We start from the raw sequence: 47,486 nt of genomic DNA, 5'->3' as shown, positions 1-47,486 counted from the left end.
GGCGAAAACAAACCCGACGCGCTCGGTGGGATCGGCAACGGCCCAGAACCCTACCAGAAGATTCCGAACCGAACAATCAGGCGCCTGCGTCCAACCTCGTTGTCCCGGGCCCCTGCGGGCCGGGTCGGTGTCCGTGTCGCTCTGACCTGGAATAAGTTACGTGAGGAACAAGCGTGCGCCAAATCCGCTGGTCAAGCTCCGACGCGGCACTGTTTTCCCAGTTCGCGGGCCGCCCCCAGCCCCGCCTCCGCGCTGTCACTCCACCGTGATGCGCGGCACATTCGGACCGGCCATGTCGTCCACCCGCCCGTTTGAGCCCGAAATGACTGAGGCACAGCCGATTTCGGCGCTCCGCATCAGGAGTCGGAGTTGACCCGCTCGATGACGCCACCGAGCTCCTCGATGATCTCCACGAATCTCGGGTAGCCGCGGTCGATGTGGTAGACGTCGTGCACCTCGGTGACGCCGTCCGCACACAGCCCGGCCAGGACCAGTCCGGCACCGGCACGGATGTCCGACGACCACACCGGCGCGCTCGACAGCTCCTCGACACCGCGGACCACGGCATGGTGCCCGTCGGTGCGCGCATCGGCGCCGAGCCGGATCATCTCCTCGACGAACCGGAACCGCGCCTCGAAGACGTTCTCCGTGATCATCGACGTGCCGTCGGCGACCGCCGCGAGCCCGATCGCCATGGGTTGCAGGTCGGTCGGGAAACCGGGATACGGCAGGGTCGCGAAGTTGACCGCCCGGGGACGGTCGTGCTGAACAACCCGGAAGCCGTCCACCTCGGGCGTCACCTCCGCGCCGGCGGCACGGAGCTTGTCGAGGACGAGGCTCAGGTGCTTCGGGTTGACGCCGCGCACGCGGACGTCGCCGCGTGTCATCGCCGCCGCGATCCCCCACGTCGCCGCGACGATGCGATCCCCGATGACGCGGTGGGTGGTGGGTTCGAGCCGGGGGACGCCCATGATCGTCAGCGTCGAGGTGCCGGCCCCGGAGATGCGGGCACCCATCTGGACCAGCATGGTGCACAGGTCGACGATCTCCGGCTCCCGAGCCGCGTTGTCGATCGTGGTCTCTCCGCTCGCGAGAACGGCGGCCATCAGGATGTTCTCGGTGGCCCCCACCGACGGAAAGGCCAGGCGGATCGCGTTGCCGTGCAGGTCGTCGGCCTCGGCCACCACACAGCCGTGCTCGATCGTGCTGTGCGCCCCCAGCAGGCGGAGCCCCGTCTGGTGCATATCGAGCGGCCGTGAGCCGATCGCATCGCCGCCCGGCAGCGCGACGACGGCCTTGCGGCACCGAGCCACCAGCGGTCCGAGGACACACACCGACGCACGGAATTGCCGGACGGCGGCGAAATCTGCCTGGTACTTCGGCTGTGCGGGGGTCGTGATGCGTACCTCGTCACCCTCGAGCTCCACGTCGCATCCGAGTCCGCGGAGAACCTCGGCCATCAGCGGCACGTCGAGGATGTCCGGGCAGTTGGTGATGACGCTCGTCCCCTCCGCCAACAGGGCGGCTGCCATCAGCTTGAGCACGCTGTTCTTGGCGCCCCCGACGACTACCTCACCGACAAGCCGGTTACCACCGGAGACAAGAAAGCGATCACTCACAACGCCACAGCCTATCGACCACACTGCGGGAATACGGGAGCGGTACCGTGACCTGCATGGCTGTCCATCTCACACGGATCTACACCCGCACCGGCGACGACGGTACGACGGGCCTCAGCGACTTCTCGCGGGTGTCGAAGAACGACCCGAGGCTGATCGCCTACGCGGACTGCGACGAGACGAATGCGGCGCTCGGCGTGGCGCTGGCTGTGGGCGACGTACCGGAACGGATGGTGCCGGTCCTGCGCCAGATCCAGAACGACCTGTTCGACGCCGGAGCCGACCTGTCGACGCCGGTGGTGCCGGAGCCGAAGTATCCGCCGCTGCGGATCACGCAGGGGTACATCGATCGGCTCGAGCGCTGGTGCGACGAGTTCAACGAGGAACTGGCGCCGCTCGATTCCTTCATTCTCCCCGGCGGCACCGCGCTGGCGGCCCTGCTGCACACGGCCCGGACGGTGGCACGGCGGGCGGAGCGCTCCGCCTGGGCGGCGGTGGCCACCCACCCGGACGACACGAATGTGCTGCCGGCGAAGTACCTCAACCGGCTGTCGGATCTGCTCTTCATCCTCGGTCGCGTCGCGAACCCGGATGGTGACGTGCTCTGGAAGCCGGGCGCGGGCGCGTGAGGACCCGGTCGGCCGGACCTCAGTTCGGCCGGCCGCGCAGGGATCGGTCCGAGGGCCGGGATTCGAGCCAGGACAGGAAGGCGGTGAGCGCACCGCTGTCGAGGGCGATCTCGAAGTTGTTTGCGCCGTCCTGGATTTCGAGGATCACGATGTCCTCGGTCATGATGTCGTGCTCACTGCCCTCGGGCGCGCGACGGCTGCGCACCTCGACTCCCTGCCGGGCGAGGCGCGAGTCCGGGCCCGGGCGCAGGCTGGAGAGCTTGTAGAAGACGAGCGTGCGCTCGCCGTAACGGATGACGCCGTGCCGCCACCCGGCGCCGGCGCCGTTGGGCAGGCGCCGCAGGATCGCGGCGGTGCCGCCGCCCCGCAGGGTGACGAGGCGATAGAGAAAAGCCGCGACGGCAGCCGCGAGCAGTATCACCAGAACGATGAGGACAATCATTCCAACTGACACTGCTCGTCGGCTCCGTCGCGGCTTCTCGTGTCCGGTCAGGCCCGCTCGACAGCCCGGAGCCGGCCCCGCGCCGCGGCGATCTCGGCCTCGTCCCGGCTTTCGCTCAGCACGGCGCGCGCGGACTCGACGTCGATGTTCTCCGTCAGCTCCGCGGCCTCGGCGAGGATCGTCACCGTCGTGGCGGTCACCGAGAGGAAGCCGCCGTGCACGGCCGCGACGACGCGCTCGCCGTCGCCGGTCGTGATGGAGACGACGCCGCCCTCCACGAGCTGGCCCAGGACCGGCTCGTGGCCCGGCATGACACCGATCTCGCCCTCGGTCGTCTGGGCGCTGACCAGCCGGGCGGTGCCCGACCACAGGCGCTCCTCGACGGCAACGAGGTCCACGGTCATTTCAGCCATCGCGGACTACTTCCCGGCGATCTTCTTGGCAGCGGCCTCGACGTCGTCGAGTCCACCGCAGCTGTTGAACGCCTGCTCGGGCAGGTGGTCGAACTCACCCTTGGTGACGCGGTCGAATGCCTCGATGGTGTCGCGCAGCGGCACCACGGAGCCGGGCTCGCCGGTGAACTTCTCGGCCACGATGAAGTTCTGGCCGAGGAACTTCTGCAGACGACGGGCGCGGCCGACGAGGACCTTGTCCTCCTCGGAGAGCTCGTCCATACCGAGGATGGCGATGATGTCCTGCAGCTCCTTGTACTTCTGCAGGATCCGCTTCACCTCGTTGGCGACGCGGAAGTGCTCGGCACCGACGATGCCGGGCTCGAGGATGCGCGAGGTCGACGTCAGCGGATCCACAGCGGGGTAGATACCCATCTGCGAGATCGGACGCGAGAGCTCGGTGGTCGCATCGAGGTGCGCGAACGTCGTGGCCGGCGCCGGGTCGGTGTAGTCGTCGGCGGGGACGTAGATCGCCTGCAGCGAGGTGATCGAGCGGCCACGGGTCGAGGTGATGCGCTCCTGGAGCTCACCCATCTCGTCGGCCAGCGTCGGCTGGTAACCCACGGCCGACGGCATACGACCGAGCAGGGTCGACACCTCGGAACCTGCCTGGGTGAACCGGAAGATGTTGTCGATGAACAGCAGCACGTCCTGGCCCTGAACATCGCGGAAGTACTCCGCCATGGTCAGCGCGGACAGGGCGACGCGCATACGCGTTCCCGGCGGCTCGTCCATCTGGCCGAAGACGAGGGCGGTGTCCTGGAGGACGCCCATCTCCTCCATCTCGAGGTGGAGGTCGGTGCCCTCACGGGTGCGCTCGCCGACGCCGGCGAACACCGACGTGCCGGAGAACTCACGCGCGATACGGGTGATCATCTCCTGGATCAGAACGGTCTTGCCGACACCGGCACCACCGAACAGACCGATCTTGCCGCCCTTGACGTACGGGGTCAGCAGGTCGATGACCTTGATGCCGGTCTCGAGGATCTCGGTCTTGCCCTCGAGCTGGTCGAAGGCCGGCGGCTTGCGGTGGATGCCCCACTGCTCGCCGTCGCGCCCGGTGCCCGGGGCGTCGAGGCAGTCACCGAGGGCGTTGAACACGTGGCCCTTGACGACGTCGCCGACCGGCACGGAGATCGGACGGCCCGTGTCGACGACCGTGGTGCCGCGCACCAGGCCGTCGGTGGGCTGCATGGAGATCGTGCGCACCAGGTTGTCACCCAGGTGCTGCGCGACCTCGAAGGTCAGGGTCTTCGCCACGGACGGCAGAGTGACCTCTGCGTGCAGGGCGTTGAACAGAGCGGGAACGGCACCACGCGGGAACTCGACGTCCACGACGGGGCCGATGACCCGAACGACGCGGCCGGCGGTGGCCGAGGCCGCCCCCGCCCCGTAGTTATCGGTTACTGCTGCGGTCATGTGCTTAGTCACTTCCTGCACTCGAGGCGAGCGCGTTGGCACCGCCGACGATCTCGCTGATTTCCTGGGTGATCTGCGCCTGGCGGGCCTGGTTGGCCTGACGGCTGAGGGTGTTCACCAGTTCCGTGGCATTGTCGGTGGCCGCCTTCATGGCGGTACGCCGAGCAGCCGACTCCGATGCCGCGGCATCGAGCAGCGACGCGAAGATGCGGGTGCTGATGTACTTCGGCAGCAGCGCCGCGAGCAGCGTCGAGGCTTCCGGCTCGAAGTTGTAGCCGGGCCGGGGCCCGCCGTTGCTGCCGACGTGCCGGCCGTCGGTGAGCATGTCCTCGCCGAGGTCGATCTCGTCCTCGGTGACGGTCACCTCGAGCGGCGCCATCCGGCGCACCTCGGGGGTCTGGGTCAGCATCGAGACGAAGCGGGTGTAGACGATGTGCAGTTCGTCGACGCCCTCGATCGTGCCCTCACCGTTCGGCGCGGGCACCTCGTTGCCGGACCCGGCCATGAACAGTTCCACCAGGTGACGACTCGCCTTGGCCGCATCCGTGTAGCGCGGCTCCTGCGAGAAGCCGGTCCACGCCCCCGCAACCTGCCGGCCGCGGAAGGTGTAGTAGCTCAGGCCCTTGGCACCGAGCACGTAGAACACCGGCTCCTTGCCCTCGCTGACCAGCAGCTGCCGCAGCTCCTCGGCCTCCTTGAGGACGTTGGCGTTGTAGCCGCCGGCCATGCCACGGTCACTGGTGACAACCAGGACTGCGGCACGCCTCGGGTTGGGTCGTTCGTTGAGCAGGGGGTGATCCAGCGACGCGGACGCGCTCGCCAGTTCGGAGAGCACCTTGGTGATCTCCTCGGCGTACGGCTTGGACGCTGCCACTCGGGCCTGAGCCTTCGTGATCCGCGACGTCGCGATCAGCTCCTGCGCCTTGGTGATCTTCTTGGTCGAGTTGACCGACTTGATCCGCGAGCGGAGCTCGCGCAGGCTTGCCATTCGTCGATCACACTCCCTTCACAGGACGCTGGGTCATGGTCTCCACGCTCACTTGCGAACAGTGGTGCGCTTGACGGAAACCTGCTCCTGCTCGACCTCGTCGGCGCCCAGGGCCTCGGCCTCGGCCTCGTTCACGACGCGGGTTCCGTCGGAGGCGATGAAGCCCTCCTTGAACTTGTTGGTCGCGGCGAGCAGCGCGGACGCGGAGTCGTCGGTCAGCGCCTTGCCGCCGGCGATCTGCTCGTAGACGCCCGAGGCGCTGTGGTGCAGTTCCTCGAGCAGCTCGGCCTCGAAGCGGCGCACGTCGCCGACGGGAACCGAGTCGTAGACGCCCTCACCCGCGAGGTAGATCGACACGATCTGGTCCTCGACGGCGACCGGGGAGTACTGGTCCTGCTTGAGGAGCTCGACCAGACGCTGGCCACGCTCGAGCTGCGCCTTCGAGGCCGCATCGAGGTCGGAGGCGAAGGCGGCGAACGCCTCGAGCTCACGGAACTGCGCGAGCTCCAGACGCAGCGAGCCGGACACCTTCTTCATGCCCTTGGTCTGCGCCGCGCCACCGACTCGGGACACCGAGATACCGACGTTGATGGCGGGGCGGATGCCCTTGTTGAACAGGTCGGACTCGAGGAAGACCTGGCCGTCGGTGATGGAGATGACGTTGGTCGGGATGTAGGCCGAGACGTCGTTGGCCTTGGTCTCGATGATAGGCAGGGCCGTCAGCGAACCGCCACCGAGCTCGTCGGACAGCTTGGCCGAGCGCTCCAGCAGACGGGAGTGCAGGTAGAACACGTCGCCCGGGTAGGCCTCACGTCCCGGCGGGCGGCGCAACAGCAGGGAGATCGCGCGGTACGCCTCGGCCTGCTTGGTCAGGTCGTCGAACACGATGAGCACGTGCTTGCCCTGGTACATCCAGTGCTGGCCGATGGCCGAGCCGGTGTAGGGGGCGAGCCACTTGAAGCCGGCGGAGTCGGAGGCGGGGGCCGCGACGATGGTGGTGTACTCCATCGCGCCGTGCTCCTCGAGGGCGGCCTTGACGCCCGCGATGGTGGAGCCCTTCTGGCCGATCGCGACGTAGATGCAGCGGACCTGCTGCTTCGGGTCGCCGGAGGCCCAGTTGGCCTTCTGGTTCAGGATCGCGTCGACGCAGACGGCGGTCTTGCCCGTCTTGCGGTCGCCGATGACCAGCTGGCGCTGGCCGCGGCCGATCGGGGTCATCGCGTCGATGGCCTTGATGCCGGTCTGCAGCGGCTCCTCGACCGGCTGGCGCTGCAGCACGGTCGCGGCCTGCAGCTCGAGGGCCCGGTTCTCGGTCGCCTCGATGTCGCCGAGGCCGTCGATCGGCTGGCCCAGGGGGTTCACGACGCGGCCGAGGTAGCCGTCGCCGACCGGCACCGACAGAACGTCGCCGGTCCGCTTGACTTCCTGGCCCTCTTCGAGGTCCTGGTAGTCGCCGAGGATGACGGCACCGATCTCGGTGGCGTCGAGGTTCAGGGCCACGCCCAGCACACCGCCGGGGAACTCCAGCAGCTCGTTGGCCATCGCCGACGGCAGACCGCTGATGTGCGCGATGCCGTCACTGGTGTCGGCGACCACGCCGACCTCCTCGCGGGAGGCCTCCGGGGAGTAGCTCGCGGTGTAGTTGTCGATCGCGCTACGGATCTCGTCGGAGGAGATCGTCAGCTCCGCCATGTTCTTCCTGCTCTCGGTATCTGGTCTTCGAAAAGATCGCTATGTGTGTGTGTTCGGTAGTGGACTACGTGAGGCTCTTGCGCACTGCGGCGAGTCGACCCGCGGCGGTGCCGTCGATGACCTCGTCGCCCACCCGGACGACCAATCCACTGAGAAGCTCGGGAACCACCTCGACGTGCACCGTGACCGGTTTCCCGTACGTTCTGGTCAGGATACCGGTGAGCCGTTCGGCCTGCGCCGCGCTGAGAGGTGCCGCGCTGCGCACGTGGGCGACGGCGCGGTCCCGCTGGGTGGCGGCGAGGTTCGACAGTGCGTCGAACGCGTCGGCCGGGGCCTTGTCCTTCAGCCGTCCGACGGCCTGCACGGCCAGGGCCTCGGTGATCGCCGTGGACTTGCCGTAGAGCAGACGCGAGAGGAACTCCCGCTTGGCCGCCAGCGGCTTGGTGCGATCGGAGAGGGCCTGTTCGAGTTCGGCGTTGCCGGCCACGATGCGACCGAGCCGGAACAGCTCGTCCTCGACGGTGTCGAGCTGGTTCTGGTCCGCCGCCGCCGACAGGAGGGCTTCGCGGCCCAGCTGAACGAGGGAGTTGGTCAGGTCGGACTGGGTCGACCAGTCCTGCCCGGCCGCCGCCTTCAGGGTCGCGAGGGTGACGGGCGAGACCTTGCTCCCGAAGACCCGCTCGGCCAGTACCTGCCGACCGGCTGCCGGGGCCGAGGCGTCGGCCAGCGCACTCCGCAGGGTGCGCTGATCGTCGAGCACCTCGACCACCGAGAACAGCTCGGAGCCGGCCTGCGCCGCAGCTGCAGTTGCGGCACCCGCGGCAGCGGATGCGGTGCTCGACGCCAGCGCGCCCTGCAGCGCGGAACGCGTCTGAGCGAGTGCCTCACGGCTTGCTGCGTACATGGTGCTCACTTTCGGGATGCAGAGTCAGCGCTGAGGGAGTCGAGCTCGCTGAGGAAGCGGTCGATCGAGCCGGCACGCTTGACGTCGTCGGAGAGGGACTCCCCGATGACCTTCTCGGCCAGATCCACGGCGGTGCGTCCGAGATCGCCGCGCAGCTCGGTCACGATCTGCTGGCGCTGGGCCTGCAGCTGGTTGTGACCGGCAGCGACGATGCGGTCGCTCTCCTCCTGGGCCTGGGCCTTCATGTCCGCGATGATCTGCTGGCCCTGGGCACGGGCCTCCTCGCGGATCTGCGCCGCCTCGGTGCGGGCCTCGGCGAGCTGCGCGCGGTACTGCTCGAGCGCGGCCTTTGCCTCGGCCTGAGCTTCCTCGGCCTTCTTGATGCCGCCTTCGATCAGCTCCGAACGCTCGTCGAGCACCTTCTGGAACAGCGGAAGCACGTACTTCCAGAAGACGAGCCCGACGATGATCAGGGCGACCAGCGACCAGACGATGTCATACGTCGCGGGGAGCAGAGGATTTTGGTCCTCCGCCTCCGCCGCGAGCAACAGGATGCTGTCAGCCATGGTCGTCAGATCAGAAGATGAAGCCGGCGACGATACCGATCAGCGCCAGGGCCTCGGTGAACGCGATACCGAGGAACATGGTGGTGCGCAGCTGGCCGGCCATCTCGGGCTGGCGGGCCATGCCCTCGATCGCCTTGCCGACGACGATGCCGATGCCGATGCCGGGGCCGATGGCCGCGAGGCCGTAGCCGACCGCACCGAGACCGCTGATGGTGCTCTCCGTCTGGGCGAGGACGTCAACTGCCTGAAGCGCAACGCTCATTGGTGTTCCATTCCCTTTCTTGTGGCTCGGCCCCGGGGATCGGCAACCGAGTCAGTCTGTGTGTTGTGTGGGTAGTGCCGGTCGGCGCGCTAGTGCTCTTCGGCGTGCAGCGCCAGGTCGATGTACACCGCCGTCAACAGCGAGAAGATGTACGCCTGCAGGACGATCACCAGCAGCTCGAAGAAGGTGAACGCGACGCCACCGATCAGCGAGCCGATGCCGAAGATCTTCATCGCACCTTCGGAGCTGAAGAAGAAGAACTGGGTTGCGCTGAAGAACAGCACCAGCATGATGTGGCCGGCCAGCATGTTCGCCATGAGACGGATGGTGAGCGTGAAGGGGCGCAGCAGGAACGTCGAGATGAACTCGATCGGGATGACCAGCACGTGCAGCGCGGGGGGCAGGTTCGGGACGACGATGCTGCTCTTGACGTAGCGGAAGAACCCGTACTTCTTGATGCCCACGTAGTTGAAGACGACGTAGGCCAGCGCGGCCAGCACGATCGGCATACCGATGCGCGCGTTCGACGAGATGTTCAGGAACGGGATGACCGACGTCAGGTTGAGACCGACCACGAGGAAGAAAATGGTCACGAGCACCGGAAGGAATCGGCGGCCCTGCTGCTTGCCGAGGATGTCCTCGGCGATGTTGATCCGCACGAAGTCGATCATGATCTCGGCGACGTTCTGCACACCGCGGGGCACAATCTTCGGGCTGCGCATCGCGAGCGCGAAGAACAGCGCCACAAGCACGGCCACGACGACGCGGATGAGCATCAGGCGGTCCATTTCGAAGGGGGTGCCTTCGAACAGAACTGCTGGGGGGAAGAAATCGGCTAGTGACGGCGCGTGGAATTCTCCGGCAGCCAAGGTGGTGACGCTCAGCGCTCTCTCCCGTAGTCGGCCGCAGGCATTGCCGTCTGCGGTTCGATCGGACATTGACGATCCAACAAGTCGACCAGGTCGGCTCGCGTATTCGCCAGCTGCTGTCGGCTCCCGATCGGGGCCAGCGTCTGTCGGTGTCGGCGACTCTCGTCGACTCGGCGGCCATTCGAACACGACCGCCTGCGAGGGCACAACCGCACTCGACTCCTCCGGAATCGCAGGCAGTCGCACTCGCTTGGGACGACCTTATCAACACTTCTACGACGTTGTGTAGGCGGGTGCCCGTACCGCCAGGTCATTGACAACGGCGGTACTACCGCTCGTCGTTGTTCCCCTGCTCAGCGCTACCGGCAGGCTCCACGTACAGCGCCCGCTGCGACAGCACACCGTAGGTCTCGGCCCCCAGGACGATGAGCAGCGCGAAGACGATGGTGAGCACCAGCGCACCCTTGTCGTAGAAATCGAGCGGCTTGAGCAGCATCATCACCACGATCGCGAGGATCAGCTTGAGCAGCCAGGTGCCCAGCAGCACCGCGCCCGCCGTCGTCGCCGGGAGCCGGGCAGTGAGCAGCACGCCGAGAGCGGTGAAGAGAATGAACCCCCCTCCCACGGCCGCGCCGATCAGCGCGCCCCACACGCCCGGCAGGCCGGCGACGAGGCCGCCGATCACCGTCGCGACGACCGTCAGTGCGATCAGTCCGAGCACGCCGTAGCGGACGGCGGCGCGCATCGGCGCGGAAGAGTCGGGCAGGGCGGGCAGGGGCCGATCCGGGGAGGTCACGGGAATCAAGCCTAACGGACCCGGCGCCGGCCCCAGCGTCGCCGGGGACGGTCGGCGTCCTCGTGACGCAGCGACGGCACCGCCGTGACGACCAGCGCGAACACCAGTCCACCCGCCACGAGCAGCACGACGGCCCGCCGGTCGAGCAGGGAGGAGCCGACGGCCCCGAACGCGAGCACCCCGACCCACAGGTAGATCAGCAGCACCACCCGGCGGTGCGAGTGCCCGATCTGCAGCAACCGGTGATGCAGGTGCATCTTGTCGGGACTGAAGGGGCTGACTCCGGCCCGGGTGCGCCGGACGATCGCCAGCAGCAGGTCGAGAATGGGGATGAACATGACAGCCCCGACGAGGATCAGCGGGGAGAGCAGGCCGAGCAGGTCGCGGGTGCCGTAGGCGGCCAGGGGGATGCGTCCCGACGCGCTCGTCGAGGTCGCCGCCAGCATCAGGCCGATCAGCATCGATCCGGAGTCGCCCATGAAGATCCGGGCCGGCTGGAAGTTGTGCGGCAGGAAGCCGAGGCAGGCGCCGGCGAGGGCCGCGGCGATCAGGGCGGGCGGATACGCGCTGACGTCGCCGCCCTGGTCGTGCAACAGCCCGACGGAGAACGCACAGATCGCGACGGCTGCGATCAGTCCCAGGCCGGCCGCGAGCCCGTCGAGGCCGTCGACGAAGTTCATCGCGTTGATCATCACCACCGCGACGAGCACGGTGAACAGCCCCGCCTGCAGCTGGTCGAGGATGAGGGTGCTGCCGCCGAACGGCTCGTAGATGACGATCCAGCTCACGCCCATCACGACGAGCACGCCCGCCGCCGTGACCTGCCCGACGAACTTGGTCAGGGCGTCGAGTCCCCAACGGTCGTCGATGATCCCGACGATCACGATGATGGTGCCCGACACCAGCGCCGCACCCATGTCGGGGGTGTACTCGAAGCCTCTGGTCAGCGCCGGCAGCTGCTGGGCGAACAGCAGGCCCGCCACCAGCCCGATGTACATGCCGACGCCGCCGAGCCGTGGCGTCGGCTGGACGTGGACGTCGCGGTCCCGGGGTACCGCGACGGCACCGAACCGGATCGCGGCGATCCGCACGGCCCCGGTCGAGAGGAAGGTGACGACCGCGGCGGTGAGGAGCACGAGCAGCAGCTCACGGATGGGCACGCCGGCGCCGCGGCCCGACTGGGCCAGCACCAGGGATGCCGTGTCGGCGGCAGTCACTTCGCCCGGTCCCCGCCGTCACTCCCCGCCGGCACGCAGCTGCGCCGGGTCCTCGCCCAGCACCTCCGCGATATCCTCGACCGCCACGGCGCCCTCGCGCAGCACGCGAGGCCGGTCGGCGGTCAAGTCGACGATGGTGGAGGCGACGGCGTGTTCGGCCGGCCCGCCGTCGAGGTACACGCTCGCCGACCCGCCGAGCTGGGTGCGCGCCTCGTCCACCGTGATGGCCGGCGGACGGCCGGAGACGTTCGCGCTCGACACGGCCAGCGGGCCCACCTCGCGCAGCAACTCGAGCACCACGGGGTGCAACGGCATGCGCAGCATCACGGTGCCGCGCGTGTCCCCCAGATCCCATGCGAGCGAGGGAGCTTGGTGCACAACGAGACTGAGACCGCCGGGCCAGAAGGCACGGATGAGTTCCCGCGCCTGCGGACGAACGGTGTTCACCAGGCCGTCGATCGTGTTCCACGAGCCGACCAGCACCGGCACCGGCATGTCCCGGCCCCGGCCCTTGGCGCGCAGCAGACTGGTCACCGCATCGCTGTCGAAGGCATCCGCCGCGATCCCGTACACCGTGTCCGTGGGCACGACGACGAGCCGTCCGGCCTTGAGCGCACCCTTGGCGGCGGTCAGACCGGCGGCGCGGGAATCGGGGCGACTGCAGTCGTAGACGGTGCTCACGGGTTCATCCTTCCACTGCCGCGAACGTGTCCGGCATCACACACCCGTCCCGCCCTGGGATCCGCCGCGCCGCGCCTCCACGTCGGTCGGCACCCGGCGAGCGACGACGAACCGCGGCCGGCCCGCCAGATCGGGGTGCTCGGTCACGTCACCGAACACGCGGCGCTGCGCGAACAGCTCCGCGACCTGGGCACCGTTCGTGTCGTCGTGCTCGACGCCGACGGCACCGCCGATCCGCAGCCAGCGGGCGATGTTCGACACCATCGGCTTGATCACCGACAGCCCGTCGGGACCGCCGAACAGCGCCGAGTGCGGGTCGTGCTCGATCACCTCGGGCGGGAGGTCGGTGCCCTCGGGAATGTAGGGCGGATTCGACACCACGATGTCGACCCGGCCCTCGAGCGAGGTGAGCAGGTTGCGGTCCGTCACGTCGCCCTGATGCAGGAGGATCGGCGTGTCCCCCGCCGCCGCGCAGCGTTCCGCGTTCCGCCGCGCCCAGGCCAGGGCGTGGGGCTCGAGTTCGACGGCGTGGACGACCGCGTCGGGCCGGGCGTGCGCAACGGCCAGCGCGAGAGCGCCCGAGCCGGTGCACAGGTCGAGCACCACCGGCGGATGCTCCTGGAGTCCTTCCAGGTACGCCAGGGCCCAGGCCAGCAGCAGCTCGGTCTCGGGCCGCGGGACGAAGACGCCGGGGCCGACCTCGATGTCGATCTCCCCCATCCCCGTGCTGCCGGTGATGTACTGCAGCGGGATCCGCTTGGCACGCTGCGCGATCATCGCGCGGTACGCGTCGACCATGGCGGGGTCGACGAGCGGCACGAGCCCGAGACGGGTGCGCTCGATGCCGAGCAGATGCGCGGCGAGCAGTTCGGCGTCCACACGCGGGCTGGGGACACCGGCTTCCTCGAGCACCGACACCGCTTCGAGGATCGCCAGGCGCAGGGGTTGACGAGTCACGGCGTACAGACTGCCATGCCGGTCACCACACGGAAACGGACAGGTCACGCATCCGGTCTGCGGCATGATCGAGATCGTCCGTGTCAGGCAGCACTACGGAACTACGGAAGGATCTTCCTGTGACGAAGTCGGGATTCGCGGTTCGGGCAGCGGCCGTCGTCGCGCTCGGAGCCGCCGGCAGCCTCGCAGCGCCCGGACTTGCCTCCGCATCGCCGATCGACGTCCAACCCACGCCGCTGCTCTGCAGCTACGTCGCGCCGATCCACAGCGTGACCGAGACGGACAGCGACGCCCTCGAGGAGGGTCGGCTGTTCTTCGCCGTCGGCGAGCAGAAGGCGCAGAACGGTCAGGTCGGCTGGGTCAACACGGCCACCTGGCAGACGGGAGGCGCCTCGTTGACCGCGACACCGCAGAGCAGCGACGTCCCGGTCGCGCTGCTGAACACCGGGCCGGGCACCGTCGTGTCCGCCGTGTGGGGACCGCATCAGAACGCGAAGGGCGAGAACTGCTTCCTGCTTCCCGGCATCGACATCTCGCAGGTGCCCGGGGACGACGATCCGGGCGACGAACCCGGCGGGACCGCCCAGTAGCTGCCCGGGGCCCGGCTCACGGCGTCACTCCGCGGCGAGCCGGGCCTCCCGGTCGGCCTTGCCCAGGGCGTCGAGCAGGGCGTCCATGTCGCCGTCGAGCACACCGTCGAGGTTGTGGGCCTTGAAGCCGATGCGGTGATCGGTGATCCGGTTCTCGGGAAAGTTGTAGGTGCGGATGCGCTCGGAGCGGTCCACCGTGCGCACCTGGCTGGCGCGGCCCGCGGAGGCCTCCGCCTCGGCGGCCTCCTCCGCCGCGGCCTGCAGCCGCGCGGCGAGCACCTGCATCGCCCGTGCTTTGTTCTGCAGCTGGGACCGCTCGTTCTGGCAGGTGACGACTATGCCGGTGGGCAGGTGCGTGATGCGCACCGCCGAGTCGGTGGTGTTGACGCCCTGACCACCCTTGCCGGAGGAGCGGTACACGTCGATGCGCAGGTCCGACTCGTCGATCTGGACCTCCTCCACCTCGTCCGGCTCGGGGTAGATGAACACGCCGGCCGCCGAGGTGTGCACCCGGCCCTGGGACTCGGTGACGGGGACACGCTGGACGCGGTGCACGCCCCCCTCGAACTTCAGGCGCGACCAGACGCCGTCGCGCACATCGCTCTTCGACTTGATCGACAGCGTCGCGTCCTTGTAACCGCCGAGGTCGGAGATGGTCGCGCCGAGGACCTCCACGCGCCAGCCGGCGCGCTCGGCGTACCGGATGTACATGCGGGCGAGGTCGGCGGCGAACAGCGCGGACTCCTCACCGCCCTCCCCCGACTTGACCTCGAGCACCACGTCGTCGCCGTCGTGCGGATCGCGCGGGGCGAGCAGGTCGGTGAGGGCCTTGTCGAGTTCGCTCACCCGCTCCTCGAGGGCGGGAATCTCGGTCGCGAAGGCGGCGTCGTCCGCGGCGAGCTCACGCGCGGCCTCGAGATCGTCGCGCGCGGCCCGCAGCTTGGTGTAGGTGGCCATGACGGGAGCGAGCTCGGCGAACCGCTTGCCGACCTTGCGGGCCGTCGCCGGGTCGTTGTGCAGCGCCGGATCGGACAGCTGCTGCTCGAGACCGGCGTGTTCGGCCAGGATGTCGTCGATGGCCGACGGCTTGGTCTGCCCCGCCATGTGATTCGCTCCACTCGTCCGTCGTGCCGATCCGTGCCGCGCCCGGATCGGGATGGAAAAAGGCCGACGCCCGGTCTGTGGCTGAGACAGAACCGGGCGTCGGCGAGACAGCTACTTGTCGGCAGCAGCCTTCTTGGTGTCGCGCTTGCCGTAGCGGGCCTCGAAGCGGGCGACGCGTCCGCCGGTGTCGAGGATCTTCTGCTTGCCCGTGTAGAACGGGTGGCACTGCGAGCAGACCTCGACGGTGATCCGTCCCGACTCTGCGGTGCTGCGCGTCTCGAACGTGTTCCCGCAACCGCAGACGACGGTGGTCGTCACGTAGTTCGGGTGGATTCCTGCCTTCATGGTGTCCCTTTCGTGGCCGCCGGGTCGCCTCCGCGGATCGGAGACGTGAACCGGGACCGGACTGAGCTGTTCGATTATGCCAAACGCATGCCCGGGGGAAGAAATTCCGCCCCCGGGCATGCGGCGCCGCTGCCGCGGCGATCAGTCGTCGAGCGCTCCCGGTGCCGTCTTCGACACCTGCAGGAGGAACTCGATGTTGCTCTTGCTCTTCTTGAGCCGGTCGATGAGCAGATCGATGGCCTGGTGCGAGTCCAGACCGGAGAGCACGCGGCGCAGCTTGTGCACCACCGCGAACTCGTCGGGGCTCATCAGCAGCTCGTCCTTGCGCGTACCGGAGGGGTTGACGTCCACCGCCGGGAACACGCGCCGCTCGGCGATCTTGCGGTCGAGCTTGAGCTCGGCGTTGCCGGTGCCCTTGAACTCCTCGAAGATCACCGTGTCGCCCGTCGAACCCGTCTCCACCATGGCCGTGGCGATGATGGTGAGCGAGCCGCCGTTCTCGATGTTGCGAGCCGCGCCCAGGAACCGCTTCGGCGGGTACAGGGCGGTCGAGTCGACACCACCGGAGAGGATGCGGCCCGACGCCGGCGACGAGTTGTTGTACGCGCGGCCGAGGCGCGTGATCGAGTCGAGCAGGACGACCACGTCGCGGCCCTGCTCGACGAGCCGCTTGGCCCGCTCGATCGCAAGCTCGGCGACCGACGTGTGGTCCGACGGCGGCCGGTCGAAGGTCGAGGCGATGACCTCGCCCTTGACCGAGCGCTGCATGTCGGTGACCTCTTCGGGCCGCTCGTCCACCAGCACGACCATGAGGTAGCACTCGGGGTTGTTGGTCGTGATCGCGTTCGCGATGTCCTGCATCACCGTCGTCTTGCCGGCCTTAGGCGGCGAGACGATCAGGGCACGCTGGCCCTTGCCGATCGGCATGATCAGGTCGATCACGCGGGTGGTCAGGATGTTCGGGGTGGTCTCGAGCCGCAGCCGCTGGTTCGGGTACAGCGGGGTGAGCTTGTTGAACTCCGGGCGGCGCTTGGCGGCCTCGACGTCGCCGCCGTTGACCGTGTCGAGCCGGACCAGCGGGTTGAACTTCTGGCGCTGGTTGCCCTGCTCCCCCTCACGCGGCACGCGGACCGCACCGGTGATGGCGTCGCCCCGGCGCAGGCCGTTCTTGCGCACCATGTTCATCGAGACGTACACGTCGTTGGGGCCGGCCAGGTACCCGGAGGTCCGGACGAACGCGTAGTTGTCCAGGACGTCGAGGATGCCGGCGACCGGCTGCAGGACGTCGTCCTCGCGGATCTCGGGCTCGCGTGTGTCACCGCCGGCCTCGCCGCGGTCACGTCCGCGACGACGCTCACGGAAGCGGCGCCCGCGGCGCCCGCGGCCGTCCTCGTCGTCCTCGCCACCCCGGCCGTCGCGGCCGTCCTGACGGGGGCCCTGACCACGGTCCTCGCGGCGGCGTTCCCCCTGGTCGCGCTGGCCGTCGCGCTGGTCGCGCTGGCCGTCGCGCTGACCGCGCTCGCGCCGACCGCCGTCGGACGGCTCGGCCTTCTCCTCGGCCTTCTCCTCGGCGCGCGGCTTCTCGTCGGTCCGCGCCTCGGCGGCGTCCTTCGGGGCCTCGGCGGTGGTCGTCTCGGCGGCCTGGTCGCCACCTCGGCGACCGCGACGCTGACGACCCCGGCGGCCACCCTCGGCCTCCCCGTCGGCGGGCTGCTCCGCCGCCTCGGCGGGCTGCTCGGGCGCCGTCGTCGCGGCGGGCCGCGCCTGGGCCGGCTCGGCGGCGGGGGCGGCGGTGTCGGCCGGGGCCGCGTCCTGGGCGGCACCACGGGCGCGACGAGCCCGGACGGGCCGGGCCGGCTGTTCCGGCGCAGGAGCCGTCTCGGCGGCTCCGCCGCCCTGACGCTCCTTGATCGCGGCGATGAGATCGCCCTTGCGCATCCCGGAGGTTCCCTTGATGCCGAGTTCGGCCGCGAGAGTCCGCAGCTCGGCCAGCACCATGCCGGAGAGACCGGCGCCACGCCGCCCACCGGCACGCGGTGCAGTCTGTGCAGGATCGGTGGCCTGCGCTCCCGCGGACGAATCCGTGGTATCGAGAACAGGCGTAGCGATCAGGTCCGTATCTGTCACGGAGATCCTTTCCTTCCCTCACTCGCGCCACGCAGAGTCGAGGGTTCGTTCCGCAGATCTTGCGTCGATCTGGGATTGCCGTACGTGTTCACGGATCGAACGGTCGGCACGTCCGCCATCACGCCATCCTCCGGCAGGTGCGGTCGGTCCATCTCCCCGAAACGAGGTCAGGTGAGGATCGATCCAGGATCGATCGCCCCGATGGATCTGGAGTGAATGCCCTGGAAAAGCCAGCGACTGAAACGCACGACGTGCGGACTAAGCACAGAATAGCGACGAACTGTACGTTGAGCAAGAAGAAGCCCCCGGGCGCGTCGCCCGGGGGTTCGCGCCCGACTCGAGAGGTTCGGGCTCGCTCACACGACCTGCACGCCGTCCGCGACGTCGAGTTCGAGCACGGTCATGTCGTCGGCCTCCGCGGCCGCGCGCAGATCCGCGGGGAACGACTCGGTCGTGAGGGCGAGGACCGTGGGGCCGGCACCGGAGACCGCGGCGGGAATGCCCGCCGCGCGCAGGGCGGCGATCCACTTGGTGGTCAGCGGCAGGGCCGGGGCGCGCTGCGCCTGGTGCAGCAGGTCCTCCGTCGCCGGCATCAGCAGGTCCGGCCGCTCGGTGAGGGCGACGACGGCCAGCGCCGCGCGGCTGACGTTGAACGCCGCGTCGCGGTGCGGCACCAGATCGGGGAGCAGCCCGCGGGTGTGCGCGGTGGACGAGCGCGACGACGGCACCAGCACGACGACCCGGATCGCCGGGTGGACCGTGAGGGGCACCGCGCGGTAGGTGCGCTGTTCGTCGCCGACGACCGACTCGCTCCACGACACGACCGCGCCGCCGAGGATGCTGGCGGAGGCATTGTCCGGGTGGCCCTCGAATTCGGAGGCGAGCTGGACGAGCTGCGCCTCGTCGAGCACGCGCTCCGGAGCCACCTTGCGCACCAGCCCGTTGGCGGCCGCCAGGCCTCCGACGACCGCCGAGGCCGACGAGCCGAGGCCGCGCGAGTGCGGAATAACGTTGCGGCACAACACATCCAGGCCGTCGGCCCACACTCCGGCGGCCTCGAGGCCACGCTCGACCGCCCGCACCACCAGGTGCGACGGTCCCCACGGCACCTCTTCGGCGCCCTCGCCCTCGACGCGCACCTCGAGGCCCGATGCGGTTGTGGTGACCGTGATCTCGTCGTACAACCCGACGGCCAGCCCGAGCGAATCGAAACCGGGGCCCAGATTCGCGCTCGAGGCCGGGACCCGGGCGGTCACGGAGATCCCTACGGGCAGCGTCTGCGTCATGTCGTCTTTCCCAACGGAGGAGGGCGCGGCGGTCACTAGGCCAGCTCGAGCGCCGCGGCCACAGCGACCGGATCGACCGGGATCGGCTCCACCTGCGGCATCCCGAGCAGCGCCGTGTCGGGATCCTTCAGGCCGTTGCCGGTGACGGTGCACACGACCTTCAGCCCGGAATCGAGCCAGCCCTCCTTGCGGGCGGCGAGCAGACCGGCGATCGACGCGGCGGACGCCGGTTCGACGAACACGCCTTCGGTGGCGGCGACGAGCCGGTACGCCTCGAGGATCTCCTCGTCGGTGGCCGCCCGGAACGCGCCGCCGGACTCCTCCTTGGCGGTCATCGCCCCGTTCCACGACGCCGGGGCGCCGATGCGGATGGCGGTGGCGATGGTCTCGGGGTCCTTGACGGGGGCGCCGTGCACCAGCGGTGCCGCGCCCGCGGCCTGGACGCCGAGCATGCGCGGCTTGCGGGTGGTGAGGCCGTCCGCGAAGTACTCGGTGTAGCCGCGCCAGTAGGCGGTGATGTTGCCGGCGTTGCCGACGGGCAGCACGTGCACGTCGGGGGCGTCGCCGAGCGCGTCGGCGATCTCGAACGCCGCCGTCTTCTGCCCCTCGATGCGCACGGGGTTGACGGAGTTCACCAGCCCGATGGTGGGGAACTCGGCGGTGGTCTTGCGGGCGAGCTCGAGACAGTCGTCGAAGTTGCCCTGGACCTGGATGATCTTCGCGCCGTACATGACCGCCTGGGCCAGCTTGCCCATCGCGATCTTGCCGTCCGGCACGAGCACCGCGCAGCCCATGCCGGCCTTGACGGCGTATGCGGCCGCCGAGGCGGAGGTGTTGCCGGTGGAGGCGCACAGCACGGCCTGCTGGCCGCGGGCGAGGGCGTCGGTGACGGCCATCGTCATGCCGCGGTCCTTGAACGAGCCGGTCGGGTTCAGGCCCTCGACCTTCAGGTGCACCTCGCAACCGGTCAGTTCCGACAGGTGCGCCGCGGGCAGCAGCGGGGTGCCGCCCTCGCGGAGGGTGATGGTCTTCCAGTTGTCGCCGATCGGGAGCCGGTCACGGTACGCCTCGATCAGACCCGGCCACGGGGTGTGCACGGGGGTGGCGGTGTTCTTCTCGGGCGCGCTCATTCGGCGGATCCCTCCAGTCTCAGGACGCTGGTCACAGCGATCACGGATTCGAGTTGGTCGAGCGCTGCGACGGTGTCCGACAGCGCCTTGTCGGTGGCGCAATGGGTCAGCACCACCAGGCGGGCTCCGTCGCCGGCGCCCTCCTGGCGCACGGCGGCGATGCTCACGTCCCGCTTGGCGAACTCCGCGGCCACCGCCGAGAGCACGCCGGCCCGGTCCGCGACCTGCAGGTTGACGTAGTAGCGGGTGACGATGTCGCTCATCGGGGCGATCTCGAGGTCGGCGTACCGTGATTCGCGCGGGCCCCGGCCCCCGTGCACCCGGTTGCGGGCGGCCATCACGAGGTCGCCCATCACCGCGGAGGCGGTGGGCGAACCGCCGGCACCCTGGCCGTAGAACATCAGACGGCCCGATGCCTCGGCCTCGACGACGACCGCGTTGAACGCACCGTTGACGGCGGCGAGGGGATGCTCGCGCGGCACCAGGGCCGGATAGACGCGCGCCGAGACCCGGTCCTTGCCGTCGGTGGTGATCCGCTCGCAGATGGCCAGCAGCTTGACGGTGCAGTTCAGCGCCCGCGCGGTGGTCAGGTCGGCGGCGGTGATCTTCGAGATGCCCTCGCGGTAGACGTCGCCGGCGGTGACGCGGGTGTGGAAGGCGATCGAGGCCAGGATCGCAGCCTTGGACGCGGCGTCGAAGCCCTCGACGTCGGCCGTCGGGTCGGCCTCGGCGTATCCGAGCCGGACCGCCTCGGCGAGGGTCTCGGCGTAGTCGGCGCCGGTCTCGTCCATGGCCGAGAGGATGTAGTTGGTGGTGCCGTTGACGATGCCGAGGACCCGGTTCACCTTGTCACCGGCGAGGGACTGGGTGAGGGGCCGGATGACCGGGATGGCGCCGGCGACGGCCGCCTCGAAGTACAGGTCCACGCGCTTGGCCTCGGCGGCCTCGGCGAGCTCGCCCGTGTACTCAGCGAGCAGGGCCTTGTTGGCGGTGACCACGGATTTGCCCGAGTCCAGGGCCGTGCGGACGAGCTTGCGCGGCAGTTCGATGCCGCCGATGACCTCCACCACGATGTCGACGTCGTCGCGGGCGATCAGGCCCTCGGCGTCCGTGGTGAGCAGGTCCTGCGGGATGCCGCGGTCGTCGCGGACGGTGCGCACGGCCACGCCCCGCAGCTCGAGCGGCGCGCCGATGCGCGCCTCGAGATCGGTGGCATCGTCGCGGATGATGCGCACGACCTCGGCTCCGACGGTGCCGTGCCCGAGCACAGCCACACCGATCGGGCGCTGCCCCGGTTCGTTGGTCACCGCTTCGGTCGTCACTCCGTAACCTCCAAGCTGAGCAGATCTTCCACGGTTTCCCGACGCAGGACGACGCGGGCGGCGCCGTCCTTGACCGCCACGACGGCGGGCCGGGGCAGCAGGTTGTACCTGCTGGACATCGAGTAGCAGTATGCACCGGTCGCGGCGACGGCCAACAGGTCGCCGGCTTCGAGGTCGGCGGGCATCCAGGCGTCGCGGATGACGATGTCGCCGCTCTCGCAGTGCTTGCCGACGACGCGGGACACGACGGGCTCCGCGTCGCTGGACCGCGACACCAGGCGGGCCTCGTACTCGGCCTGGTACAGGGAGGTGCGGATGTTGTCGCTCATGCCGCCGTCGACGCTGATGTAGCGGCGTGCCTGGTGAGCCCCCACCGCGACGTCCTTGATGGTGCCCACCTCGTAGAGGGTCACGGTGCCGGGGCCGGCGATCGCGCGTCCGGGCTCGACCGCGAGCGTCGGCTCGGGCAGGCCGGCGAGTGCGGACTCGGTCTGCACGATGTGCCGCAGCTTGGCAGCGAGTTCCTCCACGGGCGGCGGGTCGTCGCTGGGCACGTAGGAGATGCCGAGGCCGCCGCCGAGGTCGACGATGTTCATCTGCGCGGTCTTGTCGACGCCGAATTCGTGGACGGCATCGCGCAGCAGGCCGATGACCCGGTGCGCGGCGAGCTCGAACCCGTCGACGTCGAAGATCTGCGAGCCGATGTGGCTGTGCAGGCCGACCAGGCGCAGGTGATCGCTCGCGAACACCTTGCGGACCGCGGCCATGGCCACCCCGCCGGCCAGGGACAGCCCGAACTTCTGGTCCTCGTGCGCGGTGGAGATGAACTCGTGGGTGTGCGCCTCGACGCCGACCGTGACGCGGATCAGCACGTCCTGCACGACGTCGAGTTCGGCGGCGACCGCGTCGAGCAGGTCGATCTCCGACATGGAGTCCAGGACGATGTGCCCGACGCCTGCGGCGACGGCGGTCCGCAGCTCGGCCACGGACTTGTTGTTGCCGTGCATGGCGATCTTCCCGGCCGGGAAGCCGGCGCGCAGCGCGACGGCGAGCTCACCGCCGGTCGAGACGTCGAGGGACAGGCCCTCCTGCTCGACCCAGCGCGCGATCTCGGTGCACAGGAACGCCTTCGACGCGTAGTGCACCTTCGCGCCCGGCCCGAACGCGGCCGCGATGTCCCGGCACCGGGAGCGGAAGTCGTCCTCGTCGACGACGAAGAGCGGGGTGCCGTATCTCTCCGCGAGTTCGGTGACGGGCACGCCGGCGATCGTCACGACGCCGTCGTCGCCGCGCCGCGCGTTGCGGGGCCACACGTTCGGGTGCAGCAGGTTCAGCTCGCCGGCGTTCGCGGGCCGCTCGGTCAGGCCCGGTGCGTGCGGGATCTCGGCGTGCCGGGGACCGGCGGGGTGCGCGTTCACATCCGCTCCGGGGCGCTCACGCCGAGCAGTCCGAGCCCGTTGGCCAGCACCTGACGGGTCGCCGCGCACAGCGCGAGCCGCGCCGCGTGCAGCGGGCCGGGCTCCTCGTCGCCCTGCGGCAGGATGCGGCAGGAGTCGTAGAAGCGGTGGTAGGTGCCGGCGAGTTCCTCGAGGTACCGCGCGACGCGGTGCGGTTCCCGCAGTTCGGCGGCCTTGGCGAGGACGCGCGGGTACTCGCCGATCGTGCGGATCAGGTCGCCCTCGCGCTCGTGGGTGAGCAGGGCCAGGTCGGCGTTCTCGGCGCCGAGACCGAGCTCGGCGGTGTTCTCGGCGCCGAGACCGAGCTCGGCGGTGTTCTCGGCGCCGAGACCGAGCTCGGCGGCGCCCCGGGCGATGGACGAGAGCCGGGCGTGCGCGTACTGGACGTAGTAGACCGGGTTCTCGTTGGTGGTGCTGGCCCACAGCTCGAGGTCGATGTCGATGCTCTGGTCCACCGACGAGCGCACCAGCGCGTAGCGGGCGGCGTCCACGCCGATCGCCTCGACGAGGTCGTCGAGGGTGATGACCGTGCCGGCGCGCTTGCTCATCTTCACGGCGACGCCGCCGCGCACGAGGTTGACCATCTGCCCGATCATCACCTCGACGGTGTCCGGGTCGTCGCCGAACGCGGCGGCCGCGGCCTTGAGCCGGCCGATGTAGCCGTGGTGGTCCGCGCCGAGCATGTAGATGCACAGGTCGAAGCCGCGCGACCGCTTGTCCTGGAAGTAGGCGATGTCACCGGCGATGTAGGCGGCGTTGCCGTCGCTCTTGATGACGACGCGGTCCTTGTCGTCGCCGAAGTCGGTGCTCTTGAGCCACCACGCGCCGTCCTGGTGGTACAGGCTCCCGGAGGTCTTGAGTGTCTCGACGGCCTTCTCCACGGCGCCGGACTCGAACAGGGAGTTCTCGTGGAAGTACACGTCGAAGTCGACACCGAACTCGTGCAGGGTGCGCTTGATGTGCGCGAACATCAGTTCGACGCCGATCGAGCGGAACACCTCGTGCCGCTCCTCTTCGGGCAGCGCGAGCGCGTCCGGGCGCTGCTGCAGCACGGCCTGCGCGATGTCGGCGATGTACGCGCCGGCGTAGCCGTCCTCCGGCGCGGGCTGCCCCTGTGCCGCGGCGATCAACGAGCGGGTGAACCGGTCGATCTGGGCGCCGTGGTCGTTGAAGTAGTACTCGCGGGTGACGTCGCCGCCCTGCGTGGTGAGGATCCGGCCGAGGGCGTCGCCGACCGCGGCCCAGCGGGTGCCGCCGAGGTGGATGGGCCCCGTGGGGTTCGCGGAGACGAACTCGAGGTTGATGCGGGTTCCGGCCAGCGCGTCCGAGTTGCCGTACGCGGCGCCCTCGGTGAGCACCTGGGCGACGATCGCGCCCTGGGCGTCGGCGGCGAGGCGGATGTTCAGGAAGCCCGGGCCGGCCACCTCGGCGGACTCGATGCCGTCGGCGGCGGTGAGGGCCTCGGCGAGCCAGCCCGCGAGTTCCCGCGGGTTGACGCCGGCCTTCTTCGCGACCTGCATCGCGACGTTGGTCGCGTAATCGCCGTGCTCCGGGTTGCGCGGCCGCTCGACCGTCAGGGTCTCGGGCAGGACGGACACGTCGAGGTCGCGCTCGGCGAGCACCCTCGCAGCGGTTCCGTGGAGCAATTCGGCAAGGTCGGCAGGAGTCACGGGTCTCTATCCTATTGGCTCCGTCCCACCCGGCGTGACGCCGGTCCGGCCTGTTGTCGCGGTCACGGCCCGCCCGCCGCAGGGATGCCTGCCCGCCGCCCGCCCGTAGAGTTGACAGAGCACGCGCGGACCGAGCGTCGTGCGCCCTCTGTTGTCCATCCGTCGAAAGAGCACCCAACGATGCCCAGCGGTTCGGTAAGTGGCGGTTCCGGCAAGAAGTCCGGTGCCAAGTCTGCGAAGGCGATCAAGGCCGCCCAGAAGAAGAGCGGCGGTCGCGGCCTGCCCAAGCAGCGGCAGATTCCGTGGCTTCTGATCGGCGGCGTGGTCGCGGTGGTCGCGCTGGTCGCGGTCATCGCCGCCAGCATCATCCCGAAGTACCAGGACTCCCAGGCGCTCGCGGAGTGGACGCCGTCCGAGTCGAATCAGGACCCGTCGACTGCGATCGAGGGGGTCGTGACGGTCGACTACCCCGCCGGTCAGCACATCGGGTCCACGCAGCGCGTCGCGTACGACCAGAGCCCGCCGTTCGGCGGGCCGCACGACGCGATCTGGGCCACGTGCACCGGCACCGTGTACCCGGAGGCGATCCGCACCGAGAACGCCGTGCACTCGCTCGAGCACGGCGCGGTGTGGATCACGTACAACCCCGACCAGGTCGACCAGGCGGGCGTCGACGCGCTCGCGGCGAAGGTGGACGGCAAGTCCTACCTGATGATGTCGCCGTACCCGGGCCTCGACGCTCCGATCGCCCTGCAGTCGTGGGGGCATCAGCTGAAGGTGGACGCCGCCGACGACGAGCGGATCGACCACTTCATCGCGTCGCTGCGGCTGAACCGCTACGCCTACCCGGAGGTCGGCGCGAGCTGCTCCACGCTGCCCGGCTCGTACGACCCGAGCAATCCGCCGCCGTTCGATCCCTCCGCCCCCGGTCCGGACGCGGTGCCGATGGACGGCGGCACGGTGGACGGCACCGAGCAGGTGCCGGCCGACATGCAGGCCCCGGCGGGGAGCTGACGTGACGCACGATTCCGCTCCCACCGCCCAGGGGACTCCCACCCCCCAGGAGACGGGCCGACGCAGGGCGCTGCTGATCCTCGGTCTCGTCGCCGCCGTCGCGATCGGTTTCCTGCTCGGGTTCCTCGCCCGCATCCCGCTCGAGGACTCGCCGCCGGCGACGCCGGCCGCCGCCTCCGTCGACGTGGGATTCGCCCAGGACATGACCGTCCACCACAGCCAGGCGATCGAGATGGCCACCGTCGCGTTGACGGTGTCGGGCGACCAGCGGGTGCGCAACCTCGCGTACGACATCCTCACCACCCAGCAGAACCAGGTCGGGCAGATGCAGGGCTGGCTGTCGCTGTGGGGGCAGCCGCTGCTGCCCACCGGTGACTACATGACGTGGATGACCGAGGAGTCCGGCCACGACCACGGGAGCACGAGCAACTCCGACGGCGGCGGCGCCGGCCGGATGCCCGGCATGGCGACGTCCGAGGACCTGGCGAACCTGCGCCGCGCCACCGGCCCGGAACTCGACGTGCTGTTCCTGCAGCTGATGCTGCGCCACCACGAGGGCGGGCTGCCGATGATGGAGTACGGCGCGCAGTACGCGGGCCAGCCGGCGGTACGGACCCTGGCGCAGACGATGGTCGACACCCAGACCAGCGAGTCGGAGCTCATGACGTCGATGCTGGCGGAGCGGGGCGCGCAGCCGCTGCCGATGAACTGACCGACCGGACCCGCGGACGGGGGACGGCCCACCGGGCCGTCCCCCGTCGGTGTGTACCGTCCGGGTCCCCCGTCGGTGTCTACCGTCCGGCCCGGCCCCACTCCCAGTCGCGGATGTCGGGCATGTCCTCCCCGTGGGTGCGGATGAACTGGTGGTGCTCGACCAGCCGGTTCTTCAGGTACTCGCGCGCATACGCGGAGATCGGATGCAGACGGGGCACCCGGTCGACGACGTCCATGGCGAGGTCGAACCGGTCGATCTGGTTGAGCACGCACATGTCGAACGGCGTGGTGGTGGTGCCCTCCTCCTTGTACCCGCGCACATGGATGTTGTCGTGGTTGGTACGCCGGTACGTCAGGCGGTGGATCAGCCACGGGTAGCCGTGGTAGGCGAAGATCACCGGCTTGTCCGTGGTGAACAGCGAGTCGAATTCGCGGTCCGACAGTCCGTGCGGATGCTCCGTGTGGTCCTGCAGCCGCATCAGATCCACGACGTTCACGACGCGGATCTTCAGGTCGGGGAACCATTCGAGCAGGATCTCCACGGCGGCGAGGGTTTCCATGGTGGGCACGTCGCCGGCGCAGCCGAGCACCACGTCGGGTTCGACCCCCTTGTCGGTGCCCGCCCAGTCCCAGATCCCGATTCCCTTGGTGCAGTGCACGATTGCCGCATCCATGTCGAGGTACTGCAGTTGCGGTTGCTTGCCGGCGACGATCACGTTGACGTACTGCCGGGTGCGCAGGCAGTGGTCGGCCACCGACAGCAGGGTGTTCGCGTCCGGCGGCAGGTACACGCGGATGACGTCGGCCTTCTTGTTGACCACGTGGTCGATGAAGCCCGGATCCTGGTGCGAGAAGCCGTTGTGGTCCTGCCGCCACACGTGCGAGGTGAGCAGATAGTTCAGCGACGGGATCGGCCGGCGCCAGTCGATGCCGTTGGTGGTGCGCAGCCACTTGGCGTGCTGGTTGAACATCGAGTCGACGATGTGGACGAAGGCCTCGTAGCAGGAGAAGAAGCCGTGCCGGCCGGTCAGCAGATAGCCCTCGAGCCAGCCCTGGCAGGTGTGCTCGGACAGGATCTCCATCACCCGTCCGTCGGGGGCGAGCCGGTCGTCGGTGGGCAGGATGCGGGCGTTCCAGGTGCGTGCGGTGGCCTCGAGGACGGGACCGAGGCGGTTGGAGTTGTTCTCGTCCGGTGAGAACACGCGGAAGGTGCTTGTGTTCTCGCGCATGACGTCGCGCAGGAAGGTACCGAGCACGCGAGTCGATTCGACGCTGCCGGTGCCGGGAGCCTCGACCGGCACGGCGTAGTCGCGGAAGTCCGGCAACGCCAGGTCTCGTACGAGCGGCCCGCCGTTGGCATGGGGGTTGGCGCTCATCCGCCGCTCCCCCGCCGGGTGCAGGTCGCGGATCGCGGGCACGGGGGCACCGTGGTCGTCGAACAGTTCCTCGGGCCGGTAACTGCGCAGCCACTCCTCGAGAATCTTGCGGTGGCTTTCGTCGTCGCGGGCATTGGCGAAGGGCACCTGGTGCGAGCGCCAGTACCCTTCGACCGGGAGACCGTCGACCTCCTTCGGTCCGGTCCAGCCCTTCGGGGAACGCAGCACGATCATCGGCCAGCGCGGCCGGTCGGTGACCCCGTCGCGGCGGGCGCGGCGCCGGATCTCGAGGATCGCATCGACGCAGTGGTCCAGGGCCGCCGCGAACGCCTGGTGCATGCGCTCGGGATCGGAGCCCTCGACGAATACCGGATCGTGGCCGTAGCCGCGGAGCAGGTGCTCGAGTTCCTCGTGTTCGATGCGGGCGAGGACGGTCGGATTGGCGATCTTGTACCCGTTCAGGTGCAGGATCGGCAGCACGGCGCCGTCCCGGCGCGGGTCGACGAACTTGGTGGAGTGCCAGCTGGTGGCCAGCGGGCCGGTCTCGGCCTCGCCGTCGCCCACCACGGCAGCGACGATCAGGTCCGGGTTGTCGAAGGCGGCGCCGTAGGCGTGCGACAGGGCGTACCCGAGCTCGCCGCCCTCGTGGATGGACCCGGGTGTCTCGGGGGCGACGTGGCTGGGGATGCCGCCGGGGAACGAGAACTGGGTGAACAGCCGGGCCATGCCGTCCGCATCCTGGGACACGTCGGGGTAGATCTCGCTGTAGGTGCCCTCGAGCCAGGCTGCGGCGACCGGCCCGGGCCCGCCGTGGCCGGGGCCCATCACGTACATCACGTCCAGCTCGCGGGCGGCGATCGCGCGGTTGAGGTGGGCATAGACGAAGTTCAGCCCCGGGGTGGTGCCCCAGTGTCCGAGCAGCCGGGGCTTGATGTGCTCGGGACGCAACGGCTCGCGCAGCAGGGGGTTGCCCATGAGGTAGATCTGCCCCACCGACAGGTAGTTCGCGGCTCGCCACCAGGTGTCGAGCGCGGCGAGCTCCTCTCGGCTCAGCGGTCCGGTGCGGGTTGCCGTGTCGGGTCCTGCGTCCACGTACGGTCCTCTCCTGCAGGTGTGCGTCCGGTTTCGTGTTCGAGCCTGCCCCGCGCGGGTGGCCCACGCCGGCCGTTCCGGGAAACACTCGCCGAAGAGTTCCTCCCGGACGGCGCATCCGTGCCTGCCGGATACCCGACGAGCGCCGGAGAAACCCCCTCCGACCAGGCGATGTGGCGTATCGCCGACAATGCGCTACGCTAACTCCCGCCCCACCGAGCAACCGGTGGAGTCCGGAACGCCCTCGTAGCTCAGGGGATAGAGCGCTTGCCTCCGGAGCAAGAAGTCGCAGGTTCGAATCCTGCCGAGGGCACCACGCCGGAACGGCCCCGCGTCGCACTGCGACGCGGGGCCGTTCTCGTCTCGGGCGGCTACTCCGCCGGACCCTGCTGCGCTGCCGCGGTGATCGGCGCCATGTCGAAGTAGTCGCGCCAGCCGGCGATCCTGCCGTCGACGACCTCGAAAGTCCCCATCACCGGCAGTTCGACGGTCCGTCCCCCGAGCGTGAACACGTCGACCCGCTCGTTGAGCACCACGCCGCCGTGGACAGCCTGGTGCCGGATGCGGAAATCGATGCCGCCGAACGAGGCGACGAACCCGGCGATGAACTCCTCGATCGCCGCGCGCCCGCGCACCGGTTCCATCGGGATGTTGTGGTAGACGGCGTCGTCGGTGAAGTAGGACGCGAGCACGGCCGGGTCGGGATCGGCCCAGCGGCGGCAGAATTCGGTGACGAGCTCGTCGGGGGTCATGCGGTTCCTTCCGTCAGGCCCGGGCGAAGCGCGCCGGATCGGTGCCCGGGACCCGGCGCGCCCGGCCTCTCTCGATGAGGTGCCGCACGTGCGCCGAGGCCTCGGACAGCGCCATCTGCTTGCCCGTGGGCGGAGTCTGGTCCCAGGGGCGGTACCACGTCATCCGCTCGGCAGCCTGCCACAGCGTCAGCTCCTCGTCGCCGAACGCCGCGTACAGATCGTCGAGGCGTCGCTCGTGATGCTCGACGAGCGCGTCGGTGCGGGCCGCGAGGTCGTCGATCGGCTGCCGGTGCGCGGGCAGGGTGCGCCGGGCCGGGAGCGTGCCGACGGCGCGCAGGGAGTCGATGAATTCGCCGAGGGCGTCGCGTTCGGGGAGGGGGAAATCGAAGTCGCCCACGTGCGGGGTCGTGGTGGCGAGGACGTGGTCGCCGCTGAAGAGGATGTCGTGCTCCTCGATGTAGAAGCAGGCGTGGCCGGGGGTGTGCCCGGGGGTGAACACTGTGCGCAGGGTGCGGCCGGCGAGCGTGATCCGTTCGTCGGTGGCGAGCTTGCGGTCGGGATGGACGTCGGGCTTGCCGGTTGCGCGTTCCCCGTTCACCCGGTCGAGGTAGGTGGCGATCTGGTCGTCCGGGGCGCCGGCGCGGCGCCACTGCTCGGCCTCCCACTCGGCGTTGCCGTCGCCGGAGATCATGAGCTCGAGCTGGCCGAAGTCGTCCTCGTGCATGCCGACCCAGCAGCCCGACGCCTCCCGGATCCGGCCGGTCAGACCGACGTGGTCGGGATGGAAGTGGGTGACGACGACCCCCTCGACGTCCGCGACGGAGGCGCCGACGGCGGCGAGGCCGTCCTGCAGCGCGGCCCAGGACGTGTCGTCGTTCCAGCCCACGTCGACGAGGACCAGCCCGCGCGGCGACTCCATCGCATACACCTGGGTGTCGCCGACCGGCAGGTCGCTCACCGGTACGGGGATGCGGTAGATGCCGTCGCCGATGTCGCGGGCGTGGTCCATGGGGTCCTCCGAGCTACTCGATCGTTAGCCATTCAATGAACACAAACAGTAAACTATTTGGGTTCGTGCGGCTCGATGATCGCCATGATCGACCGGATCTCCCCCGCTGGGATGGCGAAGTGCTCGGTGACCGCCACGGTGAGGGTGCCGTCGCCGGCGTCGAGGTCGAGCAGGAACCGCGCGACGACGTTGTCGTCCCACTCGCGAAACGTCAGCTCCCGCACACGACGGATCGAGCGGTACTCGGGGCCCTGCTCGAGCCGGTCGCGGATCTCGACGCCGCTGTCGCCGGTGCGCACGCCGTTCTCGACCCGCCACGCGTCGGCCGCGAGCCGCACGTGTGATGCGTCGTGTCCGACGAGGGAGCGGATGTAGGAGCGGGCCATGGCGACGCGGGCGCTGTCGGTGGGCGCGCCGGCATGCTCGGCGATCGCGGCCATCAGGGTCGGCGCCCAGTCCGGCCGGCAGATCACCAGGTCCGGCATGTAGGGATGGGGGCGGTTGTACTCGAGCTCGCTGCCGTCGATGCGGGCGCAGTACAGCCCCGCCGCCTGCGCGACCCCCACCGGCGCCGCGGAGTCCCACTCCCACTGCCCGCCGGCGTGCACGTAGGCATCGACGTCGCCACGCACCACCGCCATGGCCTTGGCCCCGGCCGAACCCATCCGCACCACGTGGGCGCCGACGGCCCGGGCGACGTCGGCGACGAAGGCCGGCGGCCGGCTGCCGCTGACGACGATCCGGGGCCGTCGGCCGGCCAGCGGCCGCAGTTCGGCGGGACGGACGTCGTCGGTGCCGTAGACGGCACCGACGGCCGGCTGAGCGACGGCGGCGGCGGTGATACCCCTGCCGGCCTCCCACAACGCGACGTGCACGGCCCAGTCCTCGTGGTCCGGCATGCCGTACTCCTTGGACCCGTCCAACGGGTCGACGATCCACACCCGCTTCGCGTGCACCCGCACCGGATCATCGGCGGATTCCTCCGAGAGCACCGCGTCGCCGGGGCGCTCGGCGGCGAGCCGCTCGAGGATGTACGTATCGGCGGCGCGGTCGCCGCGGCGGCCGAGTTCGCGACCGGTGAGCGTGTCGGCCTCGGCCGCGCGGACGGTCAGCAACAGTTCGCCTGCAGCGGTGGCGATCTCGGCGGCGAGGGCGGCGTCATCGGTCATGGGGCCAACAATTCCATGACCAGCCCGGCCTGCGCGACCGGATCGCCGTCCTGCGGCCGCAGCACCAGGTCCGGCCGGGTGGGCGCCTCGTAGGGGTCGTCGATACCGGTGAACCCGGTGATCTCCCCGGCCCGGGCCCGGGCGTACATGCCCTTCGGATCGCGGGCCTCGCAGTCGGCGAGCGGGGTGTCGACGAACACCTCGAGGAACGGCAGCCCGGCCTCCCGGTGCTGCTCGCGGATCCGGTCCCGGTCGGACCGGTACGGGCTGATGAGCGCGCAGATCGTCACCAGGCCCGCGTCGGCCATCAGCTGCGCCACCGCGCCGACGCGCCGGACGTTCTCCGCGCGGTCCCGCGGCCCGAAGCCGAGGTCGGCGTTGAGGCCGTGGCGCAGGTTGTCGCCGTCGAGCCGGTAGGCCGGGACACCGGCCGCGAGCAGGCGCCGCTCGAGCGCCGCGGCGACAGTGGACTTGCCCGACGCCGACAGGCCGGTCAGCCACACCGTCGCGCCGCGCGAGAGGCGTTCGGCGCGGGTCGCCTCCGCCGCGTGCCACACGACGGGGGCGGCGGCGAGGGTGGGTCCGGTGATCATCCCGGCGGCGACGGTGCTGCCGGTCGCGTCGTCGACGAGCACGAAGCTGCCGGTGGTCCGGTTGCGCCGGTAGGGGTCGAACAGCACGGGACGGCGGGTCCGCAGCTGCACCCGTCCGATCTCGTTGAGGGTCAGCGATCGTGCCGTCCCGTCGCGGTGGAGGGTGGTGACGTCGAGCCGGTAGTCGAGCCGCACCACGTGCGCGGCGGTGGCGTTGGTGGTGTGCAGCAGGGTGTAGGTGGCGTCGGGTGCGAGACCTGGGCCCTCGGCGAGCCAGCACACCATCGCGTCGAGCTCGTGCCCGACGAGCGGGCGGTTCCCCGGGCGGCACAGCATGTCACCGCGGCCCACATCGAGGTCGTCCTCGAGTTCGAGGCACACGGCGCTGCCCGCGAAGGCGCTCGGCACCGGGTCGCCGCCCGGTCCGTGGACGGCGCGCACACGCGTGCCGTAGCCCGAGGGCAGCACCACCACCTCGTCGCCGGGGGCGAACGCCCCGCTCGCGACGGTGCCGGCGTAGCCGCGGAAGTCGCGGTGCTCCCCGTGACCGGGGCGGAGCACGTACTGGACGGGGAATCGCGCGTCGATGAGGTTGCGATCGGAGTCGACGTGCACCTGCTCGAGACGGTGCAGCAACGAGGCGCCCTCGTACCAGGTCATGATGGTGGTGCGCGTGACGACGTTGTCGCCGAGCAGCGCCGACACCGGCACGAACGTCAGGTCGTGGATGTCGAGTTTGGCTGCGAACGAGGAGAATTCGGCGCAGATTTCGTCGAAGCGCTGTTGCGACCAGTCGACCAGGTCCATCTTGTTGACGCACAGCACGAGGTGGGGGACGCCGAGCAGGCTGGCGAGAAAGGCGTGCCGGCGGGTCTGCTCGACGATGCCCTTGCGGGCGTCGACGAGAATGAGGGCGAGGTCGGCGGTCGAGGCGCCGGTGACCATGTTCCGGGTGTACTGCTCGTGGCCGGGGGTGTCGGCGACGACGAAGGCGCGGTGCGGGGTACAGAAGTAGCGGTGGGCGACATCGATGGTGATGCCCTGCTCCCGCTCCGCCCGCAGTCCGTCGGTGAGCAGCGCCAGATCGGGGGTGTCCATGCCGCGCTCGCGGCTGGTGCGGGTGACGGCGTCGAGCTGGTCCTCGGGCACGGCCTTGGAATCGTGGAGCAACCGGCCGATCAGCGTGGACTTGCCGTCGTCGACGCTGCCGGCGGTCGCGATGCGCAGCAACCGGGTCATCAGAAGTAGCCCTCCTTCTTGCGGTCTTCCATGCCGGCCTCGGAGATGCGGTCGTCGGCGCGGGTGGCGCCGCGCTCGGTGACGCGGCTGACGGCGACCTCGGCGACCACCTCGTCGGGGGTGGCGGCGGCGGATTCGACGCACCCCGTGCAGGTGGCGTCGCCCACCGTGCGGAACCGCACCAGCGCGTCGCGCGGCTCGTCGTCCGGCAGCAGAGCGAGGAACTCGTTGAGCGCCAGCAGCATTCCGTCGCGCTCGACGACGGTGCGGCGATGGGCGTAGTAGAGCGACGGCAGCTCGATGCCTTCGTCGCGGATGTAGTTCCAGACGTCGAGTTCGGTCCAGTTGGACAGCGGGAACACGCGGATGTGCTCACCGCGGCGGTGCCGGCCGTTGTACAGCTGCCACAGTTCGGGACGCTGCGCCTTGGGATCCCACTGCCCGAACTCGTCGCGGAAGGAGAACACGCGTTCCTTGGCGCGGGCCTTCTCCTCGTCGCGGCGGGCGCCGCCGAACACCGCGTCGAATCCGCCTTCGCGGATGGCACGCAACAGCGTTCGGGTCTGCAGCCGGTTGCGGCTCGCGCGCGGGCCGACGTCCTCGACGGCCCGGCCGGCGTCGATGTCGTCCTGCACCGAGGCGACCAGCAGGCGCACCCTCCGGCGGGCCGCCTCGGCGTCACGGTAGGCGAGGACCTCGGGGAAGTTGTGGCCGGTGTCGATGTGCAGCACCGGAAACGGGATCGGCGCCGGCCAGAACGCCTTGGCCGCCACGTGCAGCATCACCGCGGAGTCCTTGCCTCCGGAGAAGAGCAGCACGGGACGTTCGAAGGTGGCCGCCACCTCCCGGAAGATGTGCACGGACTCGGCCTCGAGGGCGCGCAGCAGGGACAGTTCGTACGACGGCGTGAGGGTCATCGGGGCTCCAGCTCACGAGCGCCGGTCCAAATATGTACCGGCTCGGTCGAAAGGTTTCGCCCCGAACAATAGAACGAGTTTCAGTTCCGGGTCAACGCCTCGCGGGGTGCGAGCGAATGTATCGCCCACTCGATCAGACCGACGGCATGATCCATTCGCTCGGTCCCCCGGGGCCGCAACACCCGGCCGTCACCGGGCCGGGCGACGCCCGCGTCACCGGGCCGGGCGACGCCCGCCGAGCTCGCGCGTGACGGCCTCGGCGGTGGCCACGAGGGCCGCCCCGCGCCGGGCGATCTCCCGGTTGGCCAGGGTCGCGCCCACGTGGAGAGTGAGCACCACCGATTGCCGCCCGTCCGCGTCGTAAGCGGGGGCGGCGAGCAGGTTCACCGGATGCTCGGCGTCGGCCGGTTCCGCCCCGGTCAGCAGCACCCGCTCCCCCAGGCTGGACACCATCTCCCCCAGCAGTTCGCGCAGCTCGGACGGCAGGTCGTGCGCCGCGACGCCCGCCATGAGCGCGTGCAACCGCCGCCCGCCCGCGGTGAGCGACTCGACCAGATATCCCGCGGTGCGGCACTCGTCGACCACGTCCCGCAGGCGGTCCCGGTCCAGCCGCACCGGAAGCGTCGGCTCGCGCGCGAGCCACTGCTCGAGCCGCTCGTCGGAGTCCCACAGCACGTACATCAGGCCCACCGGCGGCGCGAACGGATAGACCTCTCCCACCCGCGCCCCGGCACCGTCCGGATCGGCCCCGGCGACGTCGAGGACCGCGATGCGGTCGCCCACCACCGCCGACGCGGCGCAGGTGGCACCGAACTCGGCGCCGAGCGCGGCCAGGTGGCGGTGGGTGACGGGACCGACGGCGAAGCCGCGCTGCGCGGCGCGGCCCGCGACGATCAGCGCGGGACCGAGGCCGTACGTCCTGTCGGCGGGATGGCGCATCAGGTAGCCGGCCTCGGTCAGGGCGGTCAGGATCCCCAGGCACGTCGGCTTGCTCATGCCCAGCCGGCGCGCCAGCTCGGAGAGCCCGAACCGGGTCTCCGGGTGCGCGACCAGGTGGTCCAGGACCTGCACGACCCGCTCGGTCGGCGGCGAACGCCGAGCGGACGACGTCGCGGCGGCCTCGGTCATTGACGCCTCCTTGGAACACGTTCTATCGTCGCTGCACCGAGAGCCTACCGCACCGGTACATATTTGAACCGCAAGGAGATCGTGTGCTCACCGATCCGCTCACATCCGCCATCGCCGAGGCCGAGAAGCTCGTCGCGACGGCGCCGCACATCCGCACCGAGCAGGACCTGGTCGAGGGGTACCGCTACCTCGCCGGCGGGATCACCGCTTGCGTCCACTCGGCGTGGGCGGCCGAGAGCCCCCACCCCACGTTCGTCACCGGCACCGGGCCCTACACGAAGATGGGGCTCGACAACCCCGACACCCTCTACTTCGGGGCGCGCATCCGCGACGACGCCGAGTACGTCGTCACCGGCCGCCGCGGCACCACCTGCGACCTGAGCTTCCAGGTGCTCGCCGGCAACTACACCGACGCCGAGGTACCCGGCAACGTCACCGCGTTCGACGACCGCGAGCTGCGCATCGCCGACGACGGCACCTTCGAGGCCCGGTTCGGTCCCGGCCCTGCCGACCCCGGAAACAACTACTTCACCCTCGCCCCCGGCTCGTCCCAGCTCGTCGTCCGGGAGGTCTACAGCGACTGGTCCCAGCGGCGCGGCACCCTGCGCATCGACCGGGTCGACGCGCTCGGCACACCGCCGCCCGAGCCGACGCAGGACGACGCCGCCGCTCGCTACCGGCGGGCCGGGCGCGCGCTCGTGTCCCGGGTGCGGACGTGGCTGCAGTTCCCGCAGTGGTTCTACCTCGACCTTCCGGTCAACACGGTCACCGAACCGCGGCCGACGCCCGGCGGCCTGGCCACCCAGTACTCGTCCGTCGGGCACTTCGACCTGCGCGACGACGAGGCGATGATCCTCACCGTCCCCGCCTCCGACGCGCCCTACCAGGGCTTCCAGCTGGGCAGCCTCTGGTATATCTCGCTCGACTACATCCACCACCAGACGTCGCTGAACAACACACAGGCCCAGGTCGATCCGGACGGGATGATCCGCATGGTCGTCTCCGCCCGCAATCCCGGCGTCGCCAACTGGGTCGAGACCCTGGGCCGCAGCCGCGGGTTCCTGCAGTTCCGCTGGCAGCGCCTCTCCCGCGACCTCACGACCGCGGACGGCCCGACGGCCCGGGTGGTCCCGTTCGACGACCTGGCCGCGGCACTGCCGTTCCTCGACCACAACCGGGTCACGCCCCAGCAGTGGTCCGCGCGGATCGCCGCCCGCCAGACCGCGATCGCCGACCGGATGCTCGGGTGAGCGCCGTGACCACCACCCCGAGCCCCCTGCTGGCCGGACAGACCGTCGTGGTCAGCGGCGTCGGGCCCGGACTCGGCCGCACCCTTGCGGTGCGGTGCGCCGAGCACGGCGCCGACGTCGTGCTCGCCGCCCGCACCGCCGCCCGCCTCGACGACGTCGCGGCCGAGATCACCGCCCTGGGCCGGCGCGCCCTGTCCGTCCCGACCGACATCACCGACACCGGCTCCGCGTCCCGGCTGGTCGAGACGGCCCTCCGCGAGTTCGGCCGGGTCGACACCCTGGTCAACAACGCCTTCTCGGTTCCATCGATGAAACCGTTGGCACGCACCGACTTCCAGCACATCCGCGACAGCGTGGAACTCACCGTCCTCGGCGCACTGCGCCTGACCCAACTGTTCACCGAGGCCCTGACCGAGACGAAGGGCTCGGTGGTGAACATCAATTCGATGGTGCTGCGACATTCGCAGGAGCGCTACGGCAGCTACAAACTGGCCAAGTCGGCTCTGCTCGCGCTGTCACAGTCCCTCGCCACCGAGCTCGGCCCTCACGGGATCCGAGTCAATTCCGTTGCCCCCGGCTATATCTGGGGAGAAACCCTGAAGGCGTACTTCGAGCACCAGGCAGAGAAGTACGGCACCACCGTCGAACAGATCTACCAGCACACCGCGGCGGGCACCGACCTCAAACGCCTGCCCACCACCGAGGAGGTGGCCGACGCCGTGATCTTCCTCGCTTCCCCGCTGGCACGGGCCGTCACCGGCCAGTGCCTGGACGTGAACTGCGGCGAATACCACCACTGACCAGCCGTGCGCGTTTTCGGTAGCCGGCACTACCAGAATCGCGCACAGGGAAGGGAGATACATGAGTGAACGCACCAGCGTCGGCACCGTCGAGGACCTGCACGCCTCCGCGACGCGGCTGACCGGCCTGACCGACTTCGGCGACGACGACTACACCGGGGCCCTCGGCGTCCTCCTCGACTCGTATGCGCGCGACGAACACCTCACCCCGCTCGGCAGCAAGATGTCGCGGGTGTTCCTGCGCGGCGCCCTCGTCGCGCGGCTGCTGAGCGAATCGGCCTGGCGCGCGCACCCCGAGCACGCCGACGTCGCGATCGAACGGCCGATCTTCGTCACCGGCCTCCCCCGCACCGGCACCACCGCGCTGCACCGCCTGCTCACCGCCGACCCCGGCCACCAGGGACTCGAGATGTGGCTGACCGAGCTGCCGCAGCCACGGCCGCCGCGCGAGACGTGGGCCGGGAACCCGGCGTTCGCGGCCATCGAGGCCGGGTTCGCGCAGCACCACGTCGAGCACCCGGAGTTCATGGGTGTGCACTACATGTCCGCCGGCGAGGTCGAGGAGTGCTGGCAGCTGCTGCGGCAGTCCTTCCGATCGGTGTCCTACGAATGCCTCGCGCACCTGCCCACCTACTCGCGCTGGCTCGCGCGGCAGGACTGGACCGGAGCGTACGCCCGGCACCGCCGGAACCTGCAGCTGATCGGGCTGCCCGACGCCGGCAAGCGCTGGGTCCTGAAGAACCCGAGCCACCTGTTCGCACTCGACGAACTGCTCACCGTCTACCCCGACGCGCTGATCGTCGTCACCCACCGCGACCCGCGCACCGTGATCCCGTCGGTGTGCAGCCTGGCCGCGCACGCCACCGACGGCTGGTCGCACACCTTCCGGGGCGCGAGCCTCGGGCGCAGCCAGCTCGACCTGTGGGCGCGCGGGCTCGACACGTTCACCGCGGCACGGAGCCGGCACCACCCGGATCGGTTCGTCGACGTGGACTACCGCGACTTCGTCGCCGATCCCCTCGGCACGGTCGGCGCGATCTACGACCGGTTCGGCATCCCGCTCACCGCCGGCGCCGAACAGGCGATGGCCGCGCTGCACGCCGAGAGCCGCAGCGGGGATCGCCGGCCGGCGCACCGCTACCGGCTCGAGGACTTCGGCCTGAGCGACGCCGAGGTGGACGAGCGGTTCCCGGACTACGCCTGTCGCTGACCCGCGGCGACCGCCGCGGCGGCGAGGACGTCGAGCAGCGGGAACAGCGCGGCGGCGATGAGATCCCCGGTCTCGACGAACGCCTGCTCGGACAGGCCGATCGGGTCGGGGATGTTCGGGGTGCGGGCCGCGCCGCTGGGATCCCGGCAGGCGTCGAGCCGGGCGATCGTCTCCGCACCGGTGACGGTCGCGATGCGGTGCGCCTCGGTCAGGGTGAACGACTTCGCCGCGGCGCCGGCGGTCAGGCCGGCGACCCGGTCGCGCTGCTCCTCGCTCATGGTCAGGACCAGGTCGGCGCCCTCGACCATCGTCGCGGTCACCCGGCGGGCGCGGAAGTCGCTCGCGTCGGCGCCGAGACCGGCGATGACCGCGGCCGCCCGGGGTTCGACGGGATACCCGACGAGGGCCCGCGTGCCCGCGCTCTCGGCGGTCAGGTCGGCCCACCCCGATTCGCACGCGTAGGCCCGCGTCAGCCGCTCCGCGATCACGGACCGGCAGACGTTGCCGCTGCAGACGAACAGGATGTGCACGCGCGCACTCTAGCCGCCGCGAATCGGGCGGAGGGGACGCGATTTTCGGCGCCGTGCGATGTTCACGTGCCATTCGCACGCGCGCCGCGTGTCGTTCACTCACGGCGGCCGGTTCGCGGGCCGCCCCGGCGGGGTCCGGAAGCCGTGTCCACGTCACGTCCAGACCGTGCGACATGGGATGATCGACGTATGCCCGCACCCCTACCGCTCGATCCGATCGCCGAGGCCCACCGCCAGTGGACGGCCCACGGCTGGGGTGAGGTCGCGGACGGCATGGCCGCGGTGACCTCCGTGATGCGCGCGCAGCAGATCATGATGGCGCGGGTCGAGGAGGTTCTCAAACCGTTCGGGCTCACGTTCGCCCGGTACGAACTGCTGACCCTGCTGCACTTCACCAGGACCGGGGCGCTGCCCATGGCGAAGGCCAGCGCCCGGCTGCAGGTCCACCCCACCAGCGTCACCAATGCCGTGGACCGGCTCGAGACCGCGGGGCTCGTGCGCCGCACCCCGCACCCGAGCGACCGTCGCGCCACACTGGTCGAACTGACCGACGAGGGGCGGGCGCTGGCCGTCGAGACCACCGAGAAGCTCAACGCCGAGGTGTTCGCCCGGCCCGGCGTGCCCGACGACCAGCTCGAGACGCTGCTGCGGATCCTGGCCGGCCTGCGCCGCGACGCCGGCGACTTCGACACCGGAGGCGATCCCACCAGGTGGTGACACGGATCGGGGCCGTCCCGCAGGATGCGGAACGGCCCCGGTCGAGGACGACGATCAGGCGTGCTTGAACTCCGGCGCGCGCTTCTCGACGAACGCGGCCATGCCTTCCTTCTGGTCGGCGGTGGCGAACGTCGAGTGGAACACCCGCCGCTCGAACTTCACGCCCTCGGCGAGGGTGGTCTCGAAGGACCGGTTGACCGCTTCCTTGGCCATCATCGCGACGGGCAGCGACATCGACGCCACCGTGGTCGCGGCCTCGAGCGCCACGTCGAACAGGTCCGCGGCCGGCACGATGCGCGACACCAGGCCCGCGCGCTCGGCCTCCTCGGCGTCCATGTTCCGGCCGGTCAGGCACATGTCCATCGCCTTGGCCTTGCCCACGGCGCGGGTGAGCCGCTGCGAGCCGCCGATGCCGGGGATGACGCCGAGCTTGATCTCGGGCTGGCCGAACTTGGCGGTGTCCGCGGCGATGATGAAGTCGCACAGCATGGCCAGTTCGCAGCCGCCGCCGAGGGCGTACCCGGAGACGGCGGCAATGATCGGCTTGCGGGCCGAGGAGAGCCGATCCCACTGCGAGAACAGGTCTTCCGCGTACACCTCGGAGAACGTCTTCGGCGCCATCTCCTTGATGTCCGCGCCCGCGGCGAACGCCTTCTCGGAGCCGGTGAGCAGGATGGCGCCGATACCGGCATCCGCCTCGAGCTCCTCGACGGCCGCCACCACCTCACGCATCAGTTGGCTGTTGAGGGCGTTGAGCGCCTTGGGCCGGTTCAGCGTGATGATGCCGACGCGGTCCTTGCGGTCGAGCAGGATCGTCTCGAAGTCCGTCACTGGGTTTCCTGTTCTTTCGAGCGGTTGCGGATCTCGGTGATGATGGCCGAGAAGTCCAGTCCGCCGCCACCCGACTCGTTGAAGCGGTGGTAGATCTCCGCGGCCCGCAGCCCCAGCTCGGCGTCGACGCCGTTGGCGCGCAACGCGTTCGCGGCCAGACCGAGGTCCTTGTCCATGAGCGCGGCGGCGAACCCGGGCTGGTAGTCGTTGTTGGCGGGGGTGGTGGGCACCGGCCCGGGCACCGGGCAGTTGCTGGTCAGCGCCCAGCACTGGCCGGAGGCGTTGGACGCGACGTCGAAGAGGGCCTGGTTGGTCAGTCCGAGCTTCTCGCCGAGCACGAAGGCCTCGCTGATGGCGATCATCGACACGCCGAGGATCATGTTGTTGCAGATCTTGGCGGCCTGGCCGACGCCGGACCCGCCGCAGTGCACGACCTTGCGACCCATCACCTCGAGCAGCGGCTTTGCGGCTTCGAAGTCCTCCTCCGACCCGCCGACCATGAAGGCGAGGGTGCCGGCGGCCGCACCGGCCACGCCGCCGGAGACGGGCGCGTCGATGGCGCGGTGCCCGGCCTGCACGGCCTTCTCGTGGGCGGCGCGCGCGTCGGCGACGTCGATGGTGGAGCTGTCGACGAACAGCGTGTTCGGCCGGGCGGCCGGCAGGACCTCGTCGTACAGCTTCAGCACGAGGGCGCCGTTGGGCAGCATCGTGATCACGACGTCGGCGTCGCGGACCGCGTCGGTCGCGGACTCGGAGATCGTGAGGCCGTCGGCGCGGCCCTGTTCCTGGGCCGCCGGCACCGGGTCGAAACCGGTGACCGGGTAGCCGGCCTTGACGAGGTTCGCGGCCATCGGCCCGCCCATGTGGCCGAGACCGAGGAAGGCGACGTTCGGCAGTGTGCTCATGTCAGGCGTTTTCCTTCTCGGGTGCGACGAGCCCGAGTTCGAGCTCGCCGAGTGGCTGGAAGTACGCGTCGACGTCCGCGTCGGTGACGTCGGCGAGGGTCGCCGGCGACCACGCCGGGTTGCGGTCCTTGTCGACCACCTGCGCGCGGATGCCCTCGACGAGGTCGTGCGAGCGCAACGACGCCAGGGACACCCGGTACTCCTCGTTCAGCACCTCTTCGAGGCTGCCGAGTTCGCGGGCGTGGCGCACCGATCGCAGGGTCACCTTCAGCGCGACGGGCGACTTGCCGAGGATCTGCTCGGCGGCTGCGCGGGCCTCGGGCTCCTCGGCGTCCTGCAGGCGGGCGACGATCTCCTCGACGGTCGGCGCCGAGTAGGCGGCGTCGATCCAGGAGCGCTGCGCGAGCAGCGGCGACTCCGGGGCCGGCTGGGCGAATTCGGCGAGCGCCTCGTCGACCGTGCCGGATTCGAGGGCGGCGACGAACTTGTCGAGCGCCTCGGACGGCACGAAGTGGTCGGCGAAACCGAGGGCGATGGCGTCGCCGGCCGTCATCCGGCCGGTGGTCAGGGCGAGGTGGGTGCCGAGCTCGCCCGGTGCGCGCGAGAGCAGCCAGGTGCCGCCCACGTCGGGGACGAAGCCGATGCCCACTTCGGGCATCGCGATCGTGGAGCGTTCGGTGACGACGCGGACGTTGCCGTGGGCGGCGATCCCGACGCCGCCGCCCATGACGATGCCGTCCATGAGCGCCACGTACGGCTTCGGGTAGCGGCCGATGGCGGCGTTGAGGATGTACTCGTCGCGCCAGAAGTCCTGCGAGCCGGTGCCCCCGTCGCGGGCGTCGTGGTAGATCGAGACGATGTCACCGCCGGCGCACAGGCCGCGCTCCCCCGCCCCGTCCACGACGACCGCACGGACCGAGTCGTCCCCGGCCCACTCGCCGAGCGCGGCGGCCGTCACCTTCACCATGTCGTAGTTCAGGGCGTTGATGGCCTTGGGCCGGTTCAGGGTGATCCGGCCGATGCCGCCGGAGACCCGGACGAGGACGTCTTCCGTCTCGGTCATTTTGCTCCGTTCTGCGCCGCGGCCACCACGCTGCGCGCGACGACCACCCGCATGATCTCGTTGGTTCCTTCGAGGATCTGATGCACCCGCAGATCCCGCACGATCTTCTCGAGCCCGTACTCGGCAAGATAGCCGTAGCCGCCGTGCAGTTGCAGCGCGTCGTTGGCGGCGTCGAAGCAGGCATCGGTGGCGAATCGCTTCGCCATGGCGCACAGCTCGACCACGTCGTCGGCATTCCGGTCCAGCGCGTCGGCCGCGCGCCACAGCAGGGTGCGGGAGGCCTCGATGCCGGTGCGCATGTCGGCGAGCCGGAACTGCAGGGCCTGCGAGTCGAGCAGCCGCTCGCCGAACGCCTTGCGTTCGGCGAGGTAGCCGACGGTCTTGTCGAGCGCGGCCTGAGCGCCGCCGACCGAGCACGCGGCGATGTTGAGCCGGCCTCCGTTGAGCCCGTGCATGGCGATGCGGAAACCGCTGCCCTCCTCGCCGAGCAGGTTCTCGGCGGGCACCCGGGCACCGTCGAAGATCACCTGCCGGGTGGGCTGGGCGTTCCAGCCCATCTTCTTCTCGTTGGCGCCGAAGGACAGCCCGGGGGTGTCCTTCGGGACGATGATCGCGGAGATGCCGCGCGGGCCGGGCTCGCCGGTGCGGGCCATCACCACGTACACGTCCGACGTGCCGGCGCCGGAGATGAACTGCTTGGCGCCGGTGAGGACGTACTCGTCGCCGTCGCGGACGGCCCTGGTGCTCAGGGCCGCCGCGTCGGAGCCGGCGCCGGGCTCGGTCAGGCAGTAACTCGCGAGCTGGTCCATCGAGCAGAGCCCGGGGACCCAACGGCGGCGCTGCTCGTCGTTGCCGAACCGGTCGATCATCCACGTGACCATGTTGTGGATGGAGATGTAGGCGGCGATGGACGGGCAGCCCTTGGCGAGTTCCTCGAAGATCCGGACGGAGTCGAGGCGACGCAGGCCCGACCCGCCGACGTCCTCGCGGACGTAGATGCCGCCCATCCCGAGGGCCGCGGCCTTGCGCAGGACGTCGACCGGGAAGTGCTTGGTCTGGTCCCATTCGACCGCGTTCGGGGCGAGGAACTCGGCGGCGAAGTCGCGGGCGGTGTCGCGGATCGCCCGGTCGTCGTCGGTGAGGGTGAACATCGGTATCTCGTCCTAGTCCATCGTCGGGATGACGAAGTGGTCGGCGTTCTCCTTCAGGCCGGAGAACCAGCGCTGCGTGACGGTCTTGGTCTTGGTGTAGAAGCGGATCGAGTCCGGGCCGTGCTGGTTGAGATCGCCGAAGCCGGACCGCTTCCAGCCGCCGAAGGTGTGGTACGCGATCGGCACCGGGATCGGCACGTTCACGCCGACCATGCCGACGTTGACGCGGTTGGTGAAGTCGCGGGCGGTGTCGCCGTCGCGGGTGAAGATGGCCACGCCGTTGCCGTACTCGTGCTCCGAGGGCAGCCGCAGGGCCTCCTCGTAGTCGTGCGCGCGGACGACGATCACGACGGGACCGAAGATCTCCTCGCGGTAGATCTTCATCTCCGCGGTGACGTTGTCGAACAGGGTGGCGCCGGAGAAGAAGCCGCTCTCGTGGCCCTCGAGCACGAAGTCGCGCCCGTCGACGACGAGCTCTGCGCCCTCGTCGATGCCGGACTGGATGTAGTCGTGCACCCGCTGGCGAGCCTCGGCGGTGACGAGCGGGCCGAAGTCGGCGTTCGGGTCGTCGCTGCGGCCGACCTTCAGCTCGGCGACGCGTTCCTTCAGCTTGGCGACGAGAGCCTCGGCGGCCTCCTCGCCGACGGGCACCGCGACGGAGATGGCCATGCAGCGCTCACCGGCGGAGCCGTAGCCGGCGCCGACGAGGGCGTCGGCCACCTGGTCCATGTCGGCGTCGGGCATGACGATCGCGTGGTTCTTGGCGCCGCCGAAGCACTGGGCGCGCTTGCCGTGGGCGGCGGCGGTCTCGTAGATGTACTGGGCGATCGGCGTGGAGCCGACGAAGCCGACGGCCTTGACGCGCTCGTCGGTCAGCAGCACGTCGACGACGGTCTTGTCGCCGTTGACGACGTTGAACACGCCGGCGGGCAGCCCGGCCTCGATGAACAGCTCCGCCAGGCGCAGCGGCACCGACGGGTCGCGCTCGGAAGGCTTGAGCACAAACGCGTTTCCGCACGCGATGGCCGGTCCGGCCTTCCACAGCGGGATCATCGCGGGGAAGTTGAACGGGGTGATGCCGGCGACGACGCCGAGCGGCTGGCGCATCGAGTAGACGTCGATGCCGGTGCCGGCGGAGTCGGTGAACTCGCCCTTGAGCAGGTGCGGGATGCCGGTGGCGAACTCGATCACCTCGAGGCCGCGCTGGATGTCGCCCTTGGCGTCGGCGACGGTCTTGCCGTGCTCGGAGGACAGCAGCCGCGCGAGGTTGTCCATGTCGTCCTGCACGAGCTGCAGGAACTTCATCAGCACGCGGGCGCGCTTCTGCGGGTTGAACGCGGCCCATTCCTTCTGAGCCTCGACGGCGTTCGCGATGGCGGCCTCTGCCTCGGCGACGTCGGCGAGCGGAACCCGGGCCTGCACCTCGCCGGTGTTGGGGTCGAAGACGTCGGCGAACCGGTCGGAGGCACCGGGGATGTGCTTGCCCCCGACGAAGTGGGTGAGTTCTCGAACGCTCATGTCCGGATCCGTCCTAACTGGTCGAATTCTCGTGTTTCGGTGGGATGATCGGGGGCAGCGGACGACACCCCCGGCAATGTGTGCTCATCCTATAGTTGGAAGTCCATGTATGTCCATAGGTGGCTGCGCCGCCGGTGCGTCCTTTGGGTCGCTCCAGCCGCCCAAAGGACGCACCGGCCGAGGAGCGGCCTATCGCAGCCGCCGGTACATCTCTTCCAGGTCGGCGGCACCGCGGATGACCACCGACTCGTCGGTGCCGCCGGCCCGCAGGACCCGCCGCAACAGCATCGGATCGAGATCGTCCAGCGCGGGCCGGTACGGCTCGGCCGGCAGATCCGGCAACCGGATCGCGTCCCCGTAGAAGTCCTCGTCGTCGGTCTCGGCCGCGTCCACCCCGCCGATCAATGCGTTCAGGTCGACCCCGCGCAGGGTGAGCACCGCCAGCGGCTGCTCGTCGACGTGCTCGGCCAGCAGGTACCCGACCGCCGCCGCGTGTTTGCACGGCCACCCGTCGTCGGGGCACGTGCAGTCGAAGTCCAGTTCACCGGCGCGCCGCGGCAGCAGCAGCGGACCCAGTTCCTCCGGCAGCGCACCGCCCGCGAGCCGGACCAGCATGCCCGGAGCCGACCGCACCCGGTCGATCAGCTCCGCGACCGCCTCCTCGTCGAGCGTACGGATCGAGACCGTCGAGGTGAACGGGCGCAGCTGACTGCCCTGCACCTCCCCCACCGCCACGCCGGGCTCGAGCCGCATCGAGACCACCTGTCCCGACCGGGCGTAGGTCCGGCCCCGCGCCAGCCGGCCCTTGTCGGCGACCTGCTCCATCGCCGAGACCAGCTCCTTCGACCACCAGGTGCGTCCGATCGACCCGCGCTTCGTCCGCGCCTCGATGCCGCCGACGACCCGCCGGCGCTTGCCGTAACGGTCGAACCCGCCGGCCGGGCTCACTCGCCCACCGCCTCGTCGCCCAGGGACAGCAGCGAGTGCAGCTGCTCGGTGGACAGCTCGGTGATCCAGTTCTCGCCCGCTCCCACCGCAAGCTCCGCCAATTCCTGTTTCCCCGCGATCATTTCGTCGATCCGTTCCTCCAGCGTGCCGACGCACACGAGCTTGCGGACCTGCACGTCGCGGCGCTGGCCGATGCGGAACGCCCGGTCGGTGGCCTGGTTCTCCACCGCCGGATTCCACCAACGATCCAGGTGCACCACGTGATTCGCGGCCGTCAGGTTCAGGCCCGTGCCGCCGGCCTTGAGCGAGAGCAGCATCATCGGCGGGCCGCCGTCGCCCTGGAACGCGGCGACCATCGCGTCGCGCCGGCCCTTGGACACCCCGCCGTGCAGAAACGGCACCGTGGTGTCGAACCGCTCGGCGAGATACGGGGCGATCAGCTCACCGAACTCCCGGAACTGGGTGAACAGCAGCGCCTTCTCGCCGTCGGCGAGGATCGACTCGACGATGTCCTCCACCAGCCCGAGCTTGCCCGAACGGTGCCGGCCCCGCCGCAGCACCCCGGAGCCGTCGCCCAGGTAGTGCGCGGGGTGATTGCACACCTGCTTGAGCCGGGTCAGCGCGGCGAGCACCGCGCCCTTGCGGGCCATGCCCTCCTTGTCCCGGATCTGCCGCATCATCTCGTCGACCACCGCCCGGTACAGCGCCGCCTGCTCGGCGGTCAGGTTGGCCCGCACCGTCTGCTCGAACTTCTCCGGCAGGTCCGAGATCACCGACGGATCGGTCTTGACGCGGCGAAGCACGAACGGCGACGTCAACGCCCGCAGCCGCGCGGCGGCGGCCGCGTCGCGCTCCCGCTCGATCGGGACGGCGAACCGGGCCCGGAACGTCGACGGCGAACCCAACAGGCGGGGATTGGCGAAGTCGAGGATCGATCGCAGTTCCTCGAGCCGGTTCTCCACGGGGGTGCCGGTGAGCGCGACGCGGTGCCGCGCGGGGATCGCCCGCGTCGCGCGGGACTGCGCGGTCGCGGCGT

At 70.1% G+C, this 47,486-nt stretch carries 45 protein-coding genes and 1 tRNA gene (1 of these 46 running past the window's edge); 9 read left to right on the top strand and 37 right to left on the bottom strand.

Annotation, left to right across the window (positions count from 1 at the left end):
- Positions 1 to 356 precede the first annotated feature (356 nt).
- A complete protein-coding gene (gene murA, locus ISO16_RS27760; protein WP_006944332.1) occupies positions 357 to 1,619 on the bottom strand; it encodes a UDP-N-acetylglucosamine 1-carboxyvinyltransferase in 1,263 nt (420 codons plus the stop codon).
- A 56-nt stretch (positions 1,620 to 1,675) separates the two neighbouring features.
- Here murA and ISO16_RS27755 point away from each other — a divergent pair, with 56 nt between their 5' ends.
- Positions 1,676 to 2,248: a cob(I)yrinic acid a,c-diamide adenosyltransferase gene (locus tag ISO16_RS27755; RefSeq protein WP_006944333.1), complete on the top strand. Its 573-nt coding sequence runs from the start codon at positions 1,676 to 1,678 to the stop codon at positions 2,246 to 2,248.
- Positions 2,249 to 2,267: 19 nt separating this feature from the next.
- On the opposite strand, the gene ISO16_RS27750 is transcribed toward ISO16_RS27755, so the two are convergent.
- The 13 genes from ISO16_RS27750 to prmC form a co-directional block, all read right to left on the bottom strand.
- A complete protein-coding gene (locus ISO16_RS27750) occupies positions 2,268 to 2,690 on the bottom strand; it encodes a DUF2550 domain-containing protein (RefSeq protein WP_037200752.1) in 423 nt (140 codons plus the stop codon).
- Between the two features lie 47 nt (positions 2,691 to 2,737).
- On the bottom strand, positions 2,738 to 3,103 hold the full coding sequence (locus ISO16_RS27745; RefSeq protein WP_006944335.1) for a F0F1 ATP synthase subunit epsilon: 366 nt from the start codon (positions 3,101 to 3,103) through the stop codon (positions 2,738 to 2,740).
- Positions 3,104 to 3,109: 6 nt separating this feature from the next.
- Positions 3,110 to 4,561 carry a F0F1 ATP synthase subunit beta gene (atpD, locus tag ISO16_RS27740; RefSeq protein ID WP_029542946.1) on the bottom strand — a complete coding sequence of 484 codons (1,452 nt, stop codon included), beginning with the start codon at positions 4,559 to 4,561 and terminating at the stop codon, positions 3,110 to 3,112.
- Between the two features lie 4 nt (positions 4,562 to 4,565).
- Positions 4,566 to 5,549, bottom strand: coding sequence for a F0F1 ATP synthase subunit gamma (locus tag ISO16_RS27735; RefSeq protein WP_006944337.1), 984 nt, complete (start codon positions 5,547 to 5,549; stop codon positions 4,566 to 4,568).
- Positions 5,550 to 5,597: 48 nt separating this feature from the next.
- Positions 5,598 to 7,241 carry a F0F1 ATP synthase subunit alpha gene (atpA, locus tag ISO16_RS27730; protein ID WP_072634973.1) on the bottom strand — a complete coding sequence of 548 codons (1,644 nt, stop codon included), beginning with the start codon at positions 7,239 to 7,241 and terminating at the stop codon, positions 5,598 to 5,600.
- 64 nt (positions 7,242 to 7,305) lie between these two features.
- A complete protein-coding gene (locus ISO16_RS27725) occupies positions 7,306 to 8,145 on the bottom strand; it encodes a F0F1 ATP synthase subunit delta (RefSeq protein ID WP_072634982.1) in 840 nt (279 codons plus the stop codon).
- 5 nt (positions 8,146 to 8,150) lie between these two features.
- Entirely contained in the window at positions 8,151 to 8,711 is a 561-nt protein-coding gene (locus ISO16_RS27720; protein WP_006944352.1) for a F0F1 ATP synthase subunit B, read from the bottom strand.
- Between the two features lie 10 nt (positions 8,712 to 8,721).
- The gene (locus ISO16_RS27715; protein WP_003935756.1) at positions 8,722 to 8,973 is read right to left on the bottom strand and encodes an ATP synthase F0 subunit C; all 252 of its coding nucleotides are present in this window, start codon (positions 8,971 to 8,973) and stop codon (positions 8,722 to 8,724) included.
- 89 nt (positions 8,974 to 9,062) lie between these two features.
- Positions 9,063 to 9,911: a F0F1 ATP synthase subunit A gene (gene atpB, locus ISO16_RS27710; RefSeq protein WP_170914067.1), complete on the bottom strand. Its 849-nt coding sequence runs from the start codon at positions 9,909 to 9,911 to the stop codon at positions 9,063 to 9,065.
- Positions 9,912 to 10,170: 259 nt separating this feature from the next.
- Positions 10,171 to 10,587 (bottom strand): hypothetical protein, encoded by a 417-nt coding sequence (locus tag ISO16_RS27705; protein ID WP_202917562.1) that lies wholly within the window; start codon positions 10,585 to 10,587, stop codon positions 10,171 to 10,173.
- A gap of 62 nt (positions 10,588 to 10,649) precedes the next feature.
- Positions 10,650 to 11,855, bottom strand: coding sequence for an MraY family glycosyltransferase (locus ISO16_RS27700; protein WP_006944360.1), 1,206 nt, complete (start codon positions 11,853 to 11,855; stop codon positions 10,650 to 10,652).
- 18 nt (positions 11,856 to 11,873) lie between these two features.
- Positions 11,874 to 12,536, bottom strand: a complete 663-nt coding sequence (locus tag ISO16_RS27695) for an L-threonylcarbamoyladenylate synthase (RefSeq protein WP_072634972.1) — start codon at positions 12,534 to 12,536, stop codon at positions 11,874 to 11,876.
- Positions 12,537 to 12,572: 36 nt separating this feature from the next.
- The gene (gene prmC, locus ISO16_RS27690) at positions 12,573 to 13,493 is read right to left on the bottom strand and encodes a peptide chain release factor N(5)-glutamine methyltransferase (protein ID WP_029542938.1); all 921 of its coding nucleotides are present in this window, start codon (positions 13,491 to 13,493) and stop codon (positions 12,573 to 12,575) included.
- Between the two features lie 119 nt (positions 13,494 to 13,612).
- Between prmC and ISO16_RS27685 the strand changes: the two genes are divergently transcribed.
- On the top strand, positions 13,613 to 14,083 hold the full coding sequence (locus ISO16_RS27685; protein ID WP_072634971.1) for a hypothetical protein: 471 nt from the start codon (positions 13,613 to 13,615) through the stop codon (positions 14,081 to 14,083).
- Between the two features lie 24 nt (positions 14,084 to 14,107).
- Here ISO16_RS27685 and prfA read toward each other — a convergent pair whose 3' ends face one another.
- From prfA to argS, 8 genes are all read right to left on the bottom strand, one after another.
- Entirely contained in the window at positions 14,108 to 15,187 is a 1,080-nt protein-coding gene (gene prfA, locus ISO16_RS27680) for a peptide chain release factor 1 (protein WP_006944377.1), read from the bottom strand.
- Positions 15,188 to 15,298: 111 nt separating this feature from the next.
- The gene (rpmE, locus tag ISO16_RS27675) at positions 15,299 to 15,532 is read right to left on the bottom strand and encodes a 50S ribosomal protein L31 (RefSeq protein ID WP_006944378.1); all 234 of its coding nucleotides are present in this window, start codon (positions 15,530 to 15,532) and stop codon (positions 15,299 to 15,301) included.
- A 141-nt stretch (positions 15,533 to 15,673) separates the two neighbouring features.
- Complete coding sequence (rho, locus tag ISO16_RS27670; RefSeq protein WP_072634970.1) at positions 15,674 to 17,659, bottom strand: transcription termination factor Rho; 1,986 nt, start codon at positions 17,657 to 17,659, stop codon at positions 15,674 to 15,676.
- A 356-nt stretch (positions 17,660 to 18,015) separates the two neighbouring features.
- The gene (gene thrB, locus ISO16_RS27665; protein ID WP_029542933.1) at positions 18,016 to 18,945 is read right to left on the bottom strand and encodes a homoserine kinase; all 930 of its coding nucleotides are present in this window, start codon (positions 18,943 to 18,945) and stop codon (positions 18,016 to 18,018) included.
- 35 nt (positions 18,946 to 18,980) lie between these two features.
- Complete coding sequence (gene thrC, locus ISO16_RS27660; protein WP_072634969.1) at positions 18,981 to 20,075, bottom strand: threonine synthase; 1,095 nt, start codon at positions 20,073 to 20,075, stop codon at positions 18,981 to 18,983.
- On the bottom strand, positions 20,072 to 21,397 hold the full coding sequence (locus ISO16_RS27655) for a homoserine dehydrogenase (RefSeq protein ID WP_006944383.1): 1,326 nt from the start codon (positions 21,395 to 21,397) through the stop codon (positions 20,072 to 20,074). The genes thrC and ISO16_RS27655 overlap by 4 nt, the downstream gene beginning before the upstream one ends.
- On the bottom strand, positions 21,394 to 22,815 hold the full coding sequence (lysA, locus tag ISO16_RS27650; RefSeq protein WP_006944385.1) for a diaminopimelate decarboxylase: 1,422 nt from the start codon (positions 22,813 to 22,815) through the stop codon (positions 21,394 to 21,396). Before lysA ends, ISO16_RS27655 begins: the two co-directional genes overlap by 4 nt.
- Positions 22,812 to 24,524 carry an arginine--tRNA ligase gene (argS, locus tag ISO16_RS27645; RefSeq protein ID WP_043797213.1) on the bottom strand — a complete coding sequence of 571 codons (1,713 nt, stop codon included), beginning with the start codon at positions 24,522 to 24,524 and terminating at the stop codon, positions 22,812 to 22,814. Before argS ends, lysA begins: the two co-directional genes overlap by 4 nt.
- Before the next feature lie 180 nt (positions 24,525 to 24,704).
- On the opposite strand from argS, the gene ISO16_RS27640 reads away from it, so the two are divergent.
- Together ISO16_RS27640 and ISO16_RS27635 are read left to right on the top strand one after the other, a co-directional pair.
- Entirely contained in the window at positions 24,705 to 25,538 is an 834-nt protein-coding gene (locus tag ISO16_RS27640) for a DUF3105 domain-containing protein (RefSeq protein ID WP_072634968.1), read from the top strand.
- 1 nt (position 25,539) lies between these two features.
- On the top strand, positions 25,540 to 26,250 hold the full coding sequence (locus tag ISO16_RS27635) for a DUF305 domain-containing protein (protein WP_072634967.1): 711 nt from the start codon (positions 25,540 to 25,542) through the stop codon (positions 26,248 to 26,250).
- Between the two features lie 79 nt (positions 26,251 to 26,329).
- Here ISO16_RS27635 and ISO16_RS27630 read toward each other — a convergent pair whose 3' ends face one another.
- Entirely contained in the window at positions 26,330 to 28,720 is a 2,391-nt protein-coding gene (locus ISO16_RS27630) for a phosphoketolase family protein (RefSeq protein WP_072634966.1), read from the bottom strand.
- A gap of 240 nt (positions 28,721 to 28,960) precedes the next feature.
- Between ISO16_RS27630 and ISO16_RS27625 the strand changes: the two genes are divergently transcribed.
- Positions 28,961 to 29,036, top strand: a tRNA-Arg gene (locus ISO16_RS27625).
- A gap of 55 nt (positions 29,037 to 29,091) precedes the next feature.
- On the opposite strand, the gene ISO16_RS27620 is transcribed toward ISO16_RS27625, so the two are convergent.
- The 6 genes from ISO16_RS27620 to ISO16_RS27595 form a co-directional block, all read right to left on the bottom strand.
- Complete coding sequence (locus ISO16_RS27620) at positions 29,092 to 29,472, bottom strand: limonene-1,2-epoxide hydrolase family protein (protein ID WP_072634965.1); 381 nt, start codon at positions 29,470 to 29,472, stop codon at positions 29,092 to 29,094.
- 13 nt (positions 29,473 to 29,485) lie between these two features.
- Positions 29,486 to 30,481 carry an MBL fold metallo-hydrolase gene (locus ISO16_RS27615; protein ID WP_029542919.1) on the bottom strand — a complete coding sequence of 332 codons (996 nt, stop codon included), beginning with the start codon at positions 30,479 to 30,481 and terminating at the stop codon, positions 29,486 to 29,488.
- Positions 30,482 to 30,534: 53 nt separating this feature from the next.
- Positions 30,535 to 31,650, bottom strand: coding sequence for a 3'(2'),5'-bisphosphate nucleotidase CysQ (locus tag ISO16_RS27610; protein WP_006940198.1), 1,116 nt, complete (start codon positions 31,648 to 31,650; stop codon positions 30,535 to 30,537).
- Entirely contained in the window at positions 31,647 to 33,482 is a 1,836-nt protein-coding gene (cysC, locus tag ISO16_RS27605) for an adenylyl-sulfate kinase (RefSeq protein WP_072634964.1), read from the bottom strand. The genes ISO16_RS27610 and cysC overlap by 4 nt, the downstream gene beginning before the upstream one ends.
- Positions 33,482 to 34,399 (bottom strand): sulfate adenylyltransferase subunit CysD, encoded by a 918-nt coding sequence (cysD, locus tag ISO16_RS27600; RefSeq protein WP_029542913.1) that lies wholly within the window; start codon positions 34,397 to 34,399, stop codon positions 33,482 to 33,484. Before cysD ends, cysC begins: the two co-directional genes overlap by 1 nt.
- 213 nt (positions 34,400 to 34,612) lie before the next feature.
- Positions 34,613 to 35,527: an IclR family transcriptional regulator gene (locus ISO16_RS27595; protein WP_029542911.1), complete on the bottom strand. Its 915-nt coding sequence runs from the start codon at positions 35,525 to 35,527 to the stop codon at positions 34,613 to 34,615.
- An 83-nt stretch (positions 35,528 to 35,610) separates the two neighbouring features.
- Here ISO16_RS27595 and ISO16_RS27590 point away from each other — a divergent pair, with 83 nt between their 5' ends.
- From ISO16_RS27590 to ISO16_RS27580, 3 genes are all read left to right on the top strand, one after another.
- On the top strand, positions 35,611 to 36,777 hold the full coding sequence (locus ISO16_RS27590) for a hypothetical protein (protein WP_065922709.1): 1,167 nt from the start codon (positions 35,611 to 35,613) through the stop codon (positions 36,775 to 36,777).
- Complete coding sequence (locus tag ISO16_RS27585) at positions 36,774 to 37,577, top strand: SDR family oxidoreductase (RefSeq protein ID WP_072634963.1); 804 nt, start codon at positions 36,774 to 36,776, stop codon at positions 37,575 to 37,577. The genes ISO16_RS27590 and ISO16_RS27585 overlap by 4 nt, the downstream gene beginning before the upstream one ends.
- Positions 37,578 to 37,638: 61 nt before the next feature.
- On the top strand, positions 37,639 to 38,787 hold the full coding sequence (locus ISO16_RS27580) for a sulfotransferase family protein (RefSeq protein ID WP_006940183.1): 1,149 nt from the start codon (positions 37,639 to 37,641) through the stop codon (positions 38,785 to 38,787).
- On the opposite strand, the gene ISO16_RS27575 is transcribed toward ISO16_RS27580, so the two are convergent.
- Positions 38,772 to 39,317, bottom strand: coding sequence for an arsenate reductase/protein-tyrosine-phosphatase family protein (locus ISO16_RS27575; RefSeq protein WP_006940182.1), 546 nt, complete (start codon positions 39,315 to 39,317; stop codon positions 38,772 to 38,774). The two genes, ISO16_RS27580 and ISO16_RS27575, sit on opposite strands and share 16 nt — an antisense overlap.
- A 189-nt stretch (positions 39,318 to 39,506) precedes the next feature.
- On the opposite strand from ISO16_RS27575, the gene ISO16_RS27570 reads away from it, so the two are divergent.
- The gene (locus tag ISO16_RS27570) at positions 39,507 to 40,034 is read left to right on the top strand and encodes a MarR family winged helix-turn-helix transcriptional regulator (RefSeq protein ID WP_006940181.1); all 528 of its coding nucleotides are present in this window, start codon (positions 39,507 to 39,509) and stop codon (positions 40,032 to 40,034) included.
- 54 nt (positions 40,035 to 40,088) lie between these two features.
- Here the strand turns inward: ISO16_RS27570 and ISO16_RS27565 are convergent, their stop codons facing one another.
- From ISO16_RS27565 to ISO16_RS27535, 7 genes are all read right to left on the bottom strand, one after another.
- The gene (locus ISO16_RS27565; RefSeq protein WP_006940180.1) at positions 40,089 to 40,865 is read right to left on the bottom strand and encodes an enoyl-CoA hydratase; all 777 of its coding nucleotides are present in this window, start codon (positions 40,863 to 40,865) and stop codon (positions 40,089 to 40,091) included.
- Positions 40,862 to 41,770 carry a 3-hydroxyisobutyrate dehydrogenase gene (gene mmsB, locus ISO16_RS27560; protein WP_072634962.1) on the bottom strand — a complete coding sequence of 303 codons (909 nt, stop codon included), beginning with the start codon at positions 41,768 to 41,770 and terminating at the stop codon, positions 40,862 to 40,864. Before mmsB ends, ISO16_RS27565 begins: the two co-directional genes overlap by 4 nt.
- Before the next feature lies 1 nt (position 41,771).
- Complete coding sequence (locus ISO16_RS27555; protein WP_072634961.1) at positions 41,772 to 42,833, bottom strand: enoyl-CoA hydratase/isomerase family protein; 1,062 nt, start codon at positions 42,831 to 42,833, stop codon at positions 41,772 to 41,774.
- Complete coding sequence (locus ISO16_RS27550) at positions 42,830 to 43,984, bottom strand: isobutyryl-CoA dehydrogenase (RefSeq protein ID WP_029542900.1); 1,155 nt, start codon at positions 43,982 to 43,984, stop codon at positions 42,830 to 42,832. The genes ISO16_RS27555 and ISO16_RS27550 overlap by 4 nt, the downstream gene beginning before the upstream one ends.
- Positions 43,985 to 43,996: 12 nt before the next feature.
- Positions 43,997 to 45,502: a CoA-acylating methylmalonate-semialdehyde dehydrogenase gene (locus tag ISO16_RS27545; protein WP_072634960.1), complete on the bottom strand. Its 1,506-nt coding sequence runs from the start codon at positions 45,500 to 45,502 to the stop codon at positions 43,997 to 43,999.
- 189 nt (positions 45,503 to 45,691) lie between these two features.
- A complete protein-coding gene (locus ISO16_RS27540) occupies positions 45,692 to 46,450 on the bottom strand; it encodes an SWIM zinc finger family protein (protein WP_029542898.1) in 759 nt (252 codons plus the stop codon).
- Positions 46,447 to 47,486, bottom strand: the 3' portion of a protein-coding gene (locus tag ISO16_RS27535; RefSeq protein ID WP_230304620.1) for a DEAD/DEAH box helicase. 1,765 nt of this gene lie beyond the right edge of the window; the window shows 1,040 of its 2,805 coding nt (coding positions 1,766–2,805); its start codon lies beyond the right edge, outside the window; its stop codon occupies positions 46,447 to 46,449. The genes ISO16_RS27540 and ISO16_RS27535 overlap by 4 nt, the downstream gene beginning before the upstream one ends.

The sequence above is a fragment of the Rhodococcus sp. M8 genome (assembly GCF_015654185.1).
Lineage (GTDB): Bacteria > Actinomycetota > Actinomycetes > Mycobacteriales > Mycobacteriaceae > Rhodococcus > Rhodococcus aetherivorans.
The sequence above is the reverse complement of the archived record's forward strand: the minus strand, read 5'-3'. Positions and strand labels throughout refer to the sequence as shown.

Coding starts and splice junctions, on each gene's coding strand:
- ISO16_RS27755 (WP_006944333.1), top strand. CDS start 1,676: ATGGCTGTCCATCTCACACGGATCTACACCCGCACCGGCGACGACGGT.
- ISO16_RS27750 (WP_037200752.1), bottom strand. CDS start 2,690: ATGATTGTCCTCATCGTTCTGGTGATACTGCTCGCGGCTGCCGTCGCG.
- ISO16_RS27745 (WP_006944335.1), bottom strand. CDS start 3,103: ATGGCTGAAATGACCGTGGACCTCGTTGCCGTCGAGGAGCGCCTGTGG.
- atpD (WP_029542946.1), bottom strand. CDS start 4,561: ATGACCGCAGCAGTAACCGATAACTACGGGGCGGGGGCGGCCTCGGCC.
- ISO16_RS27735 (WP_006944337.1), bottom strand. CDS start 5,549: ATGGCAAGCCTGCGCGAGCTCCGCTCGCGGATCAAGTCGGTCAACTCG.
- atpA (WP_072634973.1), bottom strand. CDS start 7,241: ATGGCGGAGCTGACGATCTCCTCCGACGAGATCCGTAGCGCGATCGAC.
- ISO16_RS27725 (WP_072634982.1), bottom strand. CDS start 8,145: ATGTACGCAGCAAGCCGTGAGGCACTCGCTCAGACGCGTTCCGCGCTG.
- ISO16_RS27720 (WP_006944352.1), bottom strand. CDS start 8,711: ATGGCTGACAGCATCCTGTTGCTCGCGGCGGAGGCGGAGGACCAAAAT.
- ISO16_RS27715 (WP_003935756.1), bottom strand. CDS start 8,973: ATGAGCGTTGCGCTTCAGGCAGTTGACGTCCTCGCCCAGACGGAGAGC.
- atpB (WP_170914067.1), bottom strand. CDS start 9,911: ATGTCCGATCGAACCGCAGACGGCAATGCCTGCGGCCGACTACGGGAG.
- ISO16_RS27705 (WP_202917562.1), bottom strand. CDS start 10,587: ATGCGCGCCGCCGTCCGCTACGGCGTGCTCGGACTGATCGCACTGACG.
- prfA (WP_006944377.1), bottom strand. CDS start 15,187: ATGGCGGGGCAGACCAAGCCGTCGGCCATCGACGACATCCTGGCCGAA.
- rpmE (WP_006944378.1), bottom strand. CDS start 15,532: ATGAAGGCAGGAATCCACCCGAACTACGTGACGACCACCGTCGTCTGC.
- thrB (WP_029542933.1), bottom strand. CDS start 18,945: ATGACGCAGACGCTGCCCGTAGGGATCTCCGTGACCGCCCGGGTCCCG.
- thrC (WP_072634969.1), bottom strand. CDS start 20,075: ATGAGCGCGCCCGAGAAGAACACCGCCACCCCCGTGCACACCCCGTGG.
- ISO16_RS27640 (WP_072634968.1), top strand. CDS start 24,705: ATGCCCAGCGGTTCGGTAAGTGGCGGTTCCGGCAAGAAGTCCGGTGCC.
- ISO16_RS27620 (WP_072634965.1), bottom strand. CDS start 29,472: ATGACCCCCGACGAGCTCGTCACCGAATTCTGCCGCCGCTGGGCCGAT.
- ISO16_RS27615 (WP_029542919.1), bottom strand. CDS start 30,481: ATGGACCACGCCCGCGACATCGGCGACGGCATCTACCGCATCCCCGTA.
- ISO16_RS27610 (WP_006940198.1), bottom strand. CDS start 31,650: ATGACCGATGACGCCGCCCTCGCCGCCGAGATCGCCACCGCTGCAGGC.
- cysC (WP_072634964.1), bottom strand. CDS start 33,482: ATGACCCGGTTGCTGCGCATCGCGACCGCCGGCAGCGTCGACGACGGC.
- cysD (WP_029542913.1), bottom strand. CDS start 34,399: ATGACCCTCACGCCGTCGTACGAACTGTCCCTGCTGCGCGCCCTCGAG.
- ISO16_RS27595 (WP_029542911.1), bottom strand. CDS start 35,527: ATGACCGAGGCCGCCGCGACGTCGTCCGCTCGGCGTTCGCCGCCGACC.
- ISO16_RS27580 (WP_006940183.1), top strand. CDS start 37,639: ATGAGTGAACGCACCAGCGTCGGCACCGTCGAGGACCTGCACGCCTCC.
- ISO16_RS27570 (WP_006940181.1), top strand. CDS start 39,507: ATGCCCGCACCCCTACCGCTCGATCCGATCGCCGAGGCCCACCGCCAG.
- mmsB (WP_072634962.1), bottom strand. CDS start 41,770: ATGAGCACACTGCCGAACGTCGCCTTCCTCGGTCTCGGCCACATGGGC.
- ISO16_RS27555 (WP_072634961.1), bottom strand. CDS start 42,833: ATGACCGAGACGGAAGACGTCCTCGTCCGGGTCTCCGGCGGCATCGGC.
- ISO16_RS27550 (WP_029542900.1), bottom strand. CDS start 43,984: ATGTTCACCCTCACCGACGACGACCGGGCGATCCGCGACACCGCCCGC.
- ISO16_RS27545 (WP_072634960.1), bottom strand. CDS start 45,502: ATGAGCGTTCGAGAACTCACCCACTTCGTCGGGGGCAAGCACATCCCC.